The following is a 57,671-nucleotide window of genomic DNA, read 5'->3' as shown; positions in this document are numbered from 1 at the left end:
GAGCTTCTCCCGCAGGCATATAAATCTGCGCCTTGGGCCTTGCCCCACCCGAACTACCTCCGGCGACTAATGCGGCCAACACCTGCTGAGTATGTCCATCTAACTCATCGTGATTATCATCCATATAATCTGACATTGAAGAATCGAACAGCGTTTGCGCTTCTAAGCCTAAAATAGCTAAATCAATGTCAGCGTGCGTGGTGGCTGAAAACTCAGACACCGGAGAAAAAGACAGCGCTCCCATGCCTTTATCACCGACAAAGGCCAGTCTATCCATCGCCGTTAATTGATTTGGCAAAATGCCCTTTTGACGGAAAATACGATCTTGCAACAGCATGCCCCAGCCATCGGGCAAACAATCTACAAATACGCCATGTACACCTTGATGTGGCGCTTTAGGTGCGGCTTGAACTTGTGTGCTCGCTTGCAAGATAAAAGGTGATAAATTGCCAAACTGCTGCAAATAGTCGTCAGCATACTGGAAAAAAACACCTTGCCGATTCTGCGCTAAGACCCCAACTGCAACCTGCTCACCTGAGCTTAACGTGCGGGTTACGCTGAGTTTTTGAATGGGTTTAAAACTCATCTTTTAGCACCTCATCAATGCTAGTGGGCAGAGCGGCACGCTCTTTGTTAGGCTGCGTGAGCTCGTATAACCGCTCAAGTGAGTCGAGGGTCTGCCAAAGCAACAACAATTGGCGAAATGAAATTTGCCCGGTCAGCTCAAATTTCTTAATGGTGGCCGCAGGTACGCAGCTTCGCTCTGCCAGTGCTGCGCGTGACAGCTTTGCCTGCTTTCGTAACTCACGCAAATAAGACGCATAGGCTTGGCTTACATCGGTATCATCAAGTAAGGTAAAATTCATCCGCAAAGACCAAATGGATACAGTTATATCCATTATAGCGAAATAAAACATAAAATGGACATTATTGTATCCATTTCTGGATGAAATGTTGAAAAATTACTCGATAAAGCCTTTCTAAACTGCTATTTTTAAAGCCTAACAGCAGCATAAAAACGGCACTGTTTTTCCGTAGTCATAGCCAAGAAGCACCACTAAGATTTATTAAAAGCCATAAGCAAGTGGTGGGCAAACAGGCATCTTTGAGCGGTTTATTTTAGATAACTCGTTGAGTTTGCTAGGGTCTAGTCCACTGTTTAATGAGCAGTTCCAAAACATAGAGTAACCTTCACCAGTGGCCACGCATGGACACAAAATCATTATGTTATGAAAAAGTAGCACTCATAACATCCATTACAAATCATATCTAACGATGTAATACGTATGCTCTAACGCATTTTTGATCATGGCATCAAGCTCGATGTTACTCAATTCAACCCTGCAAGCCCTTTTCGACCCAAAGATGCAGGTGGGGAGGAACAAGCTGCGAACGATCCTATGACCAGAACCGAAGTCGTTGAGTTCTTTACTAAGCTCAGAGCGATCCCGATCAGGACATTCCCCAAACAGAACTTTAGGCAACTTACGAACAGCTGGTAAGGCTGATAAACTCGTCTTTGACGCCTAAAGAGCGATCATTTTTACTGTCTCTCAAAAATCGTGCCCCCCGACAGGTCTCTTTTGGCGCTTTCTTTCAGGAATCAACCAGTTGCCTGCTGTTCGGTGGAAAATGCAAAAGCTGGCCAAAATGAACCCAGAAAAACATTCCGAAGCTTACCATCGGCTTCACCAAATATTGACGATATAAAAGCTCAGCCATCCAGCGACGAACATCACTCGCTCTAAATCTGACGGCCTTACCTTCTGGATTGGGCCTAATAGGCTGAGGCGAACCTCTAGCGAAGACGGTACCGATGCGATGTTTGGCGTTGGCGTTGGCTTTGACGACTTCATCAGCGACTACTTCTCTATCGGAGCCAGTTACACGCGCGACAATATCGACGATGGTGAAATAGATGGCTATGCGTTAAATGCCACCTTTCACTTAGACCTGCTTTGATGGCTTAACAGGGATATTCCATTAGGCATTTGCCTCAGAAAACTTCTGCCATGATCAATCCCAAGGGCAGGAGTTTTCCGGCGATTTCATGCCCTTGGCTAGAAAATACGGATTTGAGATAGTGACCAATCTCTGAGCCAGCTCTGATTCCCAAAATGAAAGCCAAGATAATACTGCGGCTTGAGCCTTGGTTACTGTATAGTTATCGCTTTCCATCAAACTCATCACCCTGCGCTATTTCTCCATGTTAATTCGCAATACACTTTGTTCGTTTTTGGTTCTCTTTGCCGTCGCACTCACGAGTAAGTGTTTGGCATTAATGACGTTTTCTCAACTTCCTGTCGATCTCCTCTCTGGCGCAGGAGTTGAAGCATTACTCTATGGTCTGCGTTTTGACGCGACCATCGCGGCCATGCTGAGTGCGCCGATGTTCCTTACCAACCTGGTGTTGCTGGCACTTAAACGCGATCTGCGTCCGCTATTGCACGTGTTACTGTGTTTGGCGATTACTTGGATTGTGGGCAGCAGTTTTTCTGATGCGATATACGCGAAAGACGCCAGCAAACATGTCACGTTCGAACTGTTTACCGCGCAAGGAATGGAAAGCGAACTGTTGGTCACGGCACTGAAAAGCTATTGGGCGACGATGCTGATTGGCACCATTTGGCTACTCGTTTGCATGGTGATAGCGGGAAAATACCTGACTCTCTCTAACCGACGCGATACGCCTTGGTACAACAACACCGCGTTTGCGATATTGTGGCTGTTTATCACGGTAAGCTTGGTTCGTGGCGGCTGGGGAGATGCACCGCAAACGCCGATGCGCGCCTACAATATTGGTAATAGTGAACAAGCCTTTATTGCCTGGAGCGCGCCATACAGCATCACTTACTACCTCTCTAATGGTGACCGTGCGGCGATCAAAAAGATCACCCGCGATCCTAGTTCTGAACAGATCGCCATGTGGCAACAAGCTTTCCAAGCACCGCAACCTGCGAAACTGGCTGCGCTCAAACAAGCTAACATCGTCATGATTTTGCTGGAAAGCTGGCCTGCTTATGACATGCACAGCTATGCGGGCGATGTCGATGCAACGCCTTTTTTTGACAGCTTGCGTCAGCGCTCATTCTCCACCTTCTCAAGCTACGCCGATGGCTATCGAACCGTACAAGGAATGTTCGCCACGTTCTGCTCGTATCCCAATCCAACCAGCGGCATTATTTCAACCAGTCAGCTACAAAACGCGCAATACGTCTGCTTGCCGCATATCTTGCGTCAACAAGGCTGGCAAACCACGTTTATACAAGGGAGCGCCAAGGGCAAAGTCGGCTCATTCGCGCAAACGCTCGGCTTCGCAGAATCGTTCGGTAAGCACGATTACCCGTTTGAAGGCGTACATAATGAGTGGGGGTATATGGATGGTGATATTTATCGCTTCTCGCTTGGACAAATCGATCGCTTGAGTCAATCTCAACAGCCCTTTTTCCTTACCATCAATACGGGCACAACACATGGCTCTTTTCTGCCTGAACAAGATGGCTATACGTTTGGTCGAGAGACGCAAATCCATGAAAGACGCAGTGTGATGCACCATGCGGATCAAGCACTCAGCCAATTTATTCCGCAGCTTGATGCAAAACTGGCTCAGCTAGACAAGCCGACACTGGTAATTTTACTTGCGGATCACACAGCCAAGACCGTAAAGGGCGGCTTTGTGAAAAATGCGATTCCTTTTTTGATGTACGCCTCAGATAAATCTGTCCCAAACCAAACTCGGCCCATCACCGCTTCACAACGTGACGTCGGTGCTACCGCCCTCGATTGGCTGGGCGGCTACGCACCGTGGTTTACTGGCCAAAGCTTACTGAATCCTCACTACGCCGGACGTGCCAGTTTTGCTTTTGGCACGGGCTTTTTCTGGATGAGCAAAGATCACGGCATCGCCATTAACGCCGAAACGGGCGAGCTCGCCCAGTGCTTCGAGCTTGGCGCTGATACCGTGAGTAAAAAAACCGTTGCCTGCGATCAACCTTGGGCCAACGCCCTGTTTGAGGAAGCGAGTTATTACAACAGCATATCTCAATATTTGCTGTTCAAAGGGCGCAGCGCCGATTATCGCGCTCGCCTGAATTGAGTGGATAACAAAACAGCAGCCTTAGGCTGCTGTTTTGTCTTATGCGCTGCGCTGCGCTTGAGTGGCTTGTTCCGCTTGGCGCTTACGTTTGCGATATTTTGGATGGGTGATTGGAATCGCGGCAAGGAGTGTCTTGGTGTAGTCGTTTTGTGGATTGGCGTACACCTCTTTGGCGCTGCCCTCTTCCACCACTTTGCCAAAATACATCACCGCCACTTTGTCCGAAACGTGTTTCACCACCGAGAGGTCGTGGGAGATGAAGATGATCGCTAAGTTCATCTCTTTTTGCAGTTGCAGCAATAAGTTGAGGATCTGCGCCTGCACCGACACATCGAGCGCCGAGACCGATTCATCACAAATAAGCAGTTTTGGTTTCAGGGCAATCGCGCGCGCGATACCGATACGCTGACGCTGTCCGCCAGAGAACTCATGCGGATAACGGTTAACCGCCTCAACCGGTAAGCCCACTTTGACCAGCAGCTCTTTGACCCACTCTTTACGCTCAGCGGGTGTGCCGATACGGTGAATGATATACGGCTCTTCTAAAATCATCCCGACCGTATGGCGCTGGTTGAGTGATTCCATCGGATCTTGAAAGACAATCTGCATATCGCGGCGCAGCGGACGCATCTCCCGTGCCGACAGCTTGGTGATGTCGCGCCCTGCAAAAAATATCTGTCCTTCGGTCGGCTCGTACAGCTTTAAAATCGTCCGGCCAAGGGTACTTTTGCCGCAACCCGACTCACCGACCAAGCCCAAAGTCTCGCCTTCACACACCGAGAGCGAGACGCCATCGACGGCTTTAACCGTGTAGCCTTTACTAAACAGCTTTTTGCCGGAAACAAAGTGCTGCTTGAGGTTTTCAATACGGAGAACTTCTTTACTCATCCCTGCTTTCCTTAGTTGGTGGCAAACATGCTGGCGTCAATCGGCTTGATATCAATCATCTGCTTGGGCTCGCTGTCCAAACTTGGCATCAGCCCCATCAAACGTTCGGTATACGGGTGCTGCGGGTTATCAAACAGCTCGAAAATTTCCGCTTGTTCTACAATCCGGCCGCCATACATCACCGCCACGTCGTCGCACACTTCGGCAACCACGCCGAGATCGTGCGTGATGAAAATCATCGCCATGCCAGTTTCTTGTTGCAGTTCATTCATCAAGTCGAGAATCGACGCCTGCACCGTCACATCCAGTGCCGTGGTCGGCTCGTCACAAATCAGCACATCTGGTTTACACGCCAGCGCCATGGCGATCATCACACGTTGACGCATCCCGCCCGAGAGATTATGCGGGTACTCATTGAGGCGCTTCTCTGGCATTGGAATACGCACTTTTTTCAGCATCTCTAAGGCATATTCATTGCGTGCCCGTTTGTCGAGCTCAGGGCGATGCAGTTCCAACACTTCAATGATCTGCCGGCCAATGGTATGCACCGGATTGAGCGCCGTCATCGGATCTTGAAAGATGATGGAGATACGATCGCCGCGCATGGCATACATTTCTTGCGCAGGCAGATTGACAAGGTTAGTGCCGCGATAAAGGATTTCACCCTTGACCACTTGACCGTAAGGTTTGGGCAACAGGCCCATAATCGCCATTGAGGTGACGCTTTTGCCACTGCCCGACTCGCCCACTAATCCCAAAGTTCGCCCGGCACGCACATCAAAATTCACCCCGTGCAGCACCTTAACCGGGCCATCATCGGTGGTAAACGAGACCTCTAAATCTCGCACGCTCAAAATCACATCTTGCTGCATGACTACTCCTTACAACTTATAGGTGTCGTCGATAATCGTCACGGGTTCAAAGGTTTTGCCCGATTTAAGCGCTTTTTCCGTCTCTTTTTTAACTTCAGGATCGATCCAGAACGTACCAAAACCGAGTGCGCCACCGGTGCTAAACAAGGTTTCGGTTTTCTTGGTCATCGCTGGCGTCGGGAATTTGAGCCAGCGCCAATATCCCATGCGGATATAGGGCACCATGTAGCCGGGCACGATCACGTTGGCATCGCCGACAATCTGCTGGATCTGCTGCGAGTAGCGATACTTCTTCTCCATATCGAACTCGTTTTTATAGGCCATGATGAGCTCATCAAGCTCCGGGGTGCTGAAGTTAGTGAAGTTATTGGTTTGAGGGCGATTAGCATTGACCGAATGGAAATATTCCCAATACGCAGGCGTCGCAGAGGCGCTCATATCCAAAAACGCCAGTTGATGTTTTTTCTCCAACATATATTTGAATGCGGAAGAGCCATCCACCAGCTTAAGTTCAAACTCCAAACCAGCTTTTTTCGCCTGCTCTTTCAGGTAAGCGATGCGTGGCGTGTGGTGTCCATAGGCGTAGGTAATGGCAAAACTGAGGCGATGACCTTGCTGATTGACGCGGATCCCGTCTGGGCCGATTTGATCAAAACCCGCCGCTTCGAAATAGCGAATCGCTTTCTCTGGATCAAACTCCGGCGCTTTGGCATTGGGCACGTCATACTTACCGTGACCCGTACCCAGTGCGTGTGGCTTACGTGAGTAGTCTCCGCGCGTAATTTTTTCAATCATGCCATCGTAATCGGTGGCGTAACTGATGCCGCGGCGCACGTTGAGATCATCCAACAGCGGCGTGGCGACGTTCATCCATAAACCGCCTGCGCCCTCAGGCAGTTGGCTGTAGCCCCAGAACTTATGAATGTAGCCTTTCTGGTACGACTCGCCGTTGGATTTGTCGTGCCACAACTCAGGTAGCACTAAGGCGAACGAATCCAAATCGCCTTTTTCGAAATGCTTCATCGCGATGTCGTTATCGCGAATAACGTTAATGCGAATTTTTTCCACATTGTAGCGATGTTGATAATACTTGTTGCTGTACCCCCACCAATCTTGCCCAACGTGTTCAAAAGTGACGCTTTTGCCTTTTTTGATGTCGTCCAGAGAGTAGGCGCCGGTAGTTGGCTCGGCTTTGAAGTTGTACTTGCGTACGTAGTTGTCATCAATGCCGTCACCGTTTTCATCTTTGCTCGGGTTAGCATAAAAGTGGGCCGGACGTGGACGCAAGCCCCCTAACGTCTCGAGCAGGTCTTCTGGGTTTCTCTCCTGCTTACTCACCACCATCAAGGTGTGCGCATCGATCTTTTGTACATCGCTCACCACGTTGGTGTAGTACTCGTTATACCAAGGGGCGACCAGATCTTTGGAGCGATAAAACTTGAGCATAAAAACAAAATCGTCGGCGGTGACTGGTTTGCCGTCGGACCATTTGGCTTTGGGATTGAGTTTAAAGTAGACGGTTTTATTGTCGCCCGTCAGCGCCCATTCGTTCGCCAGCGCCGGGATCCAAGCATCGGTGTTGGGGTGACGGTCCAGCAACCCTGGCGTTTCATCGAGTATGTAGTAGCGCAGGCCAGAGTTGGAATCCGGGCCGACGCTGCGCAGCGTTTGCGGAAAGCTCTGCATGTAGGTGCGCAAGGTGCCACCAAATTTCGCTTCGCTTGAAGCAAACAGCGGCTCATCCCAGTTGCTCTGCCAGTTGAGATCCGCTGGCAAAGTGGCGGCGTACAAGCCGCTACTTAACAACGACAAGGTGGCAGCTAACATTGATTTTTTCATTGTGATATCCCTATGAATTCCAGTCCGTTGCCCCATCATATCAGACATAGCGGGTAAACTTCTTCGGATCGAACGCTGCGCGTATCGCTTCTCCGATGAAGGTCACCATCACTAGCACCGCGACAATCGACGCCACAACCGAAGAGACGATCCAAGGCGCATCCAAATTCGATTTCCCCTGCTGCAACAGCTCGCCCCAGCTCGGCGTCGGCGGCATCAGACCTAAACCAAGGTAATCCAAGGCGGTCAGCGCGGTGATGTTGCCAGCAATGGTGAACGGCGCGAGTGTCACGATCATCACCATGGTATTGGGCAGAATGTGGTTAAACAGAATACGTCCGGTCGAAGCACCCAGCGCTCGGGCTGCCATCACATACTCACGCGCCGACTCTCTATAGGTCATGGTGCGCATGTACCAAGTCATGCCCATCCAGCCAAATAGGACGTTAATGCCGACAAACAGGGCAAAGGTTGGCTGCACAATGGAGACTAAAATCATGATGACGTACAAAAACGGCACCATCGACCACACTTCAATCAAGCGTTGCACAAATAGGTCAAACTTGCCGCCCCAATACCCCATGGCGCAACCAACCGTTGTGCCAATCGCGTAGGAGATGATCATCGTCAGCAGCGCAAAGCCCATCGCAGTGCGAAAGCCGTACACCAGACGCGCCAAAATGTCGCGGCCAATCACGTCCGTGCCAAAGTAGTGCTTGCTTTGTGCATCCGGAGCGGTGGGTGGGTAATCGCCAGAAAAATCCTGCTCGTACGGGTTCCAAGGCACCAGCGGCAACAGAACGAAATTATCGCCCCCTTGCTCGGCAAACTGCTTTTGCAGCTCACGGTAGTTGGCTTCGCTGGCTGACTCTTGGCCAAATTCACTGCCCGTGCGCACATCGCTAAACACTGGAAAAAAATACTCGCCTTGGTATTTCACCACCAGCGCTTTGCTGTTGATCAACAGCTCGGCAAACAGTGACAACACCAGCATGATCGACAGCAGCACGAAGGAGTAATAACCCCGTTTGATGGCTTTAAAACTGCGGATTTTCTTTTGCGTTAATGGGCTAAATGTCATCATCGTCTAGGCTCCAAATTTCACACGTGGATCAACCAGAGCGACACAGATATCGGAAATGATGTTGCCAAGCAGCAAGAGTACCGCATTGATCGCCACTATGCCCATCACCACCGGGTAGTCACGCTCAATAATCGACTCATAACCCAGCAGGCCAATGCCGTCGATGTTGAAAATCACTTCAATCAAGAAGGCACCGGTCATAAAAAACAGCAGTGAGTTGCCAAAGTGGCTGGCAATCGGGATCAAACTGTTACGCAGTGCGTGCTTACGTACCGCCGTCTGAAACGGTAAGCCTTTGGCAATCGCGGTGCGGATGTAGTCTGAGGAGAGGTTTTCCATCAGGTTGTTTTTCATCGTCAGCGTTAGGGTGGCGAAATCGCCGATCAAGTAACAGATCAGCGGCAATACCGCATGCCACATCACATCCTGCGCGCGCTCGAAAAAGGTTTCCAGATCGTCAAAGTCTTCGCCGACAAAGCCCCCCATCGGAAACCACTCTAAATGATAAGAGAACAAGGTAATCAGTAGCACGCCGACCACATAGCCGGGCAAGGCATAGCCAACAAAGATCAGTATCGAGGAAGCAGAATCAAACACGGAACCATGTTTGAGCGCCTTGTAATACCCCAAGGGTATCGAGATGAAATAGCTGATAAAAAAGGTCATGCCGCCATAAAACAGCGACACCGGAAGGCGCTCGGCAATCATGTCCCCCACGGGTTCGTAATAGCGAGTAGATTCGCCAAAATCGAACACCGCCAGTTTGCTCAGCCACTCAACGTAGGCTTGCACTACGGGTTTATCCAGGCCGTAAAACGCGTTTAACTCCGCCATCTGTTCATCAGACAGCGCCGAGTTGCCGCCTGCCGTGGTCATCGCCGCGGCGCCATCGCCTTGCGATTGCATTTTCGACAACATGCGTTCAACTGGGCCACCGGGCACAAATCGAGTGATAGCAAAGATAAGGATCGTGATCCCAAGGAAGGTGGGAATCACCAACGCCAGACGGCGTAGAAAATACGACAGCATATACAACTCACTCCATGTCACTGTGCAGAATCGGCAAATAAGGAAAACAATGAAAGCATCCACACCGATGTGTGGAATGAACGATAGACCGCTAAACCTGTCGAAGTGTTCATCCTAAACAGCCTCAATCTCTGGTTTTCGACTCTGGCACCCGATAATCAGCGCCATATTTATATCGAAATCCGCAAAGCTTCAAGTGTTTATCGCCAAAACATGACAAACTACCGACACTCTCAACCTTCTGTATCCCTGCTGGTAAAAAAAATAAAAATCCAGTTTTTTTGCAACTACAGAACATCATTCCGATTGGTTTAGAGCTCTAACACTACATAAAAACGCAAAAATTAAGTATAAAAAGACACCTTTCGCGTGGGCAATGAAACACTATAAATGAGCATGAGCTCTTGTATCAACAGGCGTATCATAATTTGATACCACTCGACTCACCGCAAGCTTATGCTGAGAAAAGCAGCCACCCAATGCAATCAGAGTAATATTCTATAGACAATCGTTTTCCAAGGTAAATTCACCCACTAAACGATCATCAGCAACATATGGCGTTACTGGTTAAGAAAAACACAAAATACACTGTTTTATTGAAATTATTCGTTATCGAATGCGTTTTTTATAGACAATTCTCTCGATAAAAACACTCCATTATAAAATTTTACATATTTTTTACAGCTTACACCCCGCTAATCTCACTGGTTTGACTTCTAAAATCCACATCATGTATATCTGTCGCGCAACGTTAACGAAATATTAACGTCACATTTGGTCATTTTTAGACCACAAAACATAGGAAATAATGAAAACGGAGCAACAAGGATGTACAAAAACACAACAGCCTTATCGGTTGCGATCAGTCTTGCCCTAGGAACAGCATCGCTGTCACCACTCGCTTTCGCAGAAGAGCAGCAAGTCGAGCAACTACAGAAAATGAAAGTCACGGGTTCACGGATCTCAACCACGCAGATGGAAGGTCCGTCACCTGTCACTGTCATCACCAGCAAGGATATTGCGGCAAAAGGATTTAACAGCGCGCAAGATATTCTCAACAGCTTGACGCAAAACACCGGCGGCGCGTTGGCACAAACCAACTCCTTCTCCTTCACGCCTGCGGCCCAGTCGGTCAACCTGCGTGGCCTAGGTGCTTCTCGCACACTGATCCTGATAGACGGTCGTCGTATGCCACAGTATCCGTTGGCAGAGAACGGCGTATCCAACTTCCAAGACATCGGTCAGATCCCGATTGCGGCGATTGAGCGTGTCGAAGTGATGACCGACTCAGGTTCGGCGATCTACGGTTCGGATGCGATTGGTGGGGTGGTCAACTTCATCATGAAGAAAGACTTTGATGGCGTGTCAGTCAAAGCGCGTTACGGCGACGCCACCGAAGGCGGCTATCAAAATGGTCGTGTCGACATCGTCGCGGGTAAAGACATGGACGACACGCGCATTCTGTTTGTCGCCCAGTTAGCCAGCAACGAAATGCTGATGCAAAAAGATCGCAGTTGGGCTGGTGACGACGCTTCCGATCGCTCGGCATTCAGTGGTTACTCAAGCTACGGCGCTAACTTTATCGCCAAAAACGGGCCGAACTTAACTCCTACCGATATCGGTAAGTCCTGTAGTGAAGTTGTTGGTGAGCATGCCATTGTTCTTCCTAATGGTCGCTGTGGCGTCAACCGCGCGGCATACCGCACATTGAAGCCAGAAAATAAACAAGCTGATTTGCTGCTGCGTGGTGAGAAAGATATCGACGATAACTTGACCGCCATGGCGGAAGCACGTTTTAGCTACAAATCCACCGAGTCACTCTTCGAACCCAACCCTTACTCGGTTGAAGTGGACGCGACACACACCGTCAATGGTGTGAACCGCGGCGAAGGGGAATATACTCGCCGTTTGGTCGAATTTGGCCCACGTGAGAGCAATACCGAAGCGACCGCATTTGGTGTGACGGCGGGTCTGACCGGCCTGCTTGCTGATGCCTACGACTGGGAACTGTACGCCAGCTTCTCACAGCAAAACGTCGATACCGACAATCCGGCGGTGTACACCACCATGGATCAAGCGGTGCAAAACGGCGAAATTGACCTGCTGGACACCATCTCAGCGGAAAATGTCGCCAAGTATACTGGTACGTCAAGCAAAGAAGCGTACTCTAAACTGTACTCGATCAACGGATCCATCGCGGGCGAACTGTTTGAAATGCCCGCGGGTATGTCAGGCTTCTCTGTCTACGGCGAATGGAACCGCACCGACTACAACGAAAAAACCGATGCCGTGACTGCCGCAGGCGGCTTCTCTGGCCTTGGCGGTACTTCTGGCGGTGGCGAGCGTGACCAAGTTGGTCTTGGCGCGGAGCTGCTGATCCCGATTCTCGAAGAGTTAGAACTGACTGTGGCTGGCCGCTACGATCACTACTTTGATGATTCTGCCACTGGCGGTGCGTTCACCCCGAAAGTCTCGCTGGCGTATCGTCCAACCGACACTCTCCTGCTGCGTGGTAGCTACGGTTTAGGTTTCCGCGCGCCAGATTTGAAACGTCTTTTTGGCAATGAGACGCGTGGCTTTGGTTCTGGTTTTGACCCAGCACTGTGTGCTTCGGTGGGCGGGACTGGCCCAAATGAGAATATTCCAGAATGTTCGACTCAACACTTTGATACGGTCAACGGTCCAAACCCTGAACTGAAAGAAGAGACCAGTACCAACATCAACCTTGGTTTGGCGTGGGAGCCTGTTGACGATCTGGGTGTAACCGTCGACTGGTATCACATCAAGATGGAAGACGTAGTTGAAGCGCCGAGTTACCAAGACGTGATCAACGATCCGAGCAAATACCCAGGTACGCAAGTAATCCGTAATCCAGACGGCACGATTGATAAAGTAATCTACGGCCCGGTCAACCAAGCGTTTGAAACCCGTTCAGGCATCGACTTGTCGGTCAGCTACGCCTACGACACCAATGATATGGGCTCTTTCTCAAGCAAAGTCTCGGTCACTAAACTGCTCAAAGCGGAATACCAAGAGAGCAGCTCAGAGCCAGTCAAAGACGAGATGGAGTACATGCCAGAGTACACCGCGACCTTGAACCTAGGCTGGGCGTATCAAGATGTCAACGTCAACCTGTTTGGTAAATACCGTGATGAAATGTGTTCTGGCTACGCCAACGACTACTACTTCAAAAGTTGTGACGCCGCCAAGAAAGCAGGCTACGAAACCAAGATTTCGAGCATGACCACTTGGAATCTAACCACCTCGTATCAGTTTAACGAAAGTGGCCGTGTGACCTTGGGCATCATCAACCTGTTCGACAAAGAACCGCCAAAGGATCCATTGAGCGACACTTCACCGTTTTACGCGGATGAATACGATGATCCGATTGGCCGTCAGGTCTACGTAGAAGCGTCTTACGACTTCTAATCGGACTCACCCATTTGGCGCGGGAGTTTTCCGCGCCCTTTTCGACTGACAAAACACGAAAGGATGCAACCATGACGTTAAAGGAATTTGGCGTAAGTGCACTCACCGCCGCGATGCTGACCGTAAGTGGCAGCGCGTTGGCCGCTGATTCAGGCAGCGTAATTTCCACCCAAGCGGGTAGCAACAAAGCCGCACAAGCCTCACAACAGAAAATCGACGGCTACGCCGACAACACCGAAGCGATGCTGGCAGAGTACAAAGCCATCATGCGCCAAGTCGACAGCATGAAAGTCTACAACGAGCAGATCAACCGCATGGTTCAATCGCAGCAAAGCGAACTAGACTCGCTCAATCGACAGATCGCCCAGATTGATCAAACCGCGATGGAAGTGGTGCCTCTGACCCTCAAGATGATCGACGCACTGGACGATTTCGTCACGCTTGATCTGCCTTTCCAAAGCAAAGAGCGTCGCAAGCGCATCAACGAATTGCGTGAATTGATGGACCGCGCCGACGTCACCACCTCGGAAAAATTCCGTAAAGTGATGGAAGCGTACCAAATAGAAGAGGGCTTCTCACGCTCAATTGAATCTTACAAAGCCAGCCTTGATCGCGGCGGCGAAGTGGTGACTTACGACTTCCTACGCATTGGCCGCACCGCGCTTTTGTTCCAATCTCCAGACGGCATTGAAACCGGCATGTGGAACCAACAGACCCGCCAATGGGAACAACTGCCGGAAAGCTACCGCCTTGCGGTTCAGCAAGGGATCCGTATTGCTAAGAAACAGGCGCCACCATCACTGATCAAACTGCCTGTCTACGCTGGGGAGAATAAATAATGAAAGGATTCAAAACCGTCGCCGCGGCCCTATTGTCAAGCTTACTCGTGGCGGGAGCCGCGCACGCTGACAGCACCAAATCACTCAACGATCTGCTCAAAGAGGTAAAATCGGAAAGCATCGTTGAATCAAAAGAAAACAAAGCGCGCGAGCAAGCTTTTCTGGCCGATCGCAACCAACAAGCCGAGTTGCTCAAGCAAGCCAAAGCGCAGCTCAAAGCTGAAACGGCACTGGGCGAACAGCTCAAAGTCACTTTTGACAACAACGACAAAAAACTCACTGAACTGAGCGAAACGCTGCGTCAGCGCTCAGGCACACTGGGTGAAATGTTTGGCGTGGTGCGCCAATACGCGGGCGAGTTCAAGGGGCTGTTTAATGCCTCGCAAAACGCGGTGCAGTTTCCTGCGCGCGACGCTTTGCTGACCAAGCTAGCCGAAAGTAAAGAGTTGCCTTCCACCGAAGAGCTCGAAGCGTTCTGGCATACCATTTTGCAGCAGATCATCATCTCCGGTGAAACCTCAACCACCCCGGCTACCGTGGTGTACGGCGAAGGCAACGAAGCGGTGCGTGATGTCACTTTAGTCGGCGAATTTAACGCGATTGCCGATGGCAAATACGTTACCTACGTGCCGCAAACCGGCAAATTCGAAGAGCTCTCTCGTCAGCCCGGCGCCAACATCACTGGTCTGGTCGCCGGATTTGAACAAGCCTCTTCCAACTACGAGCCGCTGTTTATTGACCCTTCACGCGGCGTGATCCTTTCACTGTTGGTACAAAGCCCAACCGTTCAAGAACGCATCGAGCAAGGTGGCATCGTCGGTTACGTGATCCTCGCCATGGGCGTGATTGGCGCTCTCATCGCCCTCTTCTCTTACCTGCGCCTGCTGGTATTGGGTGGCAAAATGCGTCGCCAAGCGAAGTCGGATGCAGTGATCCCAGGCAACCCGCTCGGTGAAGTGATCCAAGCTTACCAAGAACACCAAGGGGATAACCTCGAAGATCTGGAAGCCAAGCTAGACGAAATCATTTTGCGCAACGCACCACGAATCGAACGCTTTATCGGCTCCATCAAGCTGTTCGCCTCCGTCGCACCGCTGCTTGGCCTGCTGGGTACCGTCATGGGCATGATCGGCACTTTCCAAGCCATCACGCTGTTTGGTACTGGCGATCCAAAACTGATGGCGGGCGGTATTTCCGAAGCGCTGGTCACCACCATGCTCGGTCTGGTTGTCGCCATTCCACTGCTGTTCCTCTACACCCTAGTGCACAGCAAAGGGCGTCGTCTGGTACAGATGCTGGAAGAGCAAAGCGCTGGCTTCATCGCGCGCTATCAGGAAAGACTGCACGCGGAGCAGCGCTAAGGAGGCGCCATGTGGTGGTTAATTGAAGAGTTAGACTCCATCAGACGATTCTTGGGCATGGGTGGCGATGTATTGGTCGCTATCTTTGTCCTCAGTTTCATGCTGTGGGTCGTGCTGCTTGAGCGCTGGTTCTACTTCGTTGCCGTGGCTCCACGGGCGATGAGAAAAGCCGTCACGCTCTGGTCAGGACGTGAAGAGCATACAAGCTGGAACGCCAAAATGATCCGTCAGGAGATTGTCTCCAAACAGGACATCGAAAACAAAAAAGGGCTGCCGATCATCAAAGTGCTGATCGCCCTCTGTCCGCTACTTGGCCTGCTTGGCACGGTGGTGGGCATGATTCAGGTTTTCGACATTTTGGCCATCGTCGGTACAGGAAGCCCTCGTGCTATGGCATCGGGGATCTCAAAGGCAACCATTCCAACCCTTGCGGGCATGGTGGCGTCGTTATCCGGACTGTTTTTCAGTACACGTCTGGATCACTTAGCCAAAGTCACCACGCAAAAGCTGGAAGACAAGCTCAAACACATTGCCTAGTGCAGGGCGCCATGGCCGCGAACAACGCGCGAAGGCACCTGTGCTCATAAACGGAATTAGAGGTATAGGTCATGAAAAGACGCTATAGCAACGACAACAGCGATGAGATGGCGATCGATATGACGCCGATGCTCGACATCGTTTTCATCATGTTGATCTTCTTTATTGTTACTACATCCTTTGTTAAAGAGGCGGGGATTGATGTCAATCGCCCCAGCGCCAACTCAGCGCAAACGGTCAAAAAAGGCAACATCATGGTCGCGGTCGGCGCGGCGGGCGATGTCTGGATTGACAAACGTCGCGTTGAAGTCGATGCGGTGCGCGCCAACGTCGAACGTCTGCGTGCCGAAAGCCCAGATGGCGCGGTGGTCATCCAAGCGGACGAAGAAGCCAACGCGGGCGTGGTGGTGAAAGTGATGGACCAGATAAGAATGGCCGGTGTGGCAAACATCTCGATTGCCGCGACCAACAAGGATTAAGCCTATGCGTTATCTGGCCTCCATTGCACTGGCGCTCGTTGTCTCCCTCGGACTCTTCTGGGGGATGGACAAGCTGGTAAATAAAGAGCGCCACGAGCTGGCGTCGAATGACGATCTGCGCATGGTCGATTTCATTCGCGTCAAACCCGAAGAAAAAGTACAGGAGAAAAAACGCGAACTGCCGAAACCGCCACCACCGAAACGCCCGCCGCCACCGCCAGAAATGAAGGTGACGTCGACGGTCAAGCCGGTGATGGAACAGATCCCGATGGATATGCCTAAGCTCGATCTTCCGGTGAATGTCACTGGCGGTTCGATTCTTGGCCACTACTCACAAGGGGGCGGTTCGCAAATCGCGGGCAACAGCGGCCCAGTACCCAGAGCAACCTTCCAACCGCAAATGCCGCGTAAAGCCGCCAAAGCGGGCTTGGAAAAAGGCAAGGTATTGCTGGAATTCACCGTCAACGAACATGGCGCAGTGGAAGACATCAAGATCCTCGAAGAAGATCCACGCCGTCTCGATTTAGGCAAAGAGGCACGTAAAACCGTCGCCAAATGGACCTTCACGCCGAAAATGGTCGATGGCAAAGCCGTCAGCTCACGCATGGCGCAAGAGATCGAGTTCTCAATCAACTAAGGAGTCCACCATGATGAAATCCTTCACCAGTGTGCTGGCTTCTGTGACCTTAGTGGCGGGTGCAGCGCTTGCACCCGCTCAGGCAAAAGAAGCGCCGCAGCTGACCGATCGCACCTTCCGCATTGTCAATAAAGTGCAGGAGCTGATCGCCACCGAAAAATACCCAGCGGCACTGGAAAAACTCACCGACACGCTAGAGGGTACCACCAAGCAGTACGACCGCGCGGTGCTACTACAACAAACCGGCTTTTTGTACTCGCTGCAAAGTGACTACACTAATGCGGCAAAGTATTTTGCTGAGTCGCTTAAGCTTGATGCCTTGCCAGTGCCCGTGGCGCAGCAAGTGCGCTACAGCTTAGCCCAGTTGTATTTAGCCGAGGATAAGTACGCGCAATCGGTCGAGACGATGAAAGCTTGGTTTGAGATCGGTAAAACCAGCGATGAAAAACCGCAAGCACACGCTTACATCACCTTAGCCAGTGCCTATGTGCAGATGGACGACTACAAAAACGCCATCGCACCGCTCAAGCAAGCGATCAGCATGAGCAAAAACCCAAGCGAGACTTGGTATATGTTGCTGATGGCCTCGTATCACGAGCTGGGGCAACTGAACGAGGTGGCGGCGGTGCTCAAAACCTTAACCACCCTCTATCCGCAGAAAAAGCGTTACTGGATGCAACTCTCTGGCACCTACCAAGAGCTGAATCAAGATCGCAATGCGTTGGCCGCGTTGGAAATGGCGTACAAGCAAGCCTTGTTTGAAGAAGAGAAAGAGTACCTACGCTTGGTGAACTTTCTCGCCTATCAAAACATCCCTTATCGCGCCGCAAAAGTGCTGCAAAGCGAGATGGAGAAAGGCAACATCACCCGCAATCAGGAAAACCTCGATCGCCTAGCCAGCTTCTGGCAACAAGCGAAAGAGCTGGACAAAGCGATCAGCGCATATCAAGAGGCGTATGCGCTCGCGCCAACGGCCAACAGCCAGATCCGCATTGCGCGCTTGATGTTACAAAACAAACAGTACGCCAGCATTACCGGGTTTACTCAGCAACTGGCCGCCGACGCCAAAGCAGAGCAGAAAGCGGAACTCGATTATGTGCGCGGCATGGCCTACTTCGAAATGAACGACGCGCTCAATGCGCTGCGCTCAATGAAAAGTGCCGCCGAGTCAGAGAAGATGCGCCAAGTGGTTAACCCTTGGATCACTTATCTGGCCAGCCAAGGATAACTTAAATACCCGGCCCAAGCCTTGCGGCGAAGGCCGAGTATTGAGGTTTAGTGTGAGTCAGTCGCACGTCTGGGGAAGCTTGTCTTCCCCTTTTTTCTCCCGACGGAGCGCTTTTCGCGCACAATCAGACGCACCAATATCAACTGGCAACCGATAGCGGATCGTGATACTCTTCGCCTCCATTTTTCTGGCCTAAAAGTAACCAATCGGTCACTCTGCTAGGCTGGTGCTATCTTTATTTATAGCCGATTTTCCCGATCAGCTTTCAATCCAACCAAATGTGGACCAAAACAGATGGGTAAAGGTACTCTTTATATCGTTTCCGCCCCAAGCGGCGCAGGTAAATCAAGCTTAATCTCCGCGATGTTGGAAAAGAACCCAACCTACGCGATGAAAGTCTCAGTCTCGCACACCACGCGTGGCATGCGTCCTGGCGAGCAAGATGGCGTGCACTACCATTTTGTGGAAAAAGAGCACTTTGAAGCGCTGATCGAACAAGGGGAATTTCTGGAGTACGCCGAAGTGTTTGGTAACTACTACGGCACCTCTCGCGTTTGGATCGAACGCACGCTCGACAAAGGCATCGACGTCTTTCTCGACATCGACTGGCAAGGCGCACGGCAAATTCGCACCCAGATGCCAGAAGCCAAAAGCATCTTTATTCTGCCGCCTTCCAACGGCGAGCTGGAAAGACGCTTGAATACCCGCGGCCAAGACAGCGAAGCGGTGATAGCCAAACGCATGGCTGAGGCAAAATCAGAAATTTCCCACTACAACGAATACGACTATTTGATCGTCAACGATGATTTCGATACTGCTTTGGTGGATTTTAAAGCTATCCTTCGGGCAGAAAGATTGAAGCAAGACAAACAAGCTGCTAAATATAGCGGTATGCTTGAAGCGCTTTTAGCGGAATAAGCCCCCGTTCTTGGTGTTCCGGTGCGACCCCATGGGTAGAAACTGGACACTAGGAACGGAGAGCTTGTATACTTTCTCGTCATTCAAAATTTAGTTAACTAATCTGGAGTTCTCATGGCACGCGTAACTGTTCAAGACGCTGTTGAAAAAGTTGGCAACCGTTTCGACCTAGTTCTGATTGCGGCTCGCCGCGCTCGTCAAATACAAACTGGCGGTAAAGATTCACTGGTGCCGGAAGAGAATGATAAAACCACCGTTATCGCCCTGCGCGAAATCGAAGAAGGTCTTATCACAAAAGAAGTTCTAGATGCCCGCGAGCGTCAAGAGCAACAAGAACAAGAAGCAGCAGAACTGGCGGCGGTTAGCAGCATCGCTCACAACCGTTAATTCCGCGTTTAGCAACACAACCTTCCGGGCCCATAATTTGTATCTATTCGATAGCCTCAAAGACGTTGCCCAAGAATATCTTACAGAGCCTCAAATCGAGGCTCTGCGTCAATCTTATGTGGTAGCGAGAGATGCCCATGAAGGGCAAACCCGCTCTAGCGGTGAACCTTATATCATCCACCCCGTCGCTGTGGCGCGAATTTTGGCCGAAATGCGTCTGGATCTCGAAACGTTGCAAGCGGCGTTGCTGCACGATGTGATCGAAGATTGCGATGTCAGCAAAGAAAATCTTGAAACCCAATTTGGCCAAGCCGTGGCCGAACTGGTGGATGGGGTTTCTAAGCTGGATAAGCTTAAATTTCGCGATCGCAAAGAGGCTCAAGCCGAGAACTTTCGCAAGATGGTTCTGGCCATGGTGCAGGATATCCGCGTCATTCTGATCAAACTGGCGGACCGCACCCACAATATGCGCACGCTTGGCGCCCTTCGCCCAGACAAAAAACGTCGTATTGCTCGAGAAACACTGGAAATCTACGCCCCACTGGCCCACCGATTGGGCATTCACAACATCAAAACCGAGCTGGAAGAGCTGGGGTTTGAAGCCTTGTACCCGAACCGCTATCGCGTACTGAAAGAAGTGGTCAAATCGGCGCGTGGCAATCGTAAAGAGATGATCCAGCGCATTCACAGCGAAATTGAAGGCCGGCTGCAAGATGCTGGGCTCAACGCGCGTGTGCTCGGTCGTGAGAAGAACCTGTTCTCCATCTACAACAAGATGAAAACCAAAGAGCAGCGCTTTCACACCATTATGGACATCTACGCGTTTCGCGTGGTGGTCGACACCGCTGACACCTGCTATCGCGTGCTCGGTCATGTGCATAGCCTGTACAAACCCCGCCCAGGCCGGATGAAAGATTACATCGCCGTTCCCAAAGCCAACGGCTACCAGTCGCTGCACACCTCCATGGTTGGCCCACACGGCGTGCCTGTTGAAGTGCAAATCCGCACCGAAGACATGGATCAGATGGCGGATAAAGGGGTCGCGGCGCATTGGTCTTACAAAGGCAACGGCGATCGCACCGGCACCACCGCACAAGTCAAAGCGCAGCGCTGGATGCAAAGCCTGCTTGAGCTGCAGCAAAGCGCGGGCAACTCTTTTGAATTTATCGAAAACGTCAAATCGGATCTTTTCCCGGATGAGATTTACGTTTTTACGCCGAAAGGTCGCATCGTCGAGCTGCCAGTGGGCGCCACCGCGGTGGACTTCGCCTATGCGGTGCACACCGATGTCGGCAACACCTGCGTTGGCGCACGCGTCGATCGCAATCCGTACCCGCTGAGCAAAGCGCTGAAAAACGGCCAGACGATTGAGATCATCAGTGCGCCGGGGGCAAGACCCAACGCCGCTTGGCTCAACTATGTGGTGACTTCCCGTGCTCGCACTAAGATTCGCCAAGTGCTGAAAACCATGCGCCGTGAAGAGTCGATCACCTTAGGTCGCCGCCTGCTCAATCACGCTTTGGGTGAGCACTCACTCAGTGACATCAGCCCGGAAAATATGGAGCACGTGTTGAGCGATCTGAAAATCGCCTCTCTCGACGACTTGCTGGCCGCGATTGGCCTTGGCGAGCGCATGAGCATCGTGATTGCCCGCCGCCTACTGGGGGATGCCGATGAGCTGACCGAAGTCGCGACGCCGGAAGGCAAGCCGAAGAAGAAGCTGCCGATTCGTGGCTCGGAAGGATTATTGCTGACCTTCGCCAACTGTTGTCATCCGATCCCGGACGACTCGATCATCGCCCATGTCTCACCGGGGCGTGGCTTGGTGGTGCACCGCGAGACGTGTCCAAACGTACGCGGCTATCAACGCGAACCGGATAAGTACATGGCGGTCGCTTGGTCAGAGGATTACGATCAAGAGTTCATCGCCGAGCTGAAAGTGGACATGCAAAACCACCAAGGCGCGTTGGCCGAGCTGACCAATGTGATCTCGAAAACCGGTTCCAACATTCATGGCCTCTCGACAGAAGAGCGCGATGGCCGTTTGTACACCGTGACCGTGTTGCTGACCACGAAAGATCGTATCCACTTAGCCGGAATTATGAAGAAAATCCGCGTGATGCCTTCATGTTCGCGAGTGCGTCGAAGAAAGAACTGATCAACAAAGCGGCTCAACTCATGGCCCTTGAAATCCCGATTTCAAGGGCTTTTTATTTTATCCAACCATCGTCTATCGCATGAATTTAGAACGCTACCAAAAAATCCAGCAGGTGCTCAAAGCGCGCCAAACCGACCTCACCCTCTGCCTTGAAGAAGTGCACAAACCCAATAACGTCTCGGCGATTATCCGCTCGGCCGATGCCACTGGCCTGCACAAAGTGCACGCTGTGTGGCCAACCGAACAGATGAAAACACTGAAAAATACCTCGGCGGGCGCGCGTAACTGGATCGAAGTCGATACCCACGATTCCATCGCCGACGCCATTGGCGAACTGAAAGCGCAAGGCATGCAGGTGCTGGTGACTAATCTTTCCGAGACGGCGGTGGATTTTCGCCAAATCGACTACACCAAACCAACCGCGATTATTCTCGGCAGCGAAAAAATCGGCGTGTCCGAGCAAGCCAAAGCGCTCGCCGATCAAGATATCATCATCCCGATGGTTGGTATGGTGCAATCGCTCAACGTATCGGTGGCGTGCGCAGTGATCCTGTATGAAGCGCAGCGCCAACGCGAAGCCGCTGGAATGTATCAGCGCGAGACCAGTAGCATCGATGCACAGACGATCAACCGCATCCTATTTGAACGCGGCCATCCGGTGCTGGCGAAAGTCGCCAAGCGCAAAGGGCTCGCGTATCCAGCACTTGATGATACAGGCCAAATCGTCGCTGATGAGCAGTGGTGGGCCGAGATGCAAAGAAGGTAGGTGTTATCTAGTTTTCTAGTTTGCTAGATTCCTAGTTTCCTAGTTTCCTAGTTTCTAAAACATATTTTCCCTGTACAAAAACACAGCCAGATGGTTAACATAACGCTATGTTTATCATTTCCTTGAGGCCGTTATGTCTGCGCAACTGTTATCTGCCATCCCGCTAACCTCACTCAGTGGCGTGGGTGCGAAAGTGGCGGAAAAACTGGAGAAAGTCGGTTTGCGCACGGTGCAGGATCTGCTGTTTCACCTGCCGCTGCGCTATGAAGATCGCACCCGTATTTACCCGATCGTCAAACTGCACGCCGGGCTGTGGGCCGCGGTACAAGGCAAAGTGATGCAGGTCGACACCCTGTTTGGCAAACGCAAAATGCTCACGGTGAAAATCAGCGATGGCAACGGCACCATCACCCTGCGATTTTTTAACTTCACCGCGGCGATGAAAAACAACTTTAGTGACGGTAAGTTAGTACACGCTTATGGCGAGATAAAGCGCGGCAATATGGGGCTGGAAATTGTCCATCCTGATTACAAATTTTTCGCCCCCGCGCAAAAGCCCGATGTGGAACAAAGCCTCACGCCCGTTTACCCCACTACCGATGGCTTAAGGCAAATCACCTTACGCAATTTAACCGAGCAAGCGCTGGCGCTGCTCGACAAAAGCGCGGTCAGCGAACTGCTGCCACCCGGTCTGTACGATCAGCAATTGACGCTCAGCCAAGCGCTGCACATCATCCATCGCCCGCCGCCATCCATCGACTTAGAGCAGTTTGACCAAGGGAAACATCCGGCGCAAATTCGCCTCATTATGGAAGAGCTACTGGCACAAAATCTCTCGATGCTGGCGGTGCGTAGTAAAGGGCAACAAGATGTCGCTCTGCCGCTCGCCCCAGTCGACAACCTCAAAAACCAGTTATTAGCGCAACTGCCTTTTTCACCGACTAAGGCACAAGCGCGGGTGGTGCGCGAAATTGAGGTGGACTTAGAGAAAAACCACCCGATGATGCGCTTAGTGCAAGGCGATGTCGGCTCCGGCAAAACCTTAGTTGCCGCGCTCGCCGCTGTGCGCGCGATCGAGCACGGCTACCAAGTCGCGCTGATGGCGCCGACCGAACTGCTCGCCGAGCAGCACGCCATCAACTTTGCCAACTGGTTTGCTGCTATGGGGATCCAAGTTGGCTGGCTGGCGGGCAAGCTCAAAGGCAAAGCCCGTGAGAGCGAGTTGGCGCGCATTGCCAGCGGTGAAGCGCAGATGGTGGTCGGCACGCACGCATTGTTCCAAGAACAGGTGGCGTTTCATCACCTTGCCTTAGTTATCATCGACGAGCAGCACCGCTTTGGTGTTCACCAGCGTTTGGAGCTGCGCGAAAAAGGCGCTAAGCAAGGAGCATATCCGCACCAGTTGATCATGACCGCGACCCCGATTCCGCGCACGCTCGCCATGACGGCTTACGCCGATTTGGAAACCTCGGTGATCGACGAGCTGCCGCCCGGACGCACGCCGATCCAAACCGTGGCGATTCCTGATACCAAGCGCGACGACATCGTTGAACGCATTCGCCATGCCTGTCTCCAGGAAGGCAAACAGGCGTATTGGGTTTGTACTTTAATTGATGAATCGGAAGTGCTGGAAGCGCAAGCGGCGGCCGATACCGCCGAAGAGCTGCAACGAAAACTGCCCGAAGTGAAAATCGGCTTGGTGCATGGACGGATGAAACCAGCCGACAAGCAAGCGGTGATGAACGCTTTTAAAAACAATGAGCTGAACCTGCTGGTCGCCACCACGGTCATTGAAGTTGGCGTGGACGTGCCAAACGCCAGCCTGATGATCATTGAAAACCCCGAACGCCTTGGCTTGGCGCAGCTACATCAGCTGCGCGGACGCGTTGGTCGAGGCTCGGTCGCCAGCCACTGCGTGTTGCTGTATCACGCGCCGCTGTCCAAAACCGCGCAAAAACGCCTTGGCGTACTGCGCGAAAGCAACGATGGCTTTGTCATTGCCCAGCGCGACTTGGAAATTCGCGGCCCCGGTGAGCTGCTTGGCACCAAGCAAACCGGCATCGCCGAGTTTAAAATTGCCGATCTGGTGCGCGATCAACGGCTTATCCCAGAGGTGCAACGCGCCGCCCGCTTTATTCATCAGCAATATCCGCAAAATGCCGCCGCGATCATCGAGCGCTGGCTGGGTGAGCGCGACGTTTACGCCAAAGCCTAATCGTGCTTTGGCGTGCCTGCGTATTTGCCCAACCACCGAGGCAAACGATTGCTTTTTAAAATGATCGCCCTATAATGCCGCTCAAAATTTGTGATCTCACACACCTCCAAACCGAACTGATTTCTGAGTAACAGCAATCACAGAGCACGTGATCAGTTCCACTTAGCCTCCCATTCAGCGAGCGCTAAGCTTTTGATAAAATTAGGAAGCAAGATGACAACGCCACACAACACGCGTAAACACGATTTAGTTTATCAACTCAATGACCGTCCACCACTGCCACAAACTCTGTTCGCCGCCTTGCAACATTTGCTGGCGATGTTCGTTGCCGTGATCACGCCGTCGCTGATTATTTGTCAGGCCCTTGGCGTCTCTGCCGAGCAGACTAACACCATCATCAGCATGTCGCTGTTTGCCTCTGGCCTCTCCTCTTTTATTCAAATCCGCACCTTTGGCCCAATTGGCTCGGGCTTACTCTCGGTACAAGGCACCAGCTTTAACTTCCTTGGCCCAATCATCGCTGCGGGCCTCTCTTTGAAAGCAGGCGGGGCGAACGTGGAAACCATGATGGCGGCGATTTTTGGCACCATTTTAGTCGCCTCCTTTGCGGAAATTTTGCTATCACGCGTGTTGGAATACGCACGCCGCGTGATCACGCCATTGGTTTCGGGCATTGTGGTGACTCTGATTGGTTTAACTCTGATCCAAGTCGGTTTGGTGTCGATGGGCGGCGGCTATGCAGCGCTGAGCGATGGCACTTTTGGTAGCCTAGACAAACTGGCGCTGGCCGGCACCGTGCTTGGTTTGATTGTGCTGCTTAACCGCGCGAAAAACCCTTACATCCGCGTTGCATCGATCGTGATCGCGATGTTTGTCGGCTATCTGATGGCCTACGTTATGGGCATGGTCAACACCCATCAACAGGCAGAAACCGACCTGATTGCCCTGCCCATTCCGATGCAGTTTGGCCTGAGTTTCGACTGGTCACTGTTCATTCCTCTGGTGCTGATTTTCTTTATCACGGCACTGGAAGCGATCGGCGACATCACCGCCACCTCGGAAGTTTCTGGTGAGCCAGTCAAAGGCCCAGTGTACATGAAGCGCATCAAAGGCGGCGTACTGGCCGATGGCCTTAACTCGGCGCTGGCGGCGGTGTTTAACAGCTTCCCCAACTCGACGTTTAGCCAAAACAACGGCGTGATCTTGCTGACGGGCGTAGCCAGCCGTTATGTGGGTTATTTTATTGCCGGCATGTTGGTGCTGCTGGGGCTGTTTCCGGGCGTAGCCAGCTTTGTGCAGTTGATCCCTGAACCGGTTCTCGGCGGCGCGACCATTGTGATGTTCGGCACCATTGCCGCGGCTGGGGTGCGCATCATCTCTCGCGTCGACCTTGATCGCCGCGCAATCCTGATCATGGCGCTGTCGTTCTCGATGGGCTTGGGCATCGCGCAGAAACCGGAAATCCTGCAATTTATGCCGGACTTCATTAAGAGTATTTTCTCCTCAGGCGTCGCGGCTGGCGGTATCACTGCGATTGTGCTCAATCTGCTGCTACCAGAGAAATTGCGCGACGACGAAGAGAGCGAGCAAGCACAAAGCGCGACCCAAGCGCAGTAACCAAATCACCGTAAAAAACAGGGTTGCCATTGGCAACCCTGTTTTGTGGTTAATTAGCTAATTCGCTTAACGCGTCGGGAAACTGATTTGCACTTTCAGCCCGCCTTCGCTGCGGTTATTGACCACCACCGAGCCGTGGTGCTGGCTGACAATGCGCTTGACAATCGCCAGTCCAAGCCCCGTCCCCTCGCTGCCGCGCGCCGTATCGCCGCGAGTAAAGGGTTGAAACAACTTCGCCACTTGCGATTTGTCGATCCCCGGGCCGTTATCTTCCACACAGATCCACACCAGCTTGTTGTCGGCGGTCATGCCGGTGCTGACTTTCACCCAGCCGTTGCCGTAGCGCAGCGCGTTGACCACCAAGTTGCTGATCGCACGCTTAATCGCAATCGGATTGCCAAACGCATCACGCACCGTCGGCTGAAAAGCGGTTTCGATCGCCACTTCGTAGCCCCCTTCGGCGCTGGCGACATCGCCGGCGATGGTGTTGATGTCGACTTGGGTGAAAGATTGCGCGTTGACCGGTTTTAGATAGTCCATAAACTGACTGATGATCTCATTGCACTCTTCGGTGTCGCTGATGATCCCTTCGGCGAGATAACTCTCTTCTGGCGACATCATCTCCGTCGCGAGTCGAATACGCGTTAGTGGCGTGCGCAAATCGTGGCTGATGCCCGCCATCAACAGCGCGCGGTCCGCTTCCAACTCTTGAATACCACGAGACATCTGGTTGAAAGCCCGTGTCACCGCGCGAATTTCCGTTGCGCCTTTCTCCGGCAGTGGCGGCGGAATTTCCCCACGACCCACCTCTTTGGCGGCTTTTTCCAGCGCAATCAAAGGGCGGTTTTGCAAACGAATAAACAGCCAGCCACCCGCGACAATCAGCAGCGCCACAATCAAGCTGTTGCGAAACAGCGGCGCAAAATCTTCCTCTTGCAGCTCCGAGAGCGGAATGCGGATCAGCGACCCGGGCATGGCTTCGATTTTCATCCACAAAATATAACTTTCACTGCCCAGCAAGAGACGCACTTCGGTTGCCGAACCGAGTTCTTGACTCATCTCTTCACTCATCAGCTCAATCGACATCGCATGGTCAAACTCTTTCGCCTGTTCGCTATCTTCTCTGTGCACCGTCACGCCAAGCTGCTCAAGCACTTGACGGCGCAGCGGCTCGTTGGCGTGCAGATCGCCGCTGTCATCCAGCACTAAGTTGAGCTCGTGGGCGAGAATTTTGTTGAACTGCTGCAAACTGGGCAACAAAGCGTAGTTAAACACCGCGTAATAGGAGAAAACTTGGCTGGCCAGCAGCAAAGTGACAAAGATGAGGATCGATTGAGTAAAGGAACTGCGAATTCGCATGACAAGCCTCGGCAAATGAAACGTCAATAAACGACAATCCCTGGGCAAAGCCAGGGACTGTGGAGTGAATTATGTCGCGCTTTAGGCCTGTTTGCCATCAGGGACAAACACATAACCCAAGCCCCACACGGTTTGAATGTAACGCGGTTTGCTTGGGTCTTCTTCTAACATGCGGCGTAAACGGGAGATTTGTACGTCGATGGAACGCTCCATCGCGGAATACTCACGGCCACGCGCCATGTTCATCAGTTTATCGCGCGACATCGGCTCACGCGCATTGGTCACCAGCGATTTCAGCACGGCAAACTCACCGGAAGTGAGCGGCATTGGCTCATCGCCACGAAACATCTCTCGCGTGCCAAGGTTTAAGCGAAACTCACCAAATTCGACGATTTTCTCTTCCGAGCTGGGTGCGCCCGGCAGTTCGATGATTTGGCGACGCAGCACCGCTTTGATGCGAGCCAAGAGCTCACGTGGGTTAAACGGTTTCGGTAGATAGTCATCCGCGCCCACTTCGAGGCCGACAATACGGTCTACTTCGTCGCCTTTGGCGGTCAGCATTAAAATAGGCAGCATGTTGTTGGCATTACGCAGACGACGGCAAATCGACAAGCCATCTTCGCCCGGCAGCATGAGATCCAGCACCATCAGGTGGAAGTTTTCGCGCGTCAGTAGGCGATCCATCTGCTCTCCGTTGGCGACACTACGCACTTGGAAACCTTGCTCAGAAAGGTAACGCTCTAAGAGCGCCCGTAAGCGAGCATCGTCATCGACCACCAAAATCTTATAATTTTCTTGCATCTGTCTGTCCACCTATCTGCAAAATCGCCACCCAATTCGGCCGAGTAAAATGTAACACCAATCATAGTTTGATGGCGCAAAGAATTGTTAATCTTTATTACTTTTTTAGCTTATGCGCCCTGAGGTTGCAACGCTCCTCATCACGAATGGTTGAGATAAAACAAACCCGCACAAGGCGGGTTTGATATCTCCACTAAGATAGCGTTAGTTACATGGTCCCACTAACTGCCAAGGACCACCTTGATCGGGTCTATCGTTGTTGGTCCACCATTTTGCTTGGTAGATGTTTCCTTGATAAACCGCTTGATCGCCGCCAACATACACTTGTCCTGCAACCCAGTTGACAGGACATGCACTACCTGGTTCAAAACTCACCACCAATGTTTGATTCGCGGCTAAAGATGGGAATGTAAAGCTGCTCGCCACAGGTTGATTCACACCGTTAACTATGATGCTGCTGACCTTATAGCCTGAGTCAGCAACGAAGTTCACTGTAAAGTCAGCGCCACCTCGTGCTGAGATGACACCACCTGCATCTGGCGCTGGCGAAATCACCCCACCCATTCCATTCACTGACGCTGTGATTTGGTAGACAACCGGAATATCTGTTGTCACTTCATTGAAGCTTCCGGTGAAGCCAGCAAAATTGCTTGCCGTCAGTGCTGACAACTGAGTGTTCTTGAGCACTAAGCTTTTCTTGTTGCCTTGGGCGAACGGATCTAACAGGGTTAGTACTGTATCACTCCCTACCTGAGTCAGTTTAACCGCATTGAACGGAATCGCTTCGTTACTTGCTGTTGTGATCACCGTTTTCGCGGGGTAGAAGTTGTTCACCACCATCTGAACATTCCATCCCCAGCTTACGCTGTTGAGTGGAACAATATAACCAAGACGATCGTACCCACCTGTCACGTTAACAAACATCTCTGGATTGATGTCCGCTAGCGTTAAACCAACCAACTCATAGGATGCGTAGATGCCGCCATCTTCCGCTTGCGGTCCTATCACCACTGACGTTGCGGTTTCGTACGCTTTCAAATGTTTAAAACCAATACCAGCAGAGCCTTCAATCTTGTCGACCAGAGGGTCAAAACCAGTGACCACTTTTTTGCCTGAATTCCATGCCAGTCTGTAGATATCCGATTTTGCAATCACCGCAGCTGGATTCGCTTGAACCTCAGCGGCATTCACGCCTGAAAGCAGCACAGTTTGCCCTGAGAACTGCAGTTCAGTGCCGCCTGCGACTGATGCGACAACCAAGCCAGCCAGAGGGTCTGTTGCCTGCCATCCTCGCAGGATGATTTTGTCTTCACCGACGGTAAAATCAGAAATTGTGGTGTTGCTGCCCAGTTGCTCATTGAGCAGCACTTGGTCAACACCCCCACCCGTAATCACGATATCGTTGCCCAAGCCCGCAGACAGCACTTCATTGTATTGCGAACCTTCAATCACATCGTTTGCTGGGGTGTCAAAAATGGTGTTAAAGCCGCCGAACTTGTGGATATAAGTGGTGATACAAGTGCCCAGTTCATCACAGGTAATTTGATCTTTTGTCAACAGTGTTGCAGTTCCCCAAGCCCCACGCAAATGCGCGGCCGCAAGGATACCGGACATCGTCGCTTGGATTTGGATCGGGTTGCCATTGGCATCAGTACCGGGCCAGCTTTTCGCTAACGCTTGCTCCCAAGTAACGTTGGCATCGGCAAGAAGTTTACTGATCACCTTAACGTTAAAATGCATGGCGTCGCGCATCACCAACTCTTGCTTTTCTGGTAAACGCAAATCCGCCAGTGAGTTCACACCATTTTTGCCAACGAACGTCCCTTCCCAGCGGTTGTTGTCTGTGACATAAACCTGGTTACCGCCAGAGCCCTCAATTTCTGCCAGTGCCTCGGTCTTACAGCCAACCCACGTCGAATCCGGCACAAACATGTAGAAACTGTCGTAATCTTTACCCGCAATCGAGACTGTTTTCGGGCTGTAGTAACCCGCGTCGATCAAGACAGCCTCACCCAGTTGATAGCCAATAAATCCCCACGCGTTCATTGAGTTATATTGCATTTGACGGAACATTTCAGCGTCCGTTGGAGTGAGGGGATTGTAGATGCTATCCACGCCAAGCTTAGTAAAAAACTGACTGATTGTGGTTGGCTCCGAGAGCATGGAACCCGTAGAGCAGTCGCGAACCAATCGTCCTGGACTGGTTACCTGCGCATAGGTGTAGACGGGATTATCAAGGTTTTGTAGGTAAAAATCCGCAAGCGCTGGATTGATTCCCGATTCAAAGTTGCGTAACGCATCTAGGAAACCTTGGATGCCACTTGCGTGGACGGGTGTGGCCAACGCCACTGCGACAGAGGCTGTTAGCAGTGCTTTTTTCGTTGTAAACATGTTTTTCCTCGTTGAGTTTTTATTTAAGGCTCCTTGCCTTGTCCATCTCTCCCAACCACAAACCACTAGGAGTCCAACCACTGCTCAATAATGAGCAGTGGGGTATTCAGATTACGTTTAACAAATAGAGACCGTTTAGCTAACGCGAACCACAGCGCAGCCTCTAGCAGGCGCTGTGTCCCCAGTTAACACACGAGCGGCGGCAATGGCACTTTCTGGCCTTGGGGAATGCGAGCATAAATAATGCTTCACATGTGGGTATTGCAGTAAGTCGTAAGGACTTCGTAGCGCAAGGACGATCAGGTTAGGGAAATCCTGACTGAGCTGCTGTACCTTGGCTTGCGCTTCAACTTGCTCAAAGTCCTCTCCAGGCAATGGGTGATTCTCGGTCACTACAATGAGGCAACCATCACGACATGCATCCAATTGCTCTTCTTGGATCAATTGCCAATTGGCGTTTTGTTCCGTTAAAGCCTGACACAGCGCGCTGAACGCGGGCAATGCTTGGTTGGGGCCGATACCACGAGGATTCATTAAGTTGTGGTAACTTGCCGCTGGTGTGGCATTGAGCAAATAGAGTTTCTGACCGCTAAGCTCAAGCCCACCGCGAACCCAAGTCACTGCGCCCTGAGATACGTCCGCTGCCACTTGTTGGTTCTCGGTAAGAGAAAGATCTTGGTACAACGCCATCGGTACCAGTTTCTCCAGTTTTAGGCGCACCACTTTCTCCAAAGCTTGATCGATCACTGATTCCGCTAAATCCCCCTGCTCAACGGCATCGATCACACCATGGATCATCGCCAGTTGTTTGTCTAAATAGGCATCGGAGTGGTCATAATGTTCCTCAGAAAGCATTATCATGGTAATCCCCGCTCGCATCGCTTTGACTGCGGCATCCACTGGCGTGTAGTGGTTGACAATCGCGCCCATGTTCATGCTGTCGGAAATAATCACCCCTTCAAAGCCCATATCCTGACGCAGCACTTGCTGCAAAATGGTTGGCGACAGTGTCGCTGGCGCATGGGCGTCTAATTGCGGATAAAGAATATGACTGGTCATCACCAGATCGACACCGGCATCAATCGCAGCTTGAAATGGCGCTAAGTCGTTGACTTTCAGCTCTGCGTAAGATTTATCGACACGTGGAATATCGCGGTGCGTATCACCGTGAGTGTCACCGTGGCCAGGGAAATGTTTGGCACATGCAGTGATGCCGCCATTGTGTAATCCTCGTACCGCGGCCGCAGAGTGGCGTGAGACTTTCTCTGGCTGATCACCAAACGAACGAGTATCGATGATCGGGGAGGCGGGGTTTAAGTTCACGTCGCAGCAAGGGCCAAGGATGCAGTTAAAACCGGCACTGCGCATCTCTTGCGCAAACACTTGGTACATACGTTCCGTGCCGATGGTTTTATCCGCCACGCCCAGTGCCAAGTTGCCAGGCCCCGTTGTCGACTCACCCACCAGCACGCCCCAAGCGCCTTCTTGATCGACGCCAAGCAGCAAAGGCAAACGCTGATGTGCCTCTAAGATGCTCTGCAACCCTTTATTGAGCGCTTGTGCCTCAGCAAAGGTTTCTGCGTTATCTTGGCTCAGGTAGCAACCACCGAGATTGTATTCCGCGATCATTTGTTGCGCCGCCTGGGCCGATTTACCCGGAAAGGCCAAAATAAACAGTTGTCCGACTTTCTCTTTCAGACTCCACTTGGCGATCTGCTCAGCGATCTGTTGTTGGTTTACCATTGTTGTTCTCCTTAATTTTTTATCGGCTATTTTTTGCGCAACTGTTTAATTTGTCCCATGGTGAACGTCACCGCGACAATCACGATAATCCCACGCAGAATAAGCTGCTGATCGACGTTGAGGCCCATCAGAATCAATCCGTTATTCACCATTCCCATGATTAATGCGCCAATCACCGAGCCAATTACGGTGCCTTTGCCACCAAACAAACTGGTTCCGCCGATGATCACCGCTGCAATCACCAGCATCAAATCGCTCTCACCTAAGGTATATCGTGCGCTGTACAAGCGTCCGGAGTAGAGAATGCCCGCCAAAGCGGCAAGGAAGCCATTGAGCATCAACACATAGAGTTTGATTCGGTTGACGTTAATCCCTGAGTACATGGCAGAGACCTTATTCCCCCCCGTTGCCAGAACGTGTTTGCCAAAGGTGGTGTTGCGCAGCACAAAGGCCCCAATCACGGTGACCACTAAGGTCCAAATAAACAGCACCGAGAAAGGGCCAATATCACCAGAACCGAAAATAAACGCGTAGGTATCGTTATCAATCGGAATGGATTGCAAAGAGGTAGACCAACGTGCCACACCCGTAATGATGCCTGTCGTCCCTAAGGTAACGAGAAACGATGGGATACCGACCTGAGTAACAAAAATGCCATTGATAAAGCCGATCATGGTACCGACCAACAACGCCGCCGAAACCGCCATCAAAATGCTGTCCGTCTCTTGCAGCGTTAACGCTGAGACGATCGCCGATAAGGCCACCGTCGCACCAAAGGAGAGATCGATCTCTGCCGCACTGAGCACAAAGGTCATCCCCACCGCCATAATCGCGATGGTGGCGGTTTGACGCGCGATGTTCATCAAGTTCATCGAGGTCAAGAAGCCCTTGTCGTGCAGCATCACCGAAAAGAAGAGAAAGATGCCGACAAACACAAAATAGATAATATAGTCACGCCACTGGATGGTGCGTTCTTTTGGCGCTGGGATGGTTTTTTCATTCATAGCTCATTTCCTTATTACTGGACCGCTGCCAGCAACTCCTCTTCTGACATTCGTTGTCCCTGAATCTGTTTAACGATTCGACCTTTGTTGACCACGTAGATCACATCGCAAAAGCTGCCCACTTCGGCATATTCACTGGAGACAAAAATCACCCCGTTGCCTTGTTCCACATACTGATTGACGATTTTCATGATTTCATATTTGGCATTGATATCGATGCCAAATGTCGGGTCATCAAGCAACAGCACTTTGGCTTGGGTCGAGAGGCATTTGCCAATCACCACTTTTTGCTGATTGCCTCCAGAAAGAAACCGCACCGCTTGGGACGCACCAGAGGTTTTTACGCCAAGACGACGAATCGCTGCATCGACAATGTCTTGCCCTTCATTTTTATCAATAACCAAAGAGTGAGAAATGCGATCAAAAGAGGCCATCAGCAGGTTATCAAACACGGAGAAATCCAGTACTAACCCTTGTGAACGGCGCTCTTCGGGCACCATATTGATGCCATTTTCAATCGCATCCCGCGGTGAACGGATGTGTACTGGTTTGCCCTCAACCAAGACTTCCCCTTTGGTGAGCGGCGTTAAACCATAGATGGCTTGCAAGATTTCAGTGCGACCACTGCCCAGTAAACCCGCTAAGCCCACCACTTGTCCTGGCATCACTTTGAGCGAAATCGCATCAAGCTGATCGGTCGTCACCTCTCTGAGTTCAAGCAACGGCACTTTCTGCGTGTCCACCGCCGGGCGAAGCCAATCCATTTGGGTATCGCTTTTATTGCCTAACATCGCCTCAACCAGCGCATCGACTGACGTTTGTGACGTCGCGGTTTCCAGCACACTGTAGCCATCACGTAGCACCGTCACGGCATCGCAAATGCGCAGGATGTCGGCCAAATAGTGCGTGATGTAGATGATGCTGATACCACTCACCTTAAGTTTTTCGATCACACGAAATAGCTCGTTGATTTCATTGTTGGAGAGTGACGCCGTCGGCTCATCTAACACTAATATTTTGGCATCCAATGCCAGCGCCTTGGCTATTTCCACTAGCTGCTGCTCACCCAAGCTCAAGGTTTCAACAAGCTGGCTAGGGTCAATCTCCACGCCCAGCAACTCCAGCAGTGGCCTCGCTTGACGCTCGCGGGCACGGTTGGAAATCAAGCTGCGCTTTGCGGTCGGATGGTTAAGAAAAATATTGTCAGCGATACTTAATGTCGGTACGAGGCTGAGATCCTGATAAACCATCGCAATTCCAGCGGCTTGTGCGGCCTTCGGTGACGAGAAGGTGACCGCTTTGCCAAACAAGCGAATTTCACCACCATCACGAGCATGGAAACCATTTATCAGCTTCACCAACGTGGATTTCCCAGCGCCATTTTGCCCGACCAAAGCATGAACTTCGCCTTGCTTTAAGGTGAAATCGACTCCTTTCAACACTGGAGTACCATCAAACCCTTTTTTGACACCGCGAGCTTCAATTGCATTACTCACACACTCTCTCCCTGTCTGAATCTAGTTCAGCCTGCCAGCGCCGTGGCAGGCCAATGACGAACGCTGTTATTTGAGGGCTTTTTGCACCGCTTCAGGCGCAGGGCGGCGCAACGCTTGCTGCCACGCATCCAACAGGTTGTCTCGGGTCACCGCACTCGCTCCCACCGTGACAAACGGTGGTGTAGGACGCTCCAACTTCGCTAACGCCCCCATGCGAGCCAACGTTTGGCCCAAGTCATAAGGCAAATCGGTGACAATGCCGGCCACGTTGCGTTGCTTGGCCATGTCCAGCGCATTGGCTGCGCCCAAATCCATGGTAATCACTTTGATGTCCTTGCGCCCTGCGGCACGAGTAGCAGCGACTACCCCTTCGGCAATGCTGTCCCATGGCGCATAAATCGCTTTAATGTCAGGATATTGGGTAATCATGGCTGAGGCGATCACTTCACCATCGTTGGCATTGGCAATACCGCGTTTTGCGACCACTTCGATGTTTGAATAGCGTTGTTGCAAGTTGGCTAACGCTGCTTGATCGCGCTGGTTAGTGACGTAGTAATTCGCTTCGTGGTAGATAAAACCGACTTTTCCTTTTTCATCCACGGCATCAGCAATAAGGTCAGCCGCAATTTTGCCCATCTGGAATAAATCATCCGTCACAATACCGGCGTAATCTTTACCATGCTCAAAACCGCTTGGTAGGTTACTGATCAGCACAAGCTTACTGCCCTGCTCGACCGCAGGACGAAACGCCGCAGCACCCGAGACCGGATCAACGACCAACGAAATAAGAATATCTGGCTTCATCGCCATGGTGGTTTCAACGTCCGTCTTCTGTTTATTGGCGTTGAACTCCGCATCCGTGACCGCAACCACTTTGATGTTCAGGTCGGCAAATTTGTCCTTTGCCCCTTCAATCAAGGCATTGGACCAATCGGATGTGCTGTGCATCAAAATTGCCGCGGTGTATCCCGCAGCGCGCACTTGATTTTTCTCCACTTCGGAAAGCGTGACTTGTGAATACGGAGTGGCGCTTTCTCCATTAGGACCTTTGGTTTCCGTGGCTGCGAATGCCAAACTGCTCACGGCAAGCACAGCACTCATACTTACCGCACGACATAAACTGATTATTGCTTGTTTTTCCATCTTTCATCCAACCTTATGGGTATTAGGTAGGTATTAATTTAGGTATTTTATAGGTATTTAAATGAGATCAAGATCGCGCCAAGTACATTTTACATCGTGATAACAATCGCAAAATCGGCCGATAATTGAGCAATAAGGCGCCATTTTGAGTGAATTATCCCCTTGGATGAGCAAAGTCGCACCGTGAGCGATGGTGAAAATTGAGATGCCTAATAGGTAAAAGATAGGTATATTGTCGGTTCAGGTTCAATCAGCAGAGAAATGTGACGGTTTATGCCCTCTTCAGACACGATGAATAGTCGAATGACTAGCAACATGTATCAACAGTTGCTTGCGCTGCATGACATTTATTTTGTGGCCTTTGATCGTGAAGAAAAGGTAGTCGCCAGCAACTATCCGGTTGCCACCTTGTCACTGCAGACCTTAGATGACTTGGTTTTCCTGGTTGGGCCACTGTTCATCAGCCAAATTCGCGCTATGGTGCGAGGCGAAGTGAATCAGCTCAGTTTTGACATTGCCAATTTGCACTTTTCCATCTGTCTGTTGCACGACGCGGATTACCAACCACTGTATTGCTTGCAAATTGAATCGAAGGAAAAAGTCGCTATCGAGCCGAAACTCAGCGCCATTGAACAAGACTATCAAATCATTCATGAGCTGACCGAGTCCTTGAGCCTATTGAGTCAATCAGGAACAACTCAGCTCCCTGATGAACTGCAACAAGAAATCCGCAGCAAACACCTACCAGAAGTGGAACGACGCCTGTCGCAACTGCAAGATCCGAGCTTGAAACTGTGCCTGGAAATCGTCAAAACCAATATGGAAAATCTGCTGCAAGAGGGCGGTGCGATCAACAGTCGCTTACTCGAAGTGCTGACACCGTCGGAGCTACAGGTGGCGGAGTTCATTCGCAGTGGCATGTCGAGCCAAGAGATCGCGAGCACGCTTAATGTGGCGCGGAAAACGGTGGAAAACCACCGCAACAGCCTGCGCAACAAATTGGGCATCACCAACCGCGGCGTCAATCTGCGCAATTACTTATTAAGCTTAGAGAAACGCTGACCGCGCCCCTTTATGAGCGACTCTCCCCATTGGAGAGAATCTGCAATACAAGCCTTGTTGAGTGGTACTCGAGAGTAAAACATCACTCCCCTTTATCGTATTCAATCGAATTGATAAACCACTCTTTGATGCCGCTTGGCGTCGGCACTTGCACTTCGTCATCGACTTCTTTTTTCAGCAGCGCGCGCGCCATCGGCGAATCAATCGAAATGTAGCCTTTGGCGTCGCCGTAGATCTCTTCTGGGCCGACGATGCGAAACTTCATTACTTCGCCCGCTTCGTTTTCAATTTCTACCCACGCGCCGAAGAAGACTTTGCCCTCTTGTTGCGGCGCGTAATCGACGATCTTCACTTCCGGTAGCAATTTGCTCAAAAAGCGCACGCGGCGATCAATTTGGCGCAGCAAGCGTTTGTTGTAGGTGTAATCTGCGTTTTCAGAGCGATCGCCAAGGCTCGCGGCCCACGCCACTTTCTGCGTGATCTCCGGACGCTGCTCTTTCCACAGATAATCGAGCTCTTTTTTGAGCTTGTTGTACCCCTCACGGGTAATCATTTTGGTTTTCACGCACTTTCCTTTATCGGTTCGAACGGAATCAGATGGAGCGAAAAGTAACGACTTTTGCCCGCTTTTACCAGTGCAGGCCAAAGAATTGACTGTATGCTCTCAAAAGCCACGGCGAAACGTGCTATTAATCCCCCCACTGCGCCCTTGCTGGCCGATTCATGCATTGCGGGGTGGAATCGACGCATTACCATCCCCATATTAGCCACATTAACGAAGAACAAAGAGATCCCACGGATGAGCCAAGCTATCTGTAATCTGATTGCTCAGGAGCTGAATGTACGCCCGGAGCAGGTCATCGCCGCCGTCACCCTAATTGATGACGGCAACACAGTGCCCTTTATTGCCCGCTACCGCAAAGAGGTGACGGGCGGGTTGGACGACACGCAGCTGCGTAACCTCGATAGCCGTTTGTCTTATCTACGCGAGCTGGACGACCGTCGCCAAACCATTCTTAAATCAATCGCCGAGCAAGGCAAACTGAGCGCCGAACTGGAAAGAGAGATCCTCAACGCAGACAGCAAAACGCGCTTAGAAGATCTCTACCTGCCATACAAACCCAAACGCCGCACTAAAGGGCAAATAGCGATTGAAGCGGGCCTCGAACCGCTGGCCGATACGCTGTGGAACCAGCCACAGACCGAACCTGAAAGCGAAGCCGCGCGCTACATTAACGCAGAAAAAGGAGTCGAAGAGAACAAGGCCGCGCTGGATGGCGCACGCGCGATCATCATGGAGCGCATCGCCGAAGACGCGAACTTGCTGGAGAAAATCCGTGCGCACCTGACGCGTAATGCGGAAATTGTTTCGCGCGTCGTGGCGGGCAAAGAGCAGGAAGGCGAGAAGTTCAAAGACTACTTTGAGCACAACGAGCTCATCAGCAAGGTGCCATCACACCGCGCGCTGGCGATGCTGCGTGGCCGCAATGAAGGCTTTTTGAGCTTGACGCTCAACGCCGATCCGGGACAAGAAGAGAACGCACGTCAATCTTACTGCGAGACGCTGATTGCCGATCACTACGGCGTGACACTCAGCAGTGCACCAGCCGACCCTTGGCGTAAACAGGTCATTAGCTGGGCATGGCGCATCAAGGTTTCGATGCATATGGAAACCGAGTTGATGGGCGCGATGAAAGAGCGTGCCGAAATCGAAGCGATTGAAGTGTTTGCCACCAACCTCAAAGATCTGTTGATGGCCGCTCCGGCTGGGCCACGCGCCACCTTAGGACTCGACCCGGGCCTGCGCACCGGTTGTAAAGTAGCGGTAGTCGATGCCACCGGCAAAGTGCTGGCCACCGACACCATCTACCCGCACGTGCCACAGAACCAGTATGATCGCGCCATGCAAACCGTGACGGCCTTGATCAAGCAACACAATGTCGATTTGATTGCGATTGGCAACGGCACCGCTTCACGTGAGACCGATGCGTTCGCAGCCGATTTGATCAAACGCGGCAACCTCAAAGTACAGAAAATCATGGTCAGCGAAGCGGGAGCGTCGGTTTATTCGGCATCCGAACTGGCGGCGAAAGAGTTCCCGAATATGGATGTGTCGCTGCGCGGTGCGGTGTCTATTGCCCGTCGCCTGCAAGACCCACTGGCGGAGCTGGTGAAAATCGATCCGAAATCGATCGGCGTGGGCCAATATCAGCACGATGTCAGTCAAGCCATGTTGGCGAAACGTCTGGACGCGGTGGTGGAAGACTGTGTAAACGCGGTCGGCGTGGATGTGAATACCGCCTCGGCCGCCCTGCTGACTCGCGTCGCGGGGCTTTCCACCACATTGGCACAGAACATCGTCGATTTTCGTGACGAAAACGGCCGCTTTGCTAGCCGTGCAACCTTGAAGAAAGTGCCTCGTTTAGGGCCAAAAGCGTTTGAACAGTGTGCGGGCTTTTTGCGCATTATGGATGGCAAAAACCCACTGGATGCCTCGGCGGTGCACCCGGAAGCCTATCCGGTGGTGAAGGCGATTGCCGAGAAAAATCACAAAGAGGTCAAAGCGCTGATTGGCGATTCCAACTTCCTTAAAGGGCTGCGTGCACTCGACTACACTGATGAACATTTTGGTCTGCCAACGGTTACCGACATCATCAAAGAGTTGGATAAACCGGGCCGCGATCCACGCCCGGAATTTAAAACTGCCACGTTTGCCGAAGGCATCCATGAAGTGCGCGATCTGGAAGTGGGAATGATTTTGGAAGGCGTGGTATCAAACGTGGCCAATTTCGGCGCGTTTGTCGATATCGGTGTGCATCAAGATGGCTTAGTGCACATTTCCGCGTTGACCGATCGCTTTGTCGCCGATCCTCGTGAAGTCGTCAAAGCAGGCGACATCGTCAAGGTCAAGGTGATGGAAGTGGACGTGCAGCGTAAACGCATCGCCCTCTCGATGCGCTTAAACGATGAACCCGGGCAAGATAACCGCAGCCAACGCAGCGCGGCGCCTCGCTCCGGTCAAGAGCGCCGCTCACCACGTCGTGATGAGCCACAAGGCAACACTCTCGGGGGCGCGATGGGTGGCGCATTTGCGGCTGCTTTTGCCAAAGCCAAAAAATAGCGCAGCAATCAACAGAGCTCATTGAATAAAAACAAACCCACAACGGCTGCCCATTGTGGGTTTTTTATTGAATTGCGCTTACAACACCGCAATCACTTCCGAAGGAGTGTGGGGCACGACCGAATGACCATAGTGGTATTTGATGATCTTTCGGCGCTTTTCCATCACGCCTTCTTTTATCACCGCATCCAAAACGCGCTTAGGTAGGCGGTAACGAATCGCATAGCCTTTGCCCTGCTCTTCTGCGTAACTGCCCAGTGATATCAAACTAAAGAGCCGATCAATCGCATCTTTGGCTTCATCATGATACACCGCGATGCTATCTGCAGTATCCATCTCGTAGCCGGGATGTTCACTCGGATCCCAAGACGACTGCCGTCGCCGTTTATCGTCACTTTTGACTTTACGTTCCGCATTGGACTTTGCCAGCGCCACGGGTGGCGCGACGGGCTCACGCACTCGATTGTCACGCGCAACCTGCTCTGTTTGCACATTTACCGATGGGGCGATCAGTGGCACACTCACAGTGGTCGGTGACACAATCATCGCGATACCTCCTCAAAGAATCGCCCTCAGCCGTGCGCATTGCTGCGAACAGCGCCAATTCATGCTCCCGAGAGGAAAACCTTCAGTGAGAATAACCTTGGTCACTTAGTTATCGACCAATATTTAAACAATTTTAGTTTTTATTTCGCCGCAAACCTGATGAGTTGATGGCAAAAACTTTCGGGCTCGGTGATAAAGGGCGCATGGGACGATTGGCTGAAAATAAACTGCTCGCTACTCGGCAGTGCAGCGGTGAGTTGCTCGGCAATCTTAACGGGCACTAAGCCATCCAAGCGACCATACAGACGCAGCATCGGCATAATGAGATGCGGCAAGTGCTCACGCAAATCCACTTCGGCCAACATTTTCAACCCAGCCAGCAAGGCTTGCGGGTTCGGCTCTGGACGCGACAACACCGCCTGCTTTAAGTTTTTCACATCCTGACGAGCGGAAGGGCTACCCATGGCTTGCAGTGCCATAAAGCGCTCTACGGTGGTGTGAAAGTCTTCACTGAGCTGCTCGGTAAACGCGTGCAACACGCTGGGCTGAATGCCGCGCCATTTAGATTCGGCGGCAAATTTTGGCGAGCTGGCGACCGTCACCAATTTGCTAACATAGTCGGCGTGATGCAGCGCCATGTGCGTCGCCACCAGTCCACCGAGCGACCAGCCGACCCAAATCGCTTGACGAGGCGCATGCGGCAACAATAACTGGGCGATCGCTTCTAAACTGCTGGCCGGCAGATGCGCGCTGTGACCGTAGCCGGGCAAGTCCACCACATGCACCCGAAAATGCGTTTGCAAGCGCTCCACACTCTGCTGCCACACTGCCCCGTTCATTCCCCAGCCGTGCAGCAACACCAAATCTTGCCCTTCCCCACTCACTTGCCAATGCAATTGTGTGTCCATGCTCAAACACTCTCCCACTTTTTCCACTCCGCTCAGTCTCGCCTGTTGGCTACATTGAGTGCTCATCTGCTTTTATTTCGAAATGATTATGTTAACTCATTGGCTGCGTGAAAAAACACTCCGATCACTGCCTAGGCTGTGTCACCTGTGCGGTTTACCCTGTTCATCTGCCAGCGCCTCTCTTTGGTGTGACCATTGTCTTGGCTATTTTTCACCTACGCCTCGTTGCCGCCGCTGTGGTTTGCCCACCTTAAGTAACGTCGCCGAATGCGGCCAATGTCTGCGTACCCCACCCGTTTGGCGACGCTTGTATTGCCTGAGCGATTACCAATTTCCTACCGCTTGGTATGTCAATCAGATCAAACACCAGCGCCAATTTCGTTTCTGTCAACCCGTTGCCGTGCTCCTTGCCGAGCGCATTGCAGAGCCCGCCCCGCTGCTGCTCTCTGTCCCCATGCACTGGCGTCGGCAGTGGCGACGTGGTTTTAATCAGAGCGACCTTTTCGCCGCACAGTTGGCCCACGCCCTTGGGCAGCACTATCTGCCCGGCGCCTTTCGCCGCACCACTCACACGCCTCCCCAGCAAGGGCTCAACAAACAGCAGAGGCAGCGCAATCTCGCGGGCGCTTTTCGCTTAAATCGGCCAATTCAGGCCAAACACGTGGCGATTGTTGACGACGTCGTCACGACCGGCAGCACAGTGCGACAATTATGCCAATTACTGCTTGCAGTCGGGGTGGAAAGCATTGATATTTATTGCATCTGCCGCACTCCTGAGCCGAAGTAGCGCCATCAGCGACCAATCGCTCAAGCGGTACATGCGCTGAAATTGGTGGTTTTTTCGCTGCAAAAGACTAGATCCTTTCGCTATCAGGAGTAGAATGGCATCAATAACCTACAAATTCACTCGGGTATTTAGTCGTGTCAAATATTACTATTACTGAATCTGCACAAACTCACTTCGCCAACCTATTAGGCCAACAGCCTGACGGTACCAACATTCGTATTTTCGTCGTCAATCCGGGCACACAGAATGCGGAATGTGGCGTTTCATACTGTCCACCAGAAGCGGTTGAAGGCACCGATACCGAAATTCCTTACCAAGGTTTTTCCGCTTACGTTGATGAGTTGAGCCTGCCCTTTTTGGAAAATGCAGAGATCGACTACGTCAGCGACAAAATGGGCTCACAACTGACGCTTAAAGCGCCAAACGCCAAAATGCGTAAAGTGTCTGACGACGCGCCGCTGATTGAACGAGTTGAATATGCAATTCAAACTCAAGTGAACCCGCAGTTGGCGGGGCACGGTGGCCATGTCAACTTGGTGGAAATCACCGAGCAAGGCGTGGCGATTGTCTCTTTCGGCGGTGGTTGTAACGGTTGTTCTATGGTGGATGTCACGCTCAAAGAAGGCATTGAGAAAGAGTTGCTGCAACAGTTTGCCGGAGAACTGACAGCGGTACGTGATGCAACAGAACACGATCGTGGCGAGCACTCGTACTATTAATCGCGCCAGATGGCGATAAAGAAAAAGGTTGGCACATTGCGCCAGCCTTTTCTTTTCGATTATTTTTTCTTTTCGTTTATATTGACTCAGCAAATCCCTAAAATTGCCTATTAACTTAACGCAGCTAACCATCTCGCGGTGAAGGAGTACACGCAATGAGCCGAAGGAAAGAACCCGAAATCCTCAAGAGTGACATTGTTGCCAAGTCCAGACTGTTTGCCATCGAAGCTCTGCAATTGCGTTTCTCCAATGGCGAAGAACGAATTTATGAACGTATGAAGCCGAGCGGCAGAAATGCCGTCATGATGGTTCCCATCACTGAGCAGGGTGACCTACTATTAGTAAGGGAGTACGCTGCAGGCACAGAACGTTATGAACTCGGTTTTCCTAAAGGGCTGATAGACAGTGGTGAGAGCCCAGAGCAGGCAGCGGACAGAGAACTAAAAGAAGAAATCGGCTTTGGCGCAAGAAAACTAACGCCCCTCAAACAGGTCGTGCTCGCTCCGTCCTATTTTTCGAGCAAAATGACACTGTTCATTGCGCAAGATCTGTATCCAGAAACGCTGCAAGGCGATGAGCCTGAACCTCTGGAAGTGGTGCGTTGGCCTTTGCAACAGGCAGAAGAGCTGCTCAATCACCTCGATTTTTGTGAATCGCGCAGCATCACTGCGTTGCTACTGGCCATTAAAGCGCTCAATCAAGCCGGGTAGTAAGGACAAGCCCCATGCAGACAACAAAAGATTTATCTCAACTATTACCTCAGGTCATCGACATCGCCCGCTCTGCCGGACAACTGATCCTCGATATTTATCAAACCAAGCAATATGAAGCCTTTACCAAAGACGACGCGACGCCGGTCACCAGTGCCGATCTCGCCGCTCACAAACTGATCACCAAGCAACTCAGTGAGTTAACCCCAGACATTCCCGTCCTGTCTGAGGAGGCCGCCGACATCAGTTTAGAAAGGCGCGCGCAGTGGAACCGGTATTGGCTAGTTGACCCGCTGGATGGCACGCAAGAGTTTATTGCGCGCAGCGGCGACTTTGCCACCATCATTGCGTTAGTGGAGAATAATCGGCCCGTGATGGGCGTGGTCTATGGCCCGGTCTCTGGCGTAACTTACTACGCTTACCATGGCAAAGGCGCGTGGAAAATCCCGCAGATGGATCAAAGCCTGAGAATTCAGACCCACAAGCATGAGCTGCCTGGGCAAAATATTGCAATTGCCATCAGCCGTCGTCAGGACATCAATCGCATCACCAACCGCATGAGCAGTGCTTGGAATTACGATCTGGTGCCGCTCGGCTCGGCGGCCCTCAAAGCCTGTTTGGTGGCGGAAGGCGCAGTGGATTGTTATCTCCGTTTAGGCCCAACCGGAGAGTGGGACACCGCCGCGACGCAGTGTATTGTCGAAGAAGCGGGTGGTCGCATTCTCAGCACTCAACTGGAGCCTTTGTCGTACAACGAACGCGACACGTTAGAGAACCCGAATTTCATTGTGTTGGGCGATGCCGATCTGCCGTGGCATGAGATTTTGCAGGGCAAAGACTAGCGTAAGAGCAAACCGACAACGACAAAAAAAGCGAGCGGAAATCCGCTCGCTTTTTCATGTTGTGCATTGCCACTAGGACGGCTAGAAGCGGCCTTTGTAGTCAAACTGATACTGCCCCTGAGCATTAGGATTGCCCAACCAGCTTAGTTGTGACTTCATCGAAGAAGGGAACGCCGCCCCCGGTTTAAACCACGCCGAGGTGACGTACTGGCGATTAGGGCTGACTTCCGCGCTAAAGGAGGCGCTGACCTGTTCACTCTGCTGCGATCCTTTGGCCACGAGCAGACTGTTTTCACACTGAATATCGGTGATCACTGGGCCCAAGTCGAGCCCACCAATCGGTGTGCTCACTTTGGCCGTGCTCCACACTAAGGTGCCAGCTCCTGTTGCACACCACGGCGCTTGATACACCGCTTGGGCGACATTCAGCTCCACTTGCCCTTCCACATCAATCGGTAACGGCATCGGGATCTTGCTGGCGATGTGCTTCGCGGGAAGCGAAGCCAGCAAATTTTCTACGTAAGCGCCTCGGCTTAGGCTATAACCAACACGCCCTTTACCACGTAAATTCATCTCGCTGCCGCGACCAAAACGCAATGCCACTTCCGCATTGCCCGTAAGCAGCGGCATCCACTGCACATCCCAGTTCACTTCGCCGAGATCTTGTCCTTGCCAGGTGATTTTGTGCGCGCTGCCTTGCCAAATGGTACCGGAAGGACCTTCAATCGCTAACCCCCGCACGGGCGGAAGATAACTGAGCACAAAACTGGCCGGAATACTCGAAATCAGGCTGATGCTGAAAAAAACAATAAAAATCAGGCCATAAACTATACCGCGTTTCACATTAACCTCGCTTAAACTGCAATCGGTTAATTTCCACCACGCCCGCTTCTTTTCCGCGGTCAATATCCATAAATTCCACTTCGATGCCTTGTTTCTCTTTTAAATAGGTCAACCAATCGACAAAACGGTTGAACGGCATCGGTGCCACCCACACTTGCAACATCTCATTGCGCGGTTGCACCCGTTGCAGCTCGATGTTGAATTGGCGAGTGGACGATGAGATCACTTGGTTGAGTGGCTGATTGGACACCTGTACCCCAGCGCTCACCCGTTTTTGGCTGATGTCGTCCGCTTTCTCTTTCACCCAACCGAGCCGTTGCTTTTCGCTCTGAATGCGCATCTGCGCCTGCTCGGCTCGCATCTCGATCGGCTGCAAAATGCCCCAATAAATTGCCCCTAACAAGGCAAAAATACTGCACACCATCACTAGGCGCTGTTCGCGAGGGCTGATGCCGCTCCACCAAGTTTGCAGCATGGTTCGTAAATTTGTCATTCTGGCCTCACTTACGCTTCAACACAAAGCTGCCCACCACCGAATCGCCGGTGCGGTTGAGCTGCCCTTGTTCCACCTGAAAATGTTCGCTCAGAGCGACTCGAGCTTGTTCGAAAATCTGGAAATCTTTGCTCTGTGCTTGAATGCGTACTTCGCCGCGATTGCCATCGTACTTGACGCTCTGCACCTCAAAGTTCTTCACTTTACCAATGGTGTCGGGAATGAGCGCCATCCAATCGAGAATGGAGTCACCACCCGCGCCCCCAGACAAACGACGCTCTTCGTCTTCCATCTGCCTTTTGAGGTAACTGACGGTCGGGATCTTGTTCTTACCGGGCAAAACCTGGCGGAAAACACGCTCGCTCTCCGCGCGATAGGCGTTGGCCTGCGCTTCATATTGTTGAATGGTGAGCATCTGCTGCGCCACCACCGCAACGATCAGTAGCGCCCCAGTGATTGCCACCTTCTGCCACACTTTCCAGTGTTTCAGCCAAGACGATTTCGGCTTAAATGCCCCAGTCAGCAAAGAGAATTTGATGTTTGCCACGCCTTGGCTCAGCAGTGCCATGGTCATTTCAGCTGGCTGAGCCAACCAATTCACCTTACCTGTCTCTGGCGGTATGCTACTGAAACTGGTTACCGTTAACGGTTCGTCAGAGCTCAAAGACTCAAGATAGAGCGGCATCCAGCTTTGATCGACCGCACTGCCCTGATAGACGCTGCGGCGAAACAGCCACTGCTCACCCAGTTGGGCGGCGCTCATCCCTTCGTCACTCAGCGGCAGCGCCAAAGAATCAGGCACGATGCGTTTGATCTCTATCCCTTGCTCACGAAATTTCGCCACAATGTGATGTAGCCAATCTCGCTCTACGGCGCAAACATGGGCAAGACGGCCTTCTTTGGCCAAGATGGAAAAGTGCAAGTCGTCCACGTCTTGCGCGATTTCATCTTCCAGCAGATAGGGCAGCATGTTATCGATCTGACGAGAGGCGCCAGCGGGGATCTCCACATCAGTGAGCACAAGGTCGCTCGATGCAAGGAGTACCACCACACTTCTTTGTTCTGCAAAAGGTTTTAATTCTTCCAGTTGCTGCCAATCTGGCAGCTCGCCACTGGCGATCACTTCTTGTTGGTCTGCAGACCAAACCAGCCAAGGGATCGGGCTATATTGTTCGCTACTCAGCCGAACGGTCAGAAACTCGCTCACTGATTCCTCCAAAACGACGACGCACAACGGTCACGGTTTCTCTGTTTTTACTGTACATTAGGCTGCGAATTCTCACTCGTGAGTCATCAACAAAGACCTGCGCATCCAATTCAAAATAAGCACTATCTACGGTGAGATACTTTTTTGATTGTTTTTTAATCTCATCACTGACACCTGCCAGTTCTGATTCTGCCATAAAGGCATCGACACTCGCCCAACCGTCAAATGGTCGCTTTTCAATAAAATCTTTGGCACTCGATTCATTAAGCGTAGGCGAAAACAGCGCCACCAGTAGTGAGCTCTGCTCCTCGGCGAGTGTATTGACATTTAATCGCCAGTCATCAGTCGGCAAAGCACACAACAAGGGTTGCAGTTTTTCCATCATCTCACCCGTGACCTTATACACCGCGCGCAGCTCACTGCTGTCGGCGATAAAGCCGTTGGCCGCTAAATACGAAGGTTGCATACCTTCGTAAGTGGCATCTTCCACACCCGAGCTGGAACGAACTGCGTCGTCACTGTCGATAAATTCCCAAACCGAATCTGCGACCACCTCAGATTCATACGTTTCCACCCCATTCTCTTCAAGCAAACTTCGCAGCACTTTGACTAGGTAAGGGCGCTCAAGTTGTCCATCCTGCGGTTTAACACTCGCCAACACATTGAGGTTAAAGCACGCTTGGCGATCATAAATGCGCCCGCGCGCTTCACCGTAGTCCAGTGGATAGGTTTTCTCTTCCACCGCCCACGGCTGGTTTAAGTTCACCGTGGTATCACTGTCTTTGTAGCTCTGCTCAATCGCAACTTTGGCCAGCGCTTCCACGCCCAAACTATACCAATAGGCTTGCTGGTAGCTCACTTGATTGCTGCCGCGCTGGAACTGGGCAAACAGCCGCTCTGACATCGATGCCGCAATGGTCGCCATAATAGCGAGCAGCATGAGGATAATCACCAGAGCAACGCCAGATTGACGACGGATGGTCACTTTAGCCATTGTTGTCATCCTTGCTATCCTGATTGTCTGAGTCGGCGCGTTTTTGCAGCGTTCCTTCCGGAGTCAGATAGACGCGCGAGATCTTGCCGTAATCTTTCAGTGTCAATTCAAGCGAAACGGCGGCGGGCAAGGTGTTCTCCACATCCCACTCATCGCTCCATTTCTTACCATCGGAAAAACGCATTTCAAACGTTTCCACCCCACTCAGCAAGGGCGTAATGACGCCCATTTGCCCAGTGGGCGTATCGGGGTAACGCCACCATACCCGCTCTAGCCTGTCATCTTTGATGCGATAACCGACTTTCGTCACCTCACCACGCGGAAATTGCTGCTGAGGGTTATGCCAGCCTAAACGAGCAAACATCACCCCTTTACTGTCCGATTCGAGCAGATAATCAGCCCAGACGATCAACTTAGCTGATGGACTTTCGCCATTAGTGCGCATCGGGCGCAGCGCCATTTGACGAAAATCGTTATCCAGCATCACCAAGGCTCGCTGTAGCTCGTTAAGACGCGCACTACGCTCTTGCGACAACTGATTGCTGCGCTGCACCTGATTCACCACCTGATAAGCGGCTACGCTTAATGTGGCGAAAATGGCGATCGACACCAACACTTCGATCAGGGTAAAGCCCTGTCGGCGCTTTCTTTTACTGGCAGACATAGCTTCTCACCGTCACTATGGGATTCGATTCTTTCTCTACCGCGACGCTAACGTCAAAGGCTTTCAATAGTGGTTGCGCGGTCGCCACAGGCGCCACTTTCCAGTACCAAGTTCGTCCGGCCATCTCTTCCTGGCCAGAGCGCGCTTTGAGCGATTTGGGGTCGAGCATCACACTCGCCATCTGGTTGTCGGCCACCATAGCGGCAAACATCTTCTCTTCCAGATAGCCAATGGTATTGATATGTTGGCTGACCGCTCGAATTACGCTCATCGCCGCAGTGGCAAAAATCGCCAGCGCAACCAGCACTTCCAGCAGCGTCATGCCTCTGCTTTTACCTTTGTTGGCCATCACTCTTTCTCTTCTTCGCCTGGGGCAAGCAGCACAATTTGCCCGGTATCTTTCGCCCTCACACGCCAACCATCTTCTGTCGCATCACGGTCTTGTGGGTAGAAAGAGAGTGAGAACGGCATCAGTTCACCGCTCGACAAAACGAAAATTTGTGGCGGCGACTCTTTTTTCTTTTTGCCTTCTTCTTCGGCAAACATATCCTCATCAAACAGAGAGCCCGGCTTAAACAAGCGATCATCTTGTTGCCAAACACCGCCCCCGAGGGAGAGTTGCAGCGCAACATCATTCTTCAGTTCGGTTGTGGCAGGGATTTTGTTGAGTGCTAAGCTCTGCCATCCCTCTGCCTGCAATACAAGCAAGGTATAACGGAATTTGTCTTCATTGATACGAATACCAAAATCTTTACCGCTGAGCAGCGCTTCTTCATTGAGCAACTGCAATCGTTGATAAAAACTCTGGGCGTATTTTTTGGCACTGTCATCAGTGCGAGTCGGAAGGGTGGCGATCACCGCCACCGCCGTCAGAGAGAGAAGCACCAGCACCAACAAGATCTCGATCAAGGTGAAACCACGCAGGTGCTGATTGGACATGTTCTTCAAGCTGCTTTCTCTCACTGTTATTGCGTTGCAAACTTCACCGAATTAACGGAAGTCTTGCATATTCCAGTTGCCAATGTCCGCAGCCGCACCTTCACCGCCCTCTTGACCATCCGCACCTAAGGTAAAGATGTCAACTGTGCCTTTGTCACCTGGGCTAAGGTATTGGTAATCGTTGCCCCACGGATCTTTTGGCAGACGTTTGATGTAACCGCCATCGCGGTAGTTACGCGGCTCAGGGCTGCTTGGCTTGCTCACCAGCGCTTCCAAACCTTGATCTGTGGTTGGGTAAACACTGTTGTCGAGCTTGTACATATCGAGCGCGTTTTCCAACGCGACGATATCGGTGATCGCTTTTTGTTGGTCCGCTTTCTCTTTGTTCCCCAGCAAGTTAGGGACAACAAAACTGGCCAAAATGCCCAGAATCACCACCACAACCATGACTTCTAACAGGGTAAAACCCGCCTGCTTTTTACGTTTGCTTTGCATTATTTTCTCCACAATTAATCGTTCGGATAGTTGCCCCATCCGATCGATAACATTAGCCACTCATTAAGTTATTCATTTCTAACATCGGCATCAGCGTTGCCATGACGATAAACAGCACCAACCCTGCCATCAAGGCGATCAACGCCGGGGTAAAGATCCCCAAAGCAATATTGACCGTCGATTCAAAGTTTTGGTCTTGGTTATCCGCCGCGCGCGTCAACATGCTCTCCAGCTCACCACTCTGCTCACCACTGGCGATCATATGCAGCATCATCGGTGGAAAGAGACGCGTCTGATCCAGGGCTTTGCGCAAGCTGGCCCCTTCACGCACACTGTCCGCTGCTAGTAAGACCTGCTGTTTGACAAATTGGTTCGACATCACATCCACCGCAACGCGCATTCCTTCCAAAATCGGAATGGCGCTGGAGGTACAAATCGATAGCGTTCGCGCAAAACGCGCCGTATTCAAACCCTTAGAAATTTTTCCCAGCAGTGGCAGGCTCAAAATGCGTCTATCCCACACCATTCGAAAGTTTGGCTTTTTCAGGGCGGTTTTTAGCAGATAAATCGCCGCTACCACGCTGACAAACAGTATCAAGCCCCATTGCTGAATAAATTCACTCGAGGCGAGAAGAAACTGCGTTGACTGCGGCAGCTCTTGCCCCATTTGAATGATCGGCTCAACGATTTTTGGTACCACGGTCGCCAGCAAAAACGCCACAATCGAGACCGCAAACACCACCAACACCACAGGGTAGATCATCGCCTGCATCAGCTTGGAGCGCATTTTCTGCCGATTTTCACAGTAATCAGCAAGCCGTTCTAAGACGGCATCAAGGTGGCCGGATTTCTCCCCCGCCGACACCATAGAACGGTACAGCTCGTCAAAGATGTGCGGATAATCGGCCAAACTGTCGGCCAAGGTATAACCTTCAGTCACCTTGGAGCGCACTGCAGCCAGCATGCTTTTGATGCGTGGCTTTTCCGCTTGTTCCGATACCGCGCGTAAACACTCTTCCAAAGGCATACCAGATTGAACTAAGGTCGAGATCTGGCGTGTAATCAAAGAGAGATCGGGGGTACTGATCCCGCGTTTGAACCCACCGGAAGCGTTGCTTTTCGCCTGCTTCGCTTTGGTCTCAATCACTTCAATCGGCACCATGCCTTGCTCTTTGAGGCGCTGTCTGACCTGACGAGCGTTGTCGCCTTCGATGTTGCCTTTTTTCTGTCGCCCTTTGGCATCGAGCGCTTTGTACTCAAACGCAGCCATCAGGATTCCTTAGTGACACGCATCACCTCTTCGAGTGAAGTGACACCTTGCAATACTTTGCTCAAACCATCACTGCGAATGCTTGGCGTATGCTCTCGGATCAGTTTGTCAATCGCCTGCTCGCCCGCTTCGCTGTGAATCAGTTCCTGCACTTTTTCATCCACCATCAGCAACTCGTGGATACCCGTTCGGCCTCGGTAACCTTTGTGATTACACTTCTCACACCCTTTCGGACGATAGAGGATAAGGGGATCTTTCTTCTTGCTATCAAACAGTTTGCGCTGCTCTTTATCCGCTTCGTAAGGTTCTTTGCAGCTATGGCATAAAGTTCGTACCAAGCGCTGTGCCAGAACCCCAAGCAAAGAGGATGAGATAAGGAAAGGCTCAATCCCCATATCACGCAGACGGGTAATCGCGCCAACCGCCGTGTTGGTGTGCAATGTCGACATCACTAAGTGGCCGGTTAACGACGCTTGCACCGCAATTTGCGCGGTTTCCAAGTCACGAATTTCCCCGACCATCACCACATCTGGGTCTTGACGCAAAATCGCGCGCAAGCCGCGAGCAAAAGTCATGTCAACTTTCGGGTTAACCTGTGTCTGGCCGATACCGTCGATATCAAACTCGATCGGATCTTCGACGGTGAGGATATTGCGCTCGTTACTGTTAAGCTCCTGCAACCCTGCGTACAAGGTGGTCGATTTACCCGACCCCGTTGGTCCCGTGACCAGAATAATCCCGTGCGGACGAGCGATCAGGTGACGGAAGTTATCGTGGTTGGCTGGCGTCATACCAAGGCTGTGCAAATCCAAGCGGGTGGCGTTTTTGTCCAGCAGACGCATTACCACACGCTCACCGTGCGATGAAGGCATCGTCGAAACCCGCACGTCCACCGCGCGGCCACCAATACGCAAAGAGATTCGGCCATCTTGCGGTACGCGTTTTTCCGCAATGTCCAGCTTCGCCATTACTTTGACCCGCGACACCAGCAGCGGCGCAAGTTTACGGTTAGGAGCAAGCACGTCACGTAATACCCCATCGACACGGAAACGAATCGAGAGCGATTTTTCAAACGTTTCGATATGAATATCTGACGCACCCTCTTTAATCGCTTCACCGAGCATGGCGTTGATCAATTTGATGATTGGCGCATCGTCCTCCGACTCAAGGAGATCTTCCCCTTGCGGTAACTCTTCCGCCAGCGAGAAGAAATCGTCATCTGAGCCGATGTCTTCCATCAGTTGTCGCGCTTCCGACGAGTCGCGCTGATAGGCTAGGGTGAGTTTTTTCTCAAATTCTTCCGCGCTTAGCGCCTGCGGAATAAACGTCTGCTTCAACACTCGACGCACTTCAATCAGCGCTGAGGCATTGAGCGGTTCAACATAGTAGAGCATCATCGGACGCTCTGGATGAACCACCTCAAGGACCACCTTAAAACGGTTAGCGAAGCTAAAAGGCAAGCGGCGAAACACCGCTGCCGTGTCCAGCATGTCTACCATCAGTTGCTTTCCATTTGTTCGATAAAGGCCTGAATTTCCACAGGATGGCGCTTATCTTCACCATATTTTGGCAGAACTGGGATGTTGCCATCGCCCATGAGCTTCAAACCTTGATCGGCTTTGTATAGCTGCTCAGCACGAATGTAGTTGTATTTACGCTGGGTGATGCCATCGGCGGTCATACCATCGCGAATAATGGTCGGCTTGATAAACACCATCAGGTTCTTTTTCTCAACCTGAGTACTGGTCGATTTAAACAAGTGCCCCAAAATCGGAATGTCGCCGAGCAACGGCACTTTCGATTCGCTTTCCAACGCGCGCTCGTCAATCAAACCGCCGAGCACCAACATCTGCCCGTCTTGAACAATGACGGAGGTATTTAGCTGACGTTTGGCAAAGCGCACGTCGACCGCACCATTCGCACCAAGCACGTTCGACACTTCCTGCTCAATATTCAGTTGTACCGAGTCACCTTCGTTGATTTGCGGCACCACTTTCAGCTTAATACCGACCTCTTTACGCTCTACCGTCTGGAATGGATTGTCGTTGTTCGAGCTGGCCGATGAACCGGTTAAGACCGGCACTTCTTCACCAACGATAAACGACGCTTCGCCGTTGTCCATCACGGTAATGCTAGGCGACGAAAGAATGTTTGAGTTGGAGTTACTGGCCACGGCGCTGATTAAGGCAGTCCAGTCACCCATCACCAAGCTCATCGCAGCACCATTTACGCCTGATAAGGCAGAGGCTAGGGTGGAGTAATCACCGGACTCTTTCACTTCATAAGGAACACGATTGCCGTTGGAGTCGTTATAGTATTCCGTTCTTGTTTGCTCTTTGGCTTCTTCAAGGCCAATCATCACCTTGCCAATTTGCGCACCACTGTTGCCATACTGAATTACGGCGCCACTTTCCAGTGAGCCCCACTGTACGCCAAGGTTGATGCCATCGCCTTCAGCCATTTCAACAATTAAGGCTTCGATCAACACTTGCGCACGACGAATATCCAATTGAGAAATCACTTCTTGCAGCGCAATCATGATATCGGGCGGCGCAGTCAGCACCAGCGAGTTGGTGCCTTGGTGAGCCGCAATCACCACATCGTTACGTTGCGAACCCGCCGTTTTCTGACCTGAGCTCTTCTCCGCTTGCAGATTATCGGACACGCCTTTGAGCACATCGACCAAGTCTTCTGCTTTGGCGTATTTGAGATACACCACGCGGTTGTTACCTTTGGTTGCCATCTCGACATCCAACTTCTCAATCAGGTTTTTCAGGCGCTCACGCACTTTCGGGTCGCCAGAGATCAAGATGGCGTTGGTGCGTTCATCTGCCACTAATTTAGGCAGTAAATTGGCTGGGGTATTTTTGGCGTCTTGAGATTTGTTCAGTGCATCGACTATGCGCACCATTTCCGAGGCAGACGCGTTTTTCAGTTCAATCACTTCCACTTCGGTATCACCAGCCTGGTCGACACGTTTGATGATTTCCGCAAGGCGATTCACCACCGCCGCACGGCCAGTGATCAAAATGATATTGGCTGGGTCGTAGTGCACCACGTTACCCGCGCCGGCGTTGTCGATCAATTGGCGCAGCAATGGAGAGAGTTCACGTACCGATACATTGCGCACCGCAACGACGCGAGTGATGACGTTGTCGCCTTTCACGGTATCGTCACCCACCACCGGAATAGCAGACGTTTTTGAGTCTTTCGATTTAACGACTTTCAGTACGCCGTTTTCCATTTCCACCACAGCATAACCGTACACTTCCAACACATTGAGAAAGAAGCTGTAGTATTGCTCTTCATTCAGTACATCATAGCTGCGGACATCAATTTTGCCGCGCACTGACGGATCAACAATGATGGTTTTCTCCAGATTGCGTCCGACGATCGTAATGAATTCCTGAATGTCCGTGCCTTTAAAGCTCGCACTGAATTCGCTTGCCCACGCCCCGGACGTACAGGCTAGCGTCCCTGCCAGCAACCATGCGCTTTTGCTAAACCAATGTTTCACGTATATCTCCCACCACTTACGCTCTAGCGCCTAAGTATTAAAATTGGATGTAAATGTCATGTTGCTGACCATCACGCTCAACCGTCAGGTTGAGCTCTGTCAGCTCTGAAATTGAATCGAAAATTTTGCCCATCGCCGCCGGATCGGTCAGATCGTTGCCATTCAGCTGCACGGCAATATCGCCATCTTGTAGACCTACCGACTGGAAAAGCTGCGGATTTTTACCCGGGCTAACGCGATAACCGATCACTTGTTCGTCTTTCTTCACTTGGGATAAACGAACATATTGGAAAATCTTCTGCGGATCCGCGGTGATCTCTTCACGAATCTGCGCTAACTGGTCGTCGGTATCGGGCGGGTTATTCTTCGCAATGGTCGACGGAGCAGGCGAAGTGCTATCACCGAGTTTCTTGTACTCTAGCCCTTCGAGCATCACGGTTTCATCACGCCCTTCGTTATCGATGATCACCCGATCCACCAACACGGCTTTTAACTTGGCACGAGTCCCTTCAATTTCTTCACCCAAACCGTACGTCGCTTGCTGGCCTCGGTTGGCGATGACCGCCAAACTGGCACTCGGATTGCTACTCGCGACCGCACCGACCAACACCAAATTGAGTCGAGTTTTCGGTGCATCTTGCACCACAGGTGCTTTTACGACTGGTTTGGCTTTGTTTTCGTTGTAAGCACCAAACAAATTCATCGCCTGAAGCCCTGCAAGAGAGAGGCCCTGTTTATTGTTGCTTTGCCCTCCGGCTATCACAGGGGCTTGCCAAGCGACAATCTCATTTTTCTGTGGCTGCGTGAGCCAGACAACCTGGCCTAAAGTCCAGCCTGTCATCGCAATCAAAATGCCAGCTAAGATCTTGCTTACATGGCGCTGAATCTCGCCGTTATTCGCAATGACGCGAGCCAGTAGCGGGCTGCTTCTCAATCCAGCACTTAGCTCTGATGGTTTCACTGAGTTGATTCCTTGTTTGTTACGATTCAATGATCGCTCTTGTTATAGGCAGTTTTCTTCTATGATCTCACTGCGCTCTCTATTGACATTAGCACCTAACTCAAAAAAAGCAGGTTCACTGCTATGTTTTTGACTGTAATGGAATTGTCTAGTCAACAAAGAGCGGAGAACTATATCACAGCATAATAGTGACACGCTTTTCAAATTCCGTTTTTGCCAACTCCCTTGAAATTTTCGCTGCATGTCACCATTGTAAGGGGCAATAAGCAGCAATCATTCACAGCACTGATTAGAGAGTAAGACTTCCTATGAGTTCCCAACTTGACGCCGTTCGCTTAGATAAATGGCTATGGGCTGCACGATTTTATAAGACCCGTTCCATTGCCCGCAACATGGTCGATGGAGGTAAAGTCCACTATAATGGTCAGCGCACAAAACCAAGCAAAATAGTTGAAATTGGCGCAACAATTAAGTTACGCCAAGGAAATGACGAGAAAGTGGTGGTGATTGAGCAGATCTCAGATCAGCGACGTGGCGCGCCAGAAGCACAAAACCTGTATCGCGAAACCGACGAAAGTGTGACGAAGCGCGAAACACTGGCACAGCAGCGTAAACTCAACGCTAACCCAAGCCCTGAACGACGCCCAGACAAGAAGCAGCGTCGTGACATCATCAAATTTAAACTGCAGTAACAACGCCGGAAAAACCGACGAGGAATCCCTAAATGGCAAGCAATGTTTTGAACCGCTACTTATTTGAAGACCTTTCAGTGCGTGGCGAGTTGGTACAATTGGATGAAGCGTACCAGCGTATTATTTCGAGCAAGGAATATCCGGCAGCCCTGCAAAAACTGTTAGGCGAGCTGTTGGTGTCAACCACTCTGCTCACCGCCACACTCAAGTTTGAAGGTTCTATCACCATTCAATTGCAAGGCGATGGTCCGGTTTCTTTGGCGGTCATCAATGGCGACAACGAACAAAAAGTTCGTGGTGTCGCTCGCTGGGAAGGTGAGATTGCCGACGACGCCAGCCTGCACGATATGATGGGGAAAGGCTACCTTGTCATCACCATTGAGCCGAAAAAAGGCGAACGCTATCAAGGTGTGGTTGGTCTCGACGGCGACAACCTCACTCAAGTGATCGAAGGCTATTTTGCCAACTCAGAGCAACTTAAAACCCGCTTGTGGATCCGCACTGGCGAGCATCAAGGTCAAGCACACGCCGCAGGTATGCTGATTCAAGTCGTGCCAGATGGCACCGGCTCTGCCGATGACTTTG

Annotated in this window: 52 protein-coding genes (2 of these 52 cut by a window edge); 23 read left to right on the top strand and 29 right to left on the bottom strand. The window is 51.6% G+C overall.

Annotated elements, in window-relative coordinates; translation table 11 throughout:
• Both UF06_RS22125 and UF06_RS22120 read right to left on the bottom strand, forming a co-directional pair.
• On the bottom strand, positions 1-586 hold the 5' portion of the coding sequence (locus UF06_RS22125; RefSeq protein WP_045572396.1) for a type II toxin-antitoxin system HipA family toxin. The gene continues 764 nt to the left of window position 1, outside the view; the window shows 586 of its 1,350 coding nt (coding positions 1-586); the start codon lies at positions 584-586; its stop codon lies off the left edge, out of view.
• Entirely contained in the window at positions 576-866 is a 291-nt protein-coding gene (locus UF06_RS22120; protein WP_045572395.1) for a helix-turn-helix transcriptional regulator, read from the bottom strand. Before UF06_RS22120 ends, UF06_RS22125 begins: the two co-directional genes overlap by 11 nt.
• A gap of 955 nt (positions 867-1,821) precedes the next feature.
• Between UF06_RS22120 and UF06_RS27015 the strand changes: the two genes are divergently transcribed.
• The gene (locus UF06_RS27015) at positions 1,822-1,962 is read left to right on the top strand and encodes a hypothetical protein (RefSeq protein ID WP_171816774.1); all 141 of its coding nucleotides are present in this window, start codon (positions 1,822-1,824) and stop codon (positions 1,960-1,962) included.
• A gap of 319 nt (positions 1,963-2,281) precedes the next feature.
• Positions 2,282-4,096 carry an LTA synthase family protein gene (locus tag UF06_RS22115; RefSeq protein ID WP_226972306.1) on the top strand — a complete coding sequence of 605 codons (1,815 nt, stop codon included), beginning with the start codon at positions 2,282-2,284 and terminating at the stop codon, positions 4,094-4,096.
• Positions 4,097-4,135: 39 nt separating this feature from the next.
• On the opposite strand, the gene UF06_RS22110 is transcribed toward UF06_RS22115, so the two are convergent.
• Genes UF06_RS22110 through UF06_RS22090 form a run of 5 tightly spaced genes read right to left on the bottom strand, consistent with a single transcriptional unit; the run spans position 4,136 to position 9,808 of the window.
• Entirely contained in the window at positions 4,136-4,984 is an 849-nt protein-coding gene (locus tag UF06_RS22110; RefSeq protein WP_082069809.1) for an ATP-binding cassette domain-containing protein, read from the bottom strand.
• Positions 4,985-4,995: 11 nt separating this feature from the next.
• Positions 4,996-5,856 (bottom strand): ABC transporter ATP-binding protein, encoded by an 861-nt coding sequence (locus tag UF06_RS22105; protein ID WP_052702612.1) that lies wholly within the window; start codon positions 5,854-5,856, stop codon positions 4,996-4,998.
• A gap of 9 nt (positions 5,857-5,865) precedes the next feature.
• Positions 5,866-7,695 (bottom strand): extracellular solute-binding protein, encoded by a 1,830-nt coding sequence (locus UF06_RS22100; RefSeq protein WP_045572394.1) that lies wholly within the window; start codon positions 7,693-7,695, stop codon positions 5,866-5,868.
• 40 nt (positions 7,696-7,735) lie between these two features.
• Positions 7,736-8,779 (bottom strand): ABC transporter permease subunit, encoded by a 1,044-nt coding sequence (locus tag UF06_RS22095; RefSeq protein ID WP_045572393.1) that lies wholly within the window; start codon positions 8,777-8,779, stop codon positions 7,736-7,738.
• 3 nt (positions 8,780-8,782) lie between these two features.
• Positions 8,783-9,808, bottom strand: coding sequence for an ABC transporter permease subunit (locus tag UF06_RS22090; protein ID WP_045572392.1), 1,026 nt, complete (start codon positions 9,806-9,808; stop codon positions 8,783-8,785).
• Positions 9,809-10,636: 828 nt separating this feature from the next.
• On the opposite strand from UF06_RS22090, the gene UF06_RS22085 reads away from it, so the two are divergent.
• From UF06_RS22085 to UF06_RS22025, 13 genes are all read left to right on the top strand, one after another.
• Complete coding sequence (locus UF06_RS22085; RefSeq protein ID WP_045572391.1) at positions 10,637-13,237, top strand: TonB-dependent receptor; 2,601 nt, start codon at positions 10,637-10,639, stop codon at positions 13,235-13,237.
• 71 nt (positions 13,238-13,308) lie between these two features.
• Positions 13,309-14,076, top strand: coding sequence for a DUF3450 domain-containing protein (locus UF06_RS22080; protein WP_045572390.1), 768 nt, complete (start codon positions 13,309-13,311; stop codon positions 14,074-14,076).
• Complete coding sequence (locus UF06_RS22075) at positions 14,076-15,437, top strand: MotA/TolQ/ExbB proton channel family protein (RefSeq protein ID WP_045572389.1); 1,362 nt, start codon at positions 14,076-14,078, stop codon at positions 15,435-15,437. The genes UF06_RS22080 and UF06_RS22075 overlap by 1 nt, the downstream gene beginning before the upstream one ends.
• Before the next feature lie 9 nt (positions 15,438-15,446).
• Positions 15,447-15,974, top strand: coding sequence for a MotA/TolQ/ExbB proton channel family protein (locus UF06_RS22070; protein ID WP_045572388.1), 528 nt, complete (start codon positions 15,447-15,449; stop codon positions 15,972-15,974).
• A 71-nt stretch (positions 15,975-16,045) separates the two neighbouring features.
• Positions 16,046-16,453, top strand: coding sequence for a biopolymer transporter ExbD (locus UF06_RS22065; RefSeq protein WP_039422707.1), 408 nt, complete (start codon positions 16,046-16,048; stop codon positions 16,451-16,453).
• A 4-nt stretch (positions 16,454-16,457) separates the two neighbouring features.
• Positions 16,458-17,090 (top strand): energy transducer TonB, encoded by a 633-nt coding sequence (locus UF06_RS22060; RefSeq protein ID WP_039422706.1) that lies wholly within the window; start codon positions 16,458-16,460, stop codon positions 17,088-17,090.
• A 13-nt stretch (positions 17,091-17,103) separates the two neighbouring features.
• Positions 17,104-18,318 carry a hypothetical protein gene (locus tag UF06_RS22055; RefSeq protein WP_171816777.1) on the top strand — a complete coding sequence of 405 codons (1,215 nt, stop codon included), beginning with the start codon at positions 17,104-17,106 and terminating at the stop codon, positions 18,316-18,318.
• Positions 18,319-18,612: 294 nt separating this feature from the next.
• Positions 18,613-19,236, top strand: a complete 624-nt coding sequence (gene gmk, locus UF06_RS22050) for a guanylate kinase (RefSeq protein WP_039439031.1) — start codon at positions 18,613-18,615, stop codon at positions 19,234-19,236.
• A gap of 114 nt (positions 19,237-19,350) precedes the next feature.
• Positions 19,351-19,623, top strand: a complete 273-nt coding sequence (gene rpoZ, locus UF06_RS22045; protein ID WP_045572386.1) for a DNA-directed RNA polymerase subunit omega — start codon at positions 19,351-19,353, stop codon at positions 19,621-19,623.
• 37 nt (positions 19,624-19,660) lie between these two features.
• The gene (spoT, locus tag UF06_RS22040; RefSeq protein ID WP_045572385.1) at positions 19,661-21,781 is read left to right on the top strand and encodes a bifunctional GTP diphosphokinase/guanosine-3',5'-bis pyrophosphate 3'-pyrophosphohydrolase; all 2,121 of its coding nucleotides are present in this window, start codon (positions 19,661-19,663) and stop codon (positions 21,779-21,781) included.
• Positions 21,782-21,860: 79 nt separating this feature from the next.
• Complete coding sequence (trmH, locus tag UF06_RS22035) at positions 21,861-22,547, top strand: tRNA (guanosine(18)-2'-O)-methyltransferase TrmH (RefSeq protein ID WP_045572384.1); 687 nt, start codon at positions 21,861-21,863, stop codon at positions 22,545-22,547.
• Between the two features lie 133 nt (positions 22,548-22,680).
• Positions 22,681-24,762: an ATP-dependent DNA helicase RecG gene (gene recG / locus UF06_RS22030; protein ID WP_045572383.1), complete on the top strand. Its 2,082-nt coding sequence runs from the start codon at positions 22,681-22,683 to the stop codon at positions 24,760-24,762.
• Positions 24,763-24,975: 213 nt separating this feature from the next.
• Positions 24,976-26,379 carry a uracil-xanthine permease family protein gene (locus tag UF06_RS22025; protein WP_045572382.1) on the top strand — a complete coding sequence of 468 codons (1,404 nt, stop codon included), beginning with the start codon at positions 24,976-24,978 and terminating at the stop codon, positions 26,377-26,379.
• Between the two features lie 66 nt (positions 26,380-26,445).
• On the opposite strand, the gene envZ is transcribed toward UF06_RS22025, so the two are convergent.
• From envZ to UF06_RS21990, 7 genes are all read right to left on the bottom strand, one after another.
• Positions 26,446-27,738: a two-component system sensor histidine kinase EnvZ gene (envZ, locus tag UF06_RS22020; RefSeq protein ID WP_045572381.1), complete on the bottom strand. Its 1,293-nt coding sequence runs from the start codon at positions 27,736-27,738 to the stop codon at positions 26,446-26,448.
• Positions 27,739-27,819: 81 nt separating this feature from the next.
• Positions 27,820-28,539 carry a two-component system response regulator OmpR gene (gene ompR, locus UF06_RS22015; RefSeq protein WP_039422689.1) on the bottom strand — a complete coding sequence of 240 codons (720 nt, stop codon included), beginning with the start codon at positions 28,537-28,539 and terminating at the stop codon, positions 27,820-27,822.
• Between the two features lie 204 nt (positions 28,540-28,743).
• Entirely contained in the window at positions 28,744-30,930 is a 2,187-nt protein-coding gene (locus tag UF06_RS22010; protein WP_045572380.1) for a carbohydrate-binding protein, read from the bottom strand.
• A gap of 135 nt (positions 30,931-31,065) precedes the next feature.
• The gene (locus UF06_RS22005; RefSeq protein ID WP_045572379.1) at positions 31,066-32,673 is read right to left on the bottom strand and encodes a glycoside hydrolase family 3 N-terminal domain-containing protein; all 1,608 of its coding nucleotides are present in this window, start codon (positions 32,671-32,673) and stop codon (positions 31,066-31,068) included.
• 26 nt (positions 32,674-32,699) lie between these two features.
• The gene (locus UF06_RS22000; protein ID WP_045572378.1) at positions 32,700-33,677 is read right to left on the bottom strand and encodes an ABC transporter permease; all 978 of its coding nucleotides are present in this window, start codon (positions 33,675-33,677) and stop codon (positions 32,700-32,702) included.
• Positions 33,678-33,691: 14 nt separating this feature from the next.
• Complete coding sequence (locus UF06_RS21995; protein WP_045572377.1) at positions 33,692-35,173, bottom strand: sugar ABC transporter ATP-binding protein; 1,482 nt, start codon at positions 35,171-35,173, stop codon at positions 33,692-33,694.
• Positions 35,174-35,239: 66 nt separating this feature from the next.
• Entirely contained in the window at positions 35,240-36,316 is a 1,077-nt protein-coding gene (locus UF06_RS21990; protein WP_045572376.1) for a substrate-binding domain-containing protein, read from the bottom strand.
• 315 nt (positions 36,317-36,631) lie between these two features.
• Here UF06_RS21990 and UF06_RS21985 point away from each other — a divergent pair, with 315 nt between their 5' ends.
• The gene (locus UF06_RS21985) at positions 36,632-37,378 is read left to right on the top strand and encodes a helix-turn-helix transcriptional regulator (protein ID WP_139046435.1); all 747 of its coding nucleotides are present in this window, start codon (positions 36,632-36,634) and stop codon (positions 37,376-37,378) included.
• Between the two features lie 82 nt (positions 37,379-37,460).
• Here the strand turns inward: UF06_RS21985 and greB are convergent, their stop codons facing one another.
• Positions 37,461-37,943, bottom strand: a complete 483-nt coding sequence (gene greB / locus UF06_RS21980; protein ID WP_045572374.1) for a transcription elongation factor GreB — start codon at positions 37,941-37,943, stop codon at positions 37,461-37,463.
• A 234-nt stretch (positions 37,944-38,177) separates the two neighbouring features.
• Here greB and UF06_RS21970 point away from each other — a divergent pair, with 234 nt between their 5' ends.
• Entirely contained in the window at positions 38,178-40,499 is a 2,322-nt protein-coding gene (locus tag UF06_RS21970; RefSeq protein WP_045572372.1) for a Tex family protein, read from the top strand.
• A gap of 78 nt (positions 40,500-40,577) precedes the next feature.
• On the opposite strand, the gene UF06_RS21965 is transcribed toward UF06_RS21970, so the two are convergent.
• Positions 40,578-41,045: a hypothetical protein gene (locus UF06_RS21965; RefSeq protein WP_045572371.1), complete on the bottom strand. Its 468-nt coding sequence runs from the start codon at positions 41,043-41,045 to the stop codon at positions 40,578-40,580.
• Positions 41,046-41,185: 140 nt separating this feature from the next.
• The gene (gene bioH / locus UF06_RS21960) at positions 41,186-41,953 is read right to left on the bottom strand and encodes a pimeloyl-ACP methyl ester esterase BioH (protein ID WP_045572408.1); all 768 of its coding nucleotides are present in this window, start codon (positions 41,951-41,953) and stop codon (positions 41,186-41,188) included.
• A gap of 88 nt (positions 41,954-42,041) precedes the next feature.
• Here bioH and UF06_RS21955 point away from each other — a divergent pair, with 88 nt between their 5' ends.
• The 4 genes from UF06_RS21955 to cysQ all read left to right on the top strand — a co-directional run bounded on the left by UF06_RS21955 (position 42,042) and on the right by cysQ (position 45,011).
• Entirely contained in the window at positions 42,042-42,740 is a 699-nt protein-coding gene (locus UF06_RS21955) for a phosphoribosyltransferase family protein (protein ID WP_082069810.1), read from the top strand.
• Positions 42,741-42,874: 134 nt separating this feature from the next.
• Positions 42,875-43,459 carry a Fe-S biogenesis protein NfuA gene (nfuA, locus tag UF06_RS21950; RefSeq protein ID WP_045572369.1) on the top strand — a complete coding sequence of 195 codons (585 nt, stop codon included), beginning with the start codon at positions 42,875-42,877 and terminating at the stop codon, positions 43,457-43,459.
• A gap of 155 nt (positions 43,460-43,614) precedes the next feature.
• Entirely contained in the window at positions 43,615-44,169 is a 555-nt protein-coding gene (gene nudE, locus UF06_RS21945) for an ADP compounds hydrolase NudE (protein ID WP_039422660.1), read from the top strand.
• A 14-nt stretch (positions 44,170-44,183) separates the two neighbouring features.
• Complete coding sequence (gene cysQ, locus UF06_RS21940) at positions 44,184-45,011, top strand: 3'(2'),5'-bisphosphate nucleotidase CysQ (RefSeq protein ID WP_039422658.1); 828 nt, start codon at positions 44,184-44,186, stop codon at positions 45,009-45,011.
• Positions 45,012-45,092: 81 nt separating this feature from the next.
• On the opposite strand, the gene UF06_RS21935 is transcribed toward cysQ, so the two are convergent.
• Genes UF06_RS21935 through gspC form a run of 12 tightly spaced genes read right to left on the bottom strand, consistent with a single transcriptional unit; the run spans position 45,093 to position 56,394 of the window.
• Positions 45,093-45,854 (bottom strand): type II secretion system protein N, encoded by a 762-nt coding sequence (locus UF06_RS21935; protein WP_045572368.1) that lies wholly within the window; start codon positions 45,852-45,854, stop codon positions 45,093-45,095.
• Between the two features lies 1 nt (position 45,855).
• Complete coding sequence (locus UF06_RS21930; protein ID WP_045572367.1) at positions 45,856-46,347, bottom strand: type II secretion system protein M; 492 nt, start codon at positions 46,345-46,347, stop codon at positions 45,856-45,858.
• Between the two features lie 7 nt (positions 46,348-46,354).
• Positions 46,355-47,554, bottom strand: coding sequence for a type II secretion system protein GspL (gene gspL, locus UF06_RS21925; protein ID WP_045572366.1), 1,200 nt, complete (start codon positions 47,552-47,554; stop codon positions 46,355-46,357).
• Positions 47,523-48,548 carry a type II secretion system minor pseudopilin GspK gene (gene gspK / locus UF06_RS21920; RefSeq protein WP_045572365.1) on the bottom strand — a complete coding sequence of 342 codons (1,026 nt, stop codon included), beginning with the start codon at positions 48,546-48,548 and terminating at the stop codon, positions 47,523-47,525. The genes gspL and gspK overlap by 32 nt, the downstream gene beginning before the upstream one ends.
• On the bottom strand, positions 48,541-49,212 hold the full coding sequence (gspJ, locus tag UF06_RS21915) for a type II secretion system minor pseudopilin GspJ (protein ID WP_045572364.1): 672 nt from the start codon (positions 49,210-49,212) through the stop codon (positions 48,541-48,543). The genes gspK and gspJ overlap by 8 nt, the downstream gene beginning before the upstream one ends.
• Positions 49,199-49,561 (bottom strand): type II secretion system minor pseudopilin GspI, encoded by a 363-nt coding sequence (gene gspI / locus UF06_RS21910; protein ID WP_045572363.1) that lies wholly within the window; start codon positions 49,559-49,561, stop codon positions 49,199-49,201. Before gspI ends, gspJ begins: the two co-directional genes overlap by 14 nt.
• Complete coding sequence (gene gspH / locus UF06_RS21905; protein ID WP_045572362.1) at positions 49,561-50,151, bottom strand: type II secretion system minor pseudopilin GspH; 591 nt, start codon at positions 50,149-50,151, stop codon at positions 49,561-49,563. The genes gspI and gspH overlap by 1 nt, the downstream gene beginning before the upstream one ends.
• A 51-nt stretch (positions 50,152-50,202) precedes the next feature.
• Complete coding sequence (gspG, locus tag UF06_RS21900; RefSeq protein ID WP_039422645.1) at positions 50,203-50,646, bottom strand: type II secretion system major pseudopilin GspG; 444 nt, start codon at positions 50,644-50,646, stop codon at positions 50,203-50,205.
• A gap of 52 nt (positions 50,647-50,698) precedes the next feature.
• Positions 50,699-51,916, bottom strand: coding sequence for a type II secretion system inner membrane protein GspF (gene gspF / locus UF06_RS21895; protein WP_045572361.1), 1,218 nt, complete (start codon positions 51,914-51,916; stop codon positions 50,699-50,701).
• A complete protein-coding gene (gene gspE / locus UF06_RS21890; RefSeq protein ID WP_045572360.1) occupies positions 51,916-53,415 on the bottom strand; it encodes a type II secretion system ATPase GspE in 1,500 nt (499 codons plus the stop codon). The genes gspF and gspE overlap by 1 nt, the downstream gene beginning before the upstream one ends.
• Positions 53,415-55,433, bottom strand: coding sequence for a type II secretion system secretin GspD (gene gspD, locus UF06_RS21885; protein WP_045572359.1), 2,019 nt, complete (start codon positions 55,431-55,433; stop codon positions 53,415-53,417). The genes gspE and gspD overlap by 1 nt, the downstream gene beginning before the upstream one ends.
• A 37-nt stretch (positions 55,434-55,470) precedes the next feature.
• Positions 55,471-56,394, bottom strand: a complete 924-nt coding sequence (gene gspC / locus UF06_RS21880; RefSeq protein ID WP_045572358.1) for a type II secretion system protein GspC — start codon at positions 56,392-56,394, stop codon at positions 55,471-55,473.
• Between the two features lie 308 nt (positions 56,395-56,702).
• On the opposite strand from gspC, the gene hslR reads away from it, so the two are divergent.
• Positions 56,703-57,086, top strand: coding sequence for a ribosome-associated heat shock protein Hsp15 (hslR, locus tag UF06_RS21875; RefSeq protein WP_045572357.1), 384 nt, complete (start codon positions 56,703-56,705; stop codon positions 57,084-57,086).
• A gap of 32 nt (positions 57,087-57,118) precedes the next feature.
• Positions 57,119-57,671: the 5' portion of an Hsp33 family molecular chaperone HslO gene (gene hslO / locus UF06_RS21870; protein WP_045572356.1), read on the top strand. It continues 323 nt past the right edge of the window; 553 of the gene's 876 nt are visible here — the first part of the coding sequence; the start codon lies at positions 57,119-57,121; its stop codon lies beyond the right edge, outside the window.

Origin of the sequence: Vibrio sp. S234-5 (genome assembly GCF_000960595.1) — a bacterium.
In the GTDB taxonomy this organism is placed as follows: Bacteria; Pseudomonadota; Gammaproteobacteria; order Enterobacterales; family Vibrionaceae; genus Vibrio.
This window is presented reverse-complemented; position numbering and strand designations above follow the sequence as displayed.

Bases quoted from the DNA above. Each gene is read 5' to 3' on its own strand.
- UF06_RS21955 (WP_082069810.1), top strand. From the start codon at position 42,042: ATGTTAACTCATTGGCTGCGTGAAAAAACACTCCGATCACTGCCTAGG.
- gspH (WP_045572362.1), bottom strand. From the start codon at position 50,151: ATGTCCAATCAGCACCTGCGTGGTTTCACCTTGATCGAGATCTTGTTG.
- rpoZ (WP_045572386.1), top strand. From the start codon at position 19,351: ATGGCACGCGTAACTGTTCAAGACGCTGTTGAAAAAGTTGGCAACCGT.
- UF06_RS22000 (WP_045572378.1), bottom strand. From the start codon at position 33,677: ATGAATGAAAAAACCATCCCAGCGCCAAAAGAACGCACCATCCAGTGG.
- gspG (WP_039422645.1), bottom strand. From the start codon at position 50,646: ATGCAAAGCAAACGTAAAAAGCAGGCGGGTTTTACCCTGTTAGAAGTC.
- trmH (WP_045572384.1), top strand. From the start codon at position 21,861: ATGAATTTAGAACGCTACCAAAAAATCCAGCAGGTGCTCAAAGCGCGC.
- UF06_RS22010 (WP_045572380.1), bottom strand. From the start codon at position 30,930: ATGTTTACAACGAAAAAAGCACTGCTAACAGCCTCTGTCGCAGTGGCG.
- UF06_RS22070 (WP_045572388.1), top strand. From the start codon at position 15,447: ATGTGGTGGTTAATTGAAGAGTTAGACTCCATCAGACGATTCTTGGGC.
- gspE (WP_045572360.1), bottom strand. From the start codon at position 53,415: ATGGTAGACATGCTGGACACGGCAGCGGTGTTTCGCCGCTTGCCTTTT.
- UF06_RS27015 (WP_171816774.1), top strand. From the start codon at position 1,822: ATGTTTGGCGTTGGCGTTGGCTTTGACGACTTCATCAGCGACTACTTC.
- UF06_RS21985 (WP_139046435.1), top strand. From the start codon at position 36,632: ATGTATCAACAGTTGCTTGCGCTGCATGACATTTATTTTGTGGCCTTT.
- nudE (WP_039422660.1), top strand. From the start codon at position 43,615: ATGAGCCGAAGGAAAGAACCCGAAATCCTCAAGAGTGACATTGTTGCC.
- UF06_RS22005 (WP_045572379.1), bottom strand. From the start codon at position 32,673: ATGGTAAACCAACAACAGATCGCTGAGCAGATCGCCAAGTGGAGTCTG.
- UF06_RS22025 (WP_045572382.1), top strand. From the start codon at position 24,976: ATGACAACGCCACACAACACGCGTAAACACGATTTAGTTTATCAACTC.
- ompR (WP_039422689.1), bottom strand. From the start codon at position 28,539: ATGCAAGAAAATTATAAGATTTTGGTGGTCGATGACGATGCTCGCTTA.
- UF06_RS21990 (WP_045572376.1), bottom strand. From the start codon at position 36,316: ATGGAAAAACAAGCAATAATCAGTTTATGTCGTGCGGTAAGTATGAGT.
- UF06_RS21970 (WP_045572372.1), top strand. From the start codon at position 38,178: ATGAGCCAAGCTATCTGTAATCTGATTGCTCAGGAGCTGAATGTACGC.
- gspK (WP_045572365.1), bottom strand. From the start codon at position 48,548: ATGGCTAAAGTGACCATCCGTCGTCAATCTGGCGTTGCTCTGGTGATT.
- UF06_RS22090 (WP_045572392.1), bottom strand. From the start codon at position 9,808: ATGCTGTCGTATTTTCTACGCCGTCTGGCGTTGGTGATTCCCACCTTC.
- gspF (WP_045572361.1), bottom strand. From the start codon at position 51,916: ATGGCTGCGTTTGAGTACAAAGCGCTCGATGCCAAAGGGCGACAGAAA.
- gspI (WP_045572363.1), bottom strand. From the start codon at position 49,561: ATGGCCAACAAAGGTAAAAGCAGAGGCATGACGCTGCTGGAAGTGCTG.
- UF06_RS21930 (WP_045572367.1), bottom strand. From the start codon at position 46,347: ATGACAAATTTACGAACCATGCTGCAAACTTGGTGGAGCGGCATCAGC.
- UF06_RS22065 (WP_039422707.1), top strand. From the start codon at position 16,046: ATGAAAAGACGCTATAGCAACGACAACAGCGATGAGATGGCGATCGAT.
- envZ (WP_045572381.1), bottom strand. From the start codon at position 27,738: ATGCGAATTCGCAGTTCCTTTACTCAATCGATCCTCATCTTTGTCACT.
- gspJ (WP_045572364.1), bottom strand. From the start codon at position 49,212: ATGTCTGCCAGTAAAAGAAAGCGCCGACAGGGCTTTACCCTGATCGAA.
- UF06_RS22100 (WP_045572394.1), bottom strand. From the start codon at position 7,695: ATGAAAAAATCAATGTTAGCTGCCACCTTGTCGTTGTTAAGTAGCGGC.
- UF06_RS22105 (WP_052702612.1), bottom strand. From the start codon at position 5,856: ATGCAGCAAGATGTGATTTTGAGCGTGCGAGATTTAGAGGTCTCGTTT.
- bioH (WP_045572408.1), bottom strand. From the start codon at position 41,953: ATGGACACACAATTGCATTGGCAAGTGAGTGGGGAAGGGCAAGATTTG.
- UF06_RS22055 (WP_171816777.1), top strand. From the start codon at position 17,104: ATGAAATCCTTCACCAGTGTGCTGGCTTCTGTGACCTTAGTGGCGGGT.
- UF06_RS22115 (WP_226972306.1), top strand. From the start codon at position 2,282: ATGACGTTTTCTCAACTTCCTGTCGATCTCCTCTCTGGCGCAGGAGTT.
- UF06_RS22075 (WP_045572389.1), top strand. From the start codon at position 14,076: ATGAAAGGATTCAAAACCGTCGCCGCGGCCCTATTGTCAAGCTTACTC.
- UF06_RS22120 (WP_045572395.1), bottom strand. From the start codon at position 866: ATGAATTTTACCTTACTTGATGATACCGATGTAAGCCAAGCCTATGCG.
- cysQ (WP_039422658.1), top strand. From the start codon at position 44,184: ATGCAGACAACAAAAGATTTATCTCAACTATTACCTCAGGTCATCGAC.
- UF06_RS21965 (WP_045572371.1), bottom strand. From the start codon at position 41,045: ATGATTGTGTCACCGACCACTGTGAGTGTGCCACTGATCGCCCCATCG.
- gmk (WP_039439031.1), top strand. From the start codon at position 18,613: ATGGGTAAAGGTACTCTTTATATCGTTTCCGCCCCAAGCGGCGCAGGT.
- UF06_RS22085 (WP_045572391.1), top strand. From the start codon at position 10,637: ATGTACAAAAACACAACAGCCTTATCGGTTGCGATCAGTCTTGCCCTA.
- recG (WP_045572383.1), top strand. From the start codon at position 22,681: ATGTCTGCGCAACTGTTATCTGCCATCCCGCTAACCTCACTCAGTGGC.
- UF06_RS22080 (WP_045572390.1), top strand. From the start codon at position 13,309: ATGACGTTAAAGGAATTTGGCGTAAGTGCACTCACCGCCGCGATGCTG.
- hslR (WP_045572357.1), top strand. From the start codon at position 56,703: ATGAGTTCCCAACTTGACGCCGTTCGCTTAGATAAATGGCTATGGGCT.
- UF06_RS22095 (WP_045572393.1), bottom strand. From the start codon at position 8,779: ATGATGACATTTAGCCCATTAACGCAAAAGAAAATCCGCAGTTTTAAA.
- UF06_RS22110 (WP_082069809.1), bottom strand. From the start codon at position 4,984: ATGAGTAAAGAAGTTCTCCGTATTGAAAACCTCAAGCAGCACTTTGTT.
- UF06_RS22060 (WP_039422706.1), top strand. From the start codon at position 16,458: ATGCGTTATCTGGCCTCCATTGCACTGGCGCTCGTTGTCTCCCTCGGA.